The following is a 56,828-nucleotide window of genomic DNA, read 5'->3' as shown; positions in this document are numbered from 1 at the left end:
TCTCTGCGATGACGTCCCCTTCCTTCACTGCGGAGCCGAGGGATACGTTCATCGAAGCCAATCTCCCTCCGGAATCGGAGAAATAAAGGTACTGCAGCCGGTCCGAAGCAAACGTCCCGACGCCGCTGACTTGCTTCGAAATCGTGCCCCGCTTGACCTCGTACAGCTCGAAATTCTCCTTCACCGGCTTCACGAGCGGAGGCTTCAGCGCCTCTTCCTCCTTGGGCAGCAGTCCGCATCCCGGCAGAAGCAAGGCTGCGGCCGCGAGCCAAGCCCATGGCTTCCACAACAAATTCGAATTACTCTTCTTCCACAATGCGACCATCCTCCAATGCAAACACCTGATCGACAATTTCCATAATCGCCGGATCGTGCGTCGTCAAAATAATCGTCATCCCTTCACCTTGCACCAGATCCTTAAACACCTTCATCACCTGCAGCCCCATTCGGCTGTCGAGCTCGGCCGTAGGCTCGTCCGCCAGCAAAAGCGAAGGCCGGTGCGCAATCGCCCGCGCAATCGCCGTACGCTGCTGCTCGCCGCCTGACATCTCGAACGGTCTATGCTTCATCCGCGCCTTCAAGCCGACGAACTCCAGCGCCTGCTCCGCCGCCTGACGGCGTTCGCTAGCCGGTATTCCGGCGATGCGCAGTCCGAATTCCACATTCTCGTAAGCGGACATGAACGGCACAAGGGCGAAGGATTGAAAGATCAGTCCCAAGTCTTTCCGTCTCAGCTCGTTGCGCTGCCGGTCGGTCCAGCTCGTAATGTCCTTTCCTTTAAAATAAATCGCCCCTTCCGTCGGCCGATCCAGCGAACCCAGCATGTTGAGCAGCGTCGTCTTGCCGGAGCCGGATCTGCCCTTCAAGGCTACCAGTCTTCCGGAAGCGATAGACAGGTCCGCACCGCGCAGAGCGTGTACCGCTCCGCTTCCCTTGCCGAAGGTCCGGGTGATGCCCCTAGCCTGGATAATCGGCTCCGGCTCTTCCGCCATACGCGAGGGCATTTCCAGCATAAGCCTCATCCGCCTTTCTGTTATGTAAGCGTTCTCTATTAAATGTAATCTTTTTCCACAAATAATAATAGACACCTTTTTGTTCGAAAAAGGTGTCCGTTTGTTAGATTATCCAATTACCCTGTGACAACGAAGTCAAATCAAAGGCTCATCTAAAGGCGGCGTTCGCAAGATCGGCTGCTCCTGATCCCCAGACGGAGGAGACTCCGGAGTAACTTCGTCCCGTTTCAAATGCTTCTTCTTCCATTCCTCGAATTTGCTGGGATCGATTCCCAAGCTTATAATGATCTCTTCACAGCTTACCCTGAGCATGGTAGTGTTAGCTCTCCCCTCGGCATTCGGCGCAAAACTCCCGTGGTTCGGTTGCACTACTCGCTCCGTCAAATCCAAGTGCCCAGATACGGATTTGATTTCATCGCTCTCCAATCGTAATTACGATCATAGAGCAATTTCAATCGAATATCTGTGAAGCGTACCACAAAACAGGCTAATTTTAGCAATTCTTTAGATAATGCTGCTACCGCTTAGGGATTCTGCATACTCCTTCGGAGTACATCCCTCAAGCCGCTTGAACGTTTTGGCAAACGCTTTGGCGTCGCTGAAGCCGACCGCCCCGGCAATCTCGTAAACCTTGCTCCCGGAGCCCCGAAGCAGCCTTTTGGCCGCTTGCATACGGATGCGCGTCAACGCCTCGGACAATGATTCTCCCGTCTCCTTGCTGTACAAATCGCTGATATAGCTGCGGCTGAGACGGACATGCTCCGCGATATCGATCGTGCTGATCGGCAAATGATAGTTTTCCTGCATGTAGTCCCACGCTTTCCGGACAAAAGGGCTGCGTTGTCCCGTTCCTCCCCCGGTGTCTGCAGCTGGCAGGCCTGCCAGCCGCTCGAACGCTTCATGGAACCAGGTGGAGAGCGACTGGAATTCCAGCTGCCGTTCCGTGGTGCCCGGCGAGAGTACATACCGTTCGAATTCGTCCAGCAAGGCGCCTTCGTGACGCTGTCTCATCATGGCCGCAGCCAGCCGGAGCAGCTCCTGCAAATAGGCGACGGCCTCCTCCGGCTGCGGTCTCGACTCTTGGAGCACCCGGGTAACCTCCCGCGCGCCGTAAGTCATCCCTTCGCGGTTGCCCCCCGCTGCAGCCTGCAGTAAATGATGCTTGGCTTCGGAAGGCCACGCCGGCGATTGCCGCATGTCGTCCTTGAGGAATGCCGAACCGTAGAAATAACGGCTCCATTCTTCCTCATGCCGCTCTAAAGACGATCTTAATTCCGCCATGCACCGGATGCTGGTTTGCGCATGCAACCAGTAATCCGTACCTTCCGTCAAGCCAACACGGGAAAGCCGAAGACGGACCCGTTCAATCGGCTCGGGTTCGAATATCCGCCCGTCTCCCGAGTTTGGCTCGGCGCATAAGCTGTCAGGGGCCTCATGGTAGAGCAGCAGCAGCTTTCTTGAGCTCCGCCACAGCCACAATACGGAGCCCGGCCAGCCTTCCTCCGCCGGATCATGCCGGAGCTCCGTGCCGAAATAGATCATAAGACTACAGCAGCAGGACCCTTCGCTCACACCAGAGATTCCTTCCTCGTCCGGCAGCGGCTCTCCCGATTCGAGCATGCCGCGCAGCTTAAGTCCGAGCTGCATAGGCTTGGACTGCTCGAGCTGCTGCTGCCAGACTTGCCTCTCCCGCTTCTCCCTACGCTGCGATAGAAGCGAAGCTTTCGTCTCGAGCAAAATTCGGCCGAGCTCCTCAGGCTCCATCGTCGGCTTCAGCACATAATCGCGGGCACCCAGCTTCATCGCTTCCTTGACATATTGAAAGTCGTCCAAGCAGCTGAGCACGACGACGGCGGTTTCCGGCGCCTCGCCCTGCAGCCTGCGCACCAGCTCCAGCCCGTCCATGCGCGGCATCAAGATATCCGTAATTACGATATCGACGCCTCCGGCGCGTATCGCTTCCATCGCTTCCACGCCGTCTTCCGCTTCGCCGTACCATTCCAGGCCGATCGCAGCCCAATCGATCATCGTCCGAAGCACTCGGCGAATGATGGGCTCGTCGTCCACTACAAGCACTTTCATCCTCTCAACCTCCGTTCATATGCATCGGCAGGGTTAAGCGTACCGTTGTGCCTTCTCCCGGCTTGCTGGCCATATGCATATTGTAACCGGGACCGTAATACAGCCGAATTTTCTCCCGGATATGCTTCAGCCCGATGCCGCTCATCCGTTCCCGCATCCGGCTGCCTTCGGACGCCTCATCTCCTTGCCGCTCGGGCGCCATCCCTAATCCGTTATCCTCGACGTGGCACAAGAGCAGTTGCCGCGGCATATCAAGCCCGATCCGAACCGAAATGATCCCCTCCCGCTTGGCCGGTTCAATCCCGTGTACGATGGCGTTCTCTACCAGCGGCTGAAGGAGCAGACAAGGGAGAAGACAGCGTCCCGCTTCCGGTTCCATCTCGCATTTCAAGACGATTTTATCGCCGTAACGAAACCGTTGAATCTCCATATAATCCTGAAGAAGACCGATCTCCTCGCGAACCTCGATGAAATCCCCTTTCTTGCCGAGACTCGCTTGCAGCAGCCTTACGAGCGCCGTAACCGCTTCTGCGATGAGCGGCGTCCGGTTGAGCTTGGCCACCCATTTGATCGTATTCAGCGTATTGTACAAGAAATGCGGATTCAGCTGGTATCGAAGCGCTTCCAACTCCGCTTCCTTCTTGAGCGCTTCCTCACGTTTGACCTGACGGATCAGCTCCTCAAGCCGGTTTAGCATTTGATTGTAGCTTTCCGCCAGCGCCTCCACCTCCACAATGCTCTTACCGACCCAATACGCATTCCAATCCCCGGACTCCGCCCGTTTCATCAGTGCGCGCAGCTTGCCGAGGGGAGCGGCAAAGGTCCGTCTGTACAGCAGCGCCCCCGAGGCGGCCACCAGAGAAGACATGAGCAATGCAATGAGGGAGGTCCAAAGCACATTCCGGCGATCGGCCAGCGGGTTTACCGGCTCAACCTCCGCTGTCAGCGTCCATGCGGCCTGCGAAAGTCCGAGCTGCGTCACTAGCGCGATCTTTCCATTGTCCGAACCGCCATTCGCCGCAGATTCTACGTTCGGCAAGCCGTTTGTCCTCTCTTGACCCCCGTCATGCCTATAAATGACCGCACCGTTCGAATCCGTCAAATCAAAGCGCAAGTGCGGATCCGTTGGAAACGCTTCCTTCAACCAATACGAAGGATTCAACGAAACCGATACGACGCCGGCAATTACATTATTGCTCCGGTCGAGCAGCGGCGCAGCGTAGACGAGCTCCTGTGGGCTCTGCGTTCCATCCCCCGGCATGGCCGCCAGCATCAGCACTCCCCTGTCCGAACGAGAGAGAGCAGGAAGGCTGAAGAAGCTAAGCGGACGGCTGTCCGGGGACGGCTTGTTGCAGATGGCTGATTTCGTAGAGATGTGGCTTAAACAAAGTTCGTTGATAAAGGGAAACTGGCTTGTCTGCTGCTTTATAAGCGTTTCAACGTGCTCTTTCATGGACGCTGCTTCTCCGCCCTCGCGGGCAAAGCCGCTTTCCGCGTAGCGCCGAACGGCATAATCTCCGGAAAGCGCGCGCACGATCCGGTCGAGTTCGGCGACGGTCTGCTCCACTTGCTTGACGGTGTAAGCTTGCCATATCCTGCCTTGACGTTCCGCTTCCTGCCGCAGCTGGCTTTCCGAACGCGCATAGAGGAAGGTTAAAGAACCCGCCAGCGCCGTGATCCATGTTAGTCCCAGAAACATGAACATACGTATCATTGCGTCGTTAATCCCCTGCCGCTCTGCCGCAATGTGCAAAAACCCGCGGGCTTCGGATGTCCACGGGTTTTTGAAGCTGCGGTATGTATTTTGTCGCTACGCCGTCGGCGCTCCGGCTTTATCCAGAGCCTGAGCGGAAATATCGTCTTTGAATTTCGTCATGCAATTGCATAGGAAATCTTTCCGGCAAATCGGGCAAGGCTCCTTCAGCAGACGGTTAATGTGGGTCGGCACCGGCTTTCCGGACGCATCCGTTTCATAAATGACCCGGCATACCGTACGATCTTTAAGCTGGGCTACAATTTCAAACAATCCGTTCTTCGGATTGTGGCTCACGATCTTGGCATCGATGACCTGAGGTTGATATGCCATGGTGTGCACCTCTTTTCTGGTGATGGTATTGCGGACGTACTGTATATAGAATGATATCGTTTTTTAGTAATCGCCGTCAAGCAGGTTTCCTTTTGCTGCCGGAGATGCAGCCTTTATCGAAGCGTCCGCCGGACAGCGAACCGGACCTTATCCGGCAAGCCGGCCGGCGGAGCGTCAAGACCGGCCTTCACAGCCCAACCTGGTAGTTTCCCATGAACATGGGAACTTAGCCGTTTCGATGCGCCTTTCGTTTCTTGCGGGCTTCATAACGTTCCTCCGCGGTATCGAATAGCGCCCTCTCCTCAGGCGTCTCCGGAAATACAGGAGGTACCGGCGTCGGCTTCCCATCCTCGTCCAGCGCGACAAAGGTCAGGAAGGAGGTCGCCGTCGTTTTTCGTTCGCCGGTGGACAAATTCTCCGACTCCACCTTTACATAGACCTCCATGGAGCTGCGATGCGTCCAGGATACGAACGCCTCCAGCAGCAGCGCTTCCCCGACTTTAACGGGAGCAAGGAAGTCCAGACTGTCGCTGGATGCCGTGACGACGCCCTTGCGGGAGTGGCGCATCGAAGCGATGGTCGCTATTTTGTCGACATATTTCATGACAACCCCGCCGAACAACGTTCCATGGTAATTCGTATCCGAAGGAAAAATAATATCGGTCATAATGCTGCGCGACGCGCTAACCGGTTTCGGTTCCATATCAAGAAGCCTCCTGCTGTCCGTTTATACTCTTGTTATTGTCCGTACTCGATATATAGCGACGAAGCGGCCTTACGCACCAGCGCTCTCGCTTCCTCCACCGTATCGGCCGAGCTCAAAGCAACGGCCATCCGGCGGCCGATTTTGGTCTCCGGCTTTCCGAATACCCGTACTTGGGTTTGGGGCAGCGCCAAGGCCTCGTTGATTCCTCCGATCCGGAAATGCGGCGTCTCGCGGTCCGCCTTCAGCGTATAAGATGCGGCCGGGGTCAAGAGACGTATGGAAGGAATCGGGAAGCCAAGGATCGCCCTCACATGCAGCGCGAATTCGGACAAATCCTGCGAAGCCATCGTTACCATGCCGGTATCGTGCGGACGCGGGCTGACTTCGCTAAAGATGACCTTGTCCGGCGCCAAGAACAACTCCACGCCATATATGCCGGCTCCGCCGAGCGCTTCGGTGATTGCGCCCGCGATGCGGCGGGCCTCCTCCAGCTGCCGCTCGCTCATCTGATGCGGCTGCCAGGATTCGATATAATCGCCGTCCTTCTGGATATGGCCGATCGGCGCGCAATAGCTCGTTCCCGTAACGGAACGCACCGTCAGCAGCGTAATCTCCGAATCGAAGCGGATGAATTCTTCGACGATAACGCGGGTTTGTTTGGCGCGGCCGCCTTCCAGCGCCGTATTCCAAGAGGACTCTACCTCCTCCGGGGTCCGGCAGACGCTCTGGCCTTTGCCGGAGGAGCTCATGATCGGCTTGATTACGCAGGGCGTACCGATCTCGGCAACGGCGCGCCGAAGCTCTTCCAAGCTGTCGGCAAAAGCGTACTTCGCCGTCGGAAGGCCGAGCGTCTCCGCCGCCAGCCGGCGGATTCCCTCGCGGTCCATCGTCAGCCTTGCCGCGGTTGCAGTCGGCACGACGCGATAGCCCTCCTGCTCGAGCTCAACCAGCGTCTGAGTTGCGATCGCTTCGATCTCCGGCACGATCAGATCCGGCTTCTCCTGCTCGATCAGACTGCGCAATGCCATGCCGTCCAGCATGTTGATGACATAGGAGCGATGAGCCACCTGCATGGCCGGCGCATCCGCATACCGGTCAACGGCGATCGTCTCGACCCCGAGCCGCTGTGCTTCGATGACCACTTCCTTGCCCAGCTCTCCCGAGCCGAGCAGCATCATTTTTTTGGCCTGAGCCGATAATGGCGAACCGTACATATCCTATTCTCCCCCTAAAAGTAAAAAATAACTAACGCTGCAGCCGCTTCAGCAGCAGCCGCCTCAAGATCGGCGCCAGCTGCGGGCCTAGCTCTGACACCTCAGGTACAAGTACCGTGCCGCGGCCGTACAGGTTGCGCATGGCGATGCTGTCCGTATCGCGGATAGGTCCGCCACTGCCGAGGAACAGGCTGATCACGTCGATTCCCTTGCGCCGTGCGCTCAGCACGGCTTCGGACGTATCGACGATGCCCTCTTCATGATAATCCGAGGCCGAAGGTTCCCCGTCGGTGAAAACGAGCAGTACCTTCTGCCGTTCGGGTCGGCGCAGGAGCCGCGAGGCCATCTCTGAGATCGCGTACCCGTCCCGGTTGTCCTGCTCGGGCTGAAGCCGGAGAATGGCGGGTCCGATTCGCCCGGAGAAGCAGCGGCTGTAATCCGTGACGACATGAAACACATTCGGCACGGCTTCTGACGTAACCTGGTCGGCGTCCTCCCAGAAGCCGACAATTTCATGCGGCACGCGGAGCGATCTCAGCGTCTCGTGAAACAATGTAACGCCGAGATGCACCTGCTCCATCTTGTCGTACATCGATGCCGAGCAGTCGATCAGCAGGGCGATCGCCGCATCGGGCTCCCGCTCCGGCTCGCGTTTCTTCTCGAATACGCGGGGCAGCGGCTCCCAGGCCGCCTGGTACAGCTTGCGTCCGAGCCGGCCCGCGGGCAGGCCGCTGCGGGCTTCCGTCCGCCGCTGCTCGAGCGTCAGACGGATCGTCCGCTGCAGCGGCTTCACCATCGGAGCGGCCGCCCGGACGAGAGCGCGGTAACGCGCCAGCTCGTCCGCGTCTTCGGCGGGCTTCGCTTCCCGCCACTCCGCATGCACCTTGCGATGCAGCGGAGATCCGGCAGAGCCGCCATGCCCGCCGGGCGGGCTGCCGAGACGCTGGCGCCGCTCGTCCGCGTCCCCTTGTTCCTGACGGTCTGCCGCTCCCGAAGCGCCTTGGACGATCCCGAGCGCCTGATCGCCCGCATCTCCCTCCCGCACGTGGTCTCCGATGCGGGAGCTGACGCCGCCCTGCTCAATGTCGAAGCGCAGGAGGCTGTCTTCCCGCTTCTCGGTGTCCCGGTGCCAGGCAGGAAGGCGCTCGCCCTGCTCCGGCCGTTCCTCCGCCGGCGATTCCTCCCTTGAGCCCTTCGGCTTATGCTTGCGCGTCCTTTTCAATTCGCCGATATAAGATAAAGGAAACGCTTCACCCGAACCGGAGCCGGGGCCGATGGCGAAATAAACGCTTCGGCAATCGCTAAGGTCTGCCTGATCCCATCCCGTTAGCCATGCCCGGCACAGCTCGGCCGCTTCCGCTGTCGTTTCAAGCCTCTGTACGAGGCCCGGAAACGCCTTCACCCGCTCCGTTTTCTCCTGCTGCAGGCCAGCCGCAAGACAAGCCGACTCGAGCGTGGCTTCCGCTTCCTGCAGCCCTTCTCCCCCGGGAAGCGCGCAGCAGTAGGCCGCCAGCGCGCAGAGCAGCGCGTCCGCCCGTTCTTGCCGTCCCCCGTGCATTGCGGCTTTCGCGGCATAATACACTCCGTACCGCCTGCGGCGCACTTCAAAAGCCCGGAGCATGCCGGGTCTGCGCCGCGTACAAATGTATTCTAGCCGATATTCCTCTCCCAGCGCAAACCATTGTTTGGCAAGCTCCGGCTGCGGGGCTTCCTTGTCCGTCCATGCCAAATAAGTCCGGATGGCCTCGGCGTCCGAATACCAGGCGCTGCCCAGCGTACGGAGGTAGATGTCCGCCTTCATGCCGCTCATGGCGGTTTCCGGATCATAATCTTTCCAGAATGCGCTGACGCCTACGGCAGGCACATTGGCGTCATAATAAGCAAGATAAGAAAATTCCAGCTTCAACTCGCGTTCCCCGCTGAAGGCTCTTGCCAAATCGGTCAGCTGCATCCGCTGAAGCGAATCCACTTCATTTTCCAAAAAGCGCACGCCGCCCATTCCTCCCTTAAGCGCTAGAACAGCGTTTCCGCCAGGTTAGCCGCCAGCGCGCGCTCGCGTTCGTCCTCCAGCTTGTCCGTAATGGCCATGCGGATGGCCCTCAGCGGCTCCATATAAGCCGCCAAATCGCAGGCATCGAGCAGCGCCCGGACGGAGCCCGCTTCTTCGGCCAGCTGGCCCGACCTGATCTGCTCCTGAAGGTCGGCGGACAGCTGTACGAACCGGTCCAGCAAAAGCCCGTCCTTGAGCCGGGATTGCTCCCACAGCAGCTGCCGGAGCCGGGCTCCCCCAAGATAGGGGACTTCGATGACGACGAACCGGTTCCGGAGCGCTTCATTCATCGGCACGGTGCCGACATAGCCGATATTGACGGCCGCGATGACGCCAAAGCCTTCCGACGCTTGGACCCGCTCCCCGGTAAACGGGTTCGTCAAGGTGCGGCGATGATCCAATACGCCGTTAATGAGCGGCAGCGTCTCGGGCTTCGCCATATTGATCTCGTCAATATATAAGAAATGACCCTGCTTCATCGCCTTGACGATCGGCCCGGGGATATATTCGATGACGGATTGACCGTTTTTCAGCGCAAGCGTTTTGAATCCCACCAACCCTTCGGCGTCGAGATCGACCGAGCAGTTGACGGCGTAAAGCGGCTGGGCGAACAGCCAAGACAGCGTCTCTGCCAACTTTGTTTTCCCCGAACCGGTAGGTCCTTGCAGAAGCACATTTTTACCGAGAGACAAAGCCAGCACGGCATCCGCCAAGGCATCGGCTTCCGAAGCCACATAACCGCCGCTGCCGATCAAAGCGAAGGCTTCGTCTTCCAGCGACTCCAGTCTACGGCTTCGCCTTTCAAGCACCATACGGGCTAATGCCTCCGGCAGCAATGCGGTCAGCTGCTCTTCTGCGCTATGATGATCATTCGTTAGCATGAGACAACTATTTCTCCTCTTTTTTGACGTATATCGCAGTTATACTGTACTTCGGCGGATTTTTCAAGAACAAAGCCATACGGTAACGAAGCGAAATCGAAGTTTAGGCCTGTATGACTTGAACAAGACATCAACAAGTTATATAATAGTTTATAACTTACTATTTGTAAGTATATAGAAACAAAAAAGCTTACTTTTGACAAGTAACTTATGTTAAAATAAAGGCAGAAGAGGTGATAGCCATGGCAGACCATCTGCATCAAATGTGTCCGAAGTTCGAGGCGGCCTTTGAAATACTGGGGAAACGTTGGACGGGATTGATCATTCGCGGACTTCTGGAAGGACCCCGCCGATTCAAGGATATATCCGAGATGATTCCCGGTATGAGCGACCGCATGCTGGCTGAACGGTTCAAGGAGCTTGAAGCCTGCGGTTTGATAGTAAGGCATGTATATCCGGAAACGCCGGTTCGCATCGAATACGAGCTGACCGCCAAAGGGAAAGCGCTGCAGCCGGTCATGGATGCGGTTCAGAATTGGGGAGAAGCGTGGGTCTGATCACCGGCCCGCGGTTTTTTTTGAATAAGGCCGAAATCCCGCTTATTCGTAATACAGGACTTCGGCCAATTGCGTTACGGGATACAGAAACATGCGTTTGCCGCATTCCGGGCATTTCATCGCAAATTCCTGATCCGTCAAGCTGTTCGCGTACATACAAAAAGAAAAGGACGATTCATGGTTGATCGTCCTAATGACATCCTTATGCGCGACATAATCGCAGCCATAAGTGCTGCAGCAAGCTCTGACTTTGTAGCAGCTGTTCACGGCCGGAACACCCCTTTTGGAGAATCATACCGCAGCGGCGGCTGACTTTAGGTATGCCCATTTTCCGCGAAAGCTATGTATATGGGTATGGCTCTTTAATGGAGGGGAACGGCGTTTTTCCGGCGAAGCGATTGGCTCCGCATGGCCTGCAGGATCAGCTCGTCGAGCTCCATACTTTTTTTCATTACGGGAGGGTCTGTTAGAGCATAGCCTTGATCGTTGACCAAATCGTTCAGATCTTGGATGCATCCTCGAATTTGGTTCTGCAGTTTATCGTTCAAAAGCATATTGACTTCCCCCATTCGTGCTTAATGACGAACAAATAGTGCTTAAGTGGGATATGCGATCACTTGTACATCAGCCTAATTTCCGTTACAGTTATAAATACCCGGATCGTTAAAAAGGGAATCATCCCCAGTTTCAATATTCATTATGAATCCGAACTATTTAAAAAGTTGCAAGGTCTGGTTTATTTTCCATGAAATTTCCTAACATTTTTCTAACATTTGGGGTGTCAGACCATGTCGAAAGTATTGCTGATTGAGGATGATCAAAGCATCGCGGATATGATATCCATTTATTTGGGGGAAGAACATTATTCGGTCTTGTGCGCATCCGACGGTCAGCAGGGAAAGCAAATGTTCGGCGAGCAGGAGCCGGATGTCGTCATTCTGGATCTCATGCTTCCGGATACGAACGGAATCGAGCTGTGCAAGTACTTCCGATCCTTTTCCTCGGTACCGATCATGATCGTGTCCGCTAAGAATGAAGTGTCCGAACGCGTGAACGCGCTGACGATCGGCGCGGATGATTATTTATGCAAGCCTTTCAGCATGAGGGAGCTGGCTGCGCGGACGAATGCTTTGCTTCGGCGCTCCGCTATGCAGGGTGCTGCAAAATCGTCGGAGCCGGCTGCGGAGGGCCCCAAGGATATTCATCTGGACCTGGAGAAACGATGTATTTATGTGCACCGTCAGCCGGTCGAAACGACTTACTCAGAGTTTGAAATTATGCGAAATTTCTGGCTGCATCCGGGCAAGGTGTTCTCCAGGGAAGAACTGCTGAACAAAATCCGGGGTATCGATTCCTTCGTGACGGAGCGTTCCGTTGATGTTCATATCACGAATCTCCGAAAGAAAATCGAAGCGGATCCGAAGGAGCCTAAATATATTAAGACCGTATGGGGCGTCGGGTATAAATTTGAAATATGATCGCAGGTAAGGATACAATCGACGGCAATAATCGCAAAGAACTCCTTTGTTGTCAAAGGAGTTCTTTGTGAGTTGATAAGAATTTATAAGTTTTCGTACTTATAGCTTCGCATCAACCTTGGTAAACGCGCTGGTCCTTGTAAGACAAGGACGGCGTAGCCGTTTATCCTGGATTCATGGCATGGGGCTCGAAAGTTCGCTGCAGCATAAGAACCGCCTTGCATGACGGTGTGGACGCATCGCATTAGTCGACCGTATTATTTGCGGGTATTGACATCGTTTGGAAACACGCGTTGAACCATCGTATTGAATTCGTTGAAGTAATCGGAGAACGATCCGCGCTCCCGCTCTTCTTTGGCATAGAACCGGATACGCTGCACAAAGTTCGGATTTGCCGAAACGTAAACCCGCTGCAGCCCGGTATGCGCACGATCGCCGACCACCTTCGTAATTTCCGCCGTTTTACCGTCCGTCAGTCCTCCCGGATCCGTCCAGTTAACGCGGGTCGCCCCTTTGTCCGTGCCGAACAAGCCGATACCGCCTTTGGATGTAATCGGATAGTTCATCATATCCGGATCGGCTTCCGTCTCGGCCGCATGCCCGTCCATCACTACCGCCACGTAACCGTTCACTTCCGTCAGCAGGACGGTCGCTTCCTTCACACCTGGAACCTGCTTTACCCGCTCCGCAAGGGCCGGGTCGAACGCCATCGTTTTACTCAGATGCCGGTTTGTCATATCCAGCGGGGCAGCGGCCTCGGGACTCTGAGCTTGACGATTCCCCTTCTGTTCATCCGCCCACCTTTGCTTGATTCCAAGCGACGGGTCCTCGTTGTTGCGCGAATCCCGGTCGTACAAGGCATGCTGTCGGTGATCCTCCAGCCCTCCGCCCGGAGGGCTGGCCTGCGGCTTATTGCCCGCGCAAGCTCCCAGCAGCAGTAGTCCGCCTACCGCTCCGATGAGAGCCGTTTTTCCTACCCAGGTGTTCGTGATCATCTTCTCGTCGCTCCCTTTGCTTGTGCGTTGGTGAGTCTCTACGTTAGGATGATTCCTCCCAGGGAAAATATGCGCAGGGCGGCAGGGCAGCTTAAGAAAAACTTCTTATCGAAGTCGTTCCGATTAGCCGGTCCGTTAGCTAAAAAAGAAGCCGCACCCGGCAAAAAGCCGGATGCGGCTGGTTTAACGACTTAAGAATCCTGCTCGCGCTTGCCGTTCGTCCGTTCGAACAGCCGCTTGATCGCTTCCTCGGAGTAATCGCCTTCCTCTCGAAAACGGGCAAGCTCTTCGGTGATACGGATGGCGGCGGCCATGTCCTCTTCCTCCTCCGCCACGTAAGACGGGTCAAACCAAACGTAATCCCCTTCCGGGCCGTTCCGCAGAAAAGGCTTCGTCCAATGCTGAGGATATAGGAACGGCTCGTCATTGAACAACAAACCGAGTACCTCGTCGTTATCGATCGGCATCAGATGGTGGAACACCTCGGCCTCCCCTGCTCCGGGTCCGACCGCCGCGAAATTGCGGTGCAAGTAAGCATAGTGCAAATAATGCTCGCCGGTCAGCCGATCCTTGGCAATCTCATATTGCTCATGCTCTTCTTGCTGTAACGGGCGGATGGTTTGCAGCCGCTCCTGCAGCGACTCGGACGAAACCGTCTTGCTTTCTTGCCATGATGCGCTCATTTCCTATCCTCCTCATCTTATCGATTCAATTCGGCACGAGGACTTTCCTGGAGCCGGATTGATCGCCGCGGCAGCCGCCATTTGTAGGTGACGGACAGCATCCGCAGCATGATGATCGCTACGAACAGGGCGGGCAGCTGCCAAGTCCCCTCGGCCCAATGGAGACCGACGGCAAGTCCGGCCAACATCCCCCAGATGGCATAAATTTCATCGCGAAGCACGAGAGGCTTACGGCCTGCCAACACGTCGCGGATGATGCCTCCGCCGATCCCCGTCAGCATGGCCGCTACGATCACCGCACTGAGCGGCACCTTCATTTGCGTCGCATACAGCGCCCCTTGAATGGAGAAGGCCGAGAGCCCGATCGCGTCAAAAAGCGCTTCCCATGTCTTCCAGCGACGTATCCAGCTGACAGGCACGATAAAGACCAGGAAAGCCGCGATCATCGCCGTCTTCAAGTATAATCCTTGCCCCCAAAGCGTCGTAACCGGAATGCCGATGAGCAGATTCCGCACTACGCCGCCTCCGAAAGCCGTGACCAGAGCAAGTACGAACACGCCCAGAATGTCGTATTCCTCCTCCATGGCCACCACGGCTCCAGATACGGCGAAGGCAATCGTCCCAATGATGCTGAAAAATTGCAGGTTGAGTTCCAGTAACGAGTCCATTTTTCGCTTACAAACTCCAATCCAGCGTTACCGCTTGGCCCGTGCGGGACGATTCGTAGATCGCTTCCAGCACCAGGCTGTTGGTAAGCCCCGACATCGCGGAAGTTAAAGGCTCCTTGCCCCCCCGGATGCACTCGATAAAATGGCGGCTCATGCGAACGCGGGAGCCTTCGTCCACTGACGGAACCGTCAGCTCGATATCGGCCGTACGGTCGAACACTTCCTTATGCAGCTTGCCTTTCCCCGCGCGCAGCGAAGCTCCGCCTTCGGAGCCCATCAAATAAATATAGGGCTGATTATCGATAAAATCCGTATTCGCGGCCCAGCTGACGTCAAGCGACAGTGTGCTGCCGTTGTCCATCTTGATCAGCGCCGTGGCCAAGTCCTCCACGTCGTAAAGCCCGTTCCAATCCGGCTTGCCCCAGGTGCCGATGCCGCGCTTCTTCGGTCCGAATTCGGCGTAGGTTGTGCCGAAGACGGAAACCGGCTTCGCGCCGCCCATCAAGTGAAGCGACAGGTCGAGCATATGCACGCCGATGTCGATCAGCGGGCCTCCTCCCGATTTATTCATTTGGGTAAACCACGTTCCCCAGCCCGGGATGCCCTTGCGGCGCATCCAGCCGGTTTTCACATTGTAAATGTGGCCTAAAGCGCCCTTCTCGATTTGTTCTTTCACTTGAAGGTTTAACGGCTCCCAGCGCATCTGATGCGCCATCATGAGCACCCGCTGCGATTTCAGGAACGCACGTACAATGTCCTTGGCGGAAGCGGCGTTAAACGCCATCGGCTTCTCCAACAGCACGTGCTTGCCCGACTCCAGCGCTTCGATTGCGATCGGCGCATGCATCTCGTTCGGTACGGCAACGACGACCGCGTCGATCTGGGAATCGGCCAGCATCGCCTTGTAATTCTCGTGCACGACGGGAATGCCGTGCTCCTTTGCGCGGCTTTGCGCAAGCTCCGGGAAGGCATCCGTGACTGCGACGACGGTGCATTCATCCAGCTTCTTGAATTCTTTCATGTGAACATTGCCGATGTTGCCTGCGCCAATGATGCCGATGCGTACTTTTTCATTGGAAACCATGGGTACGTTACCTCCGATATCCGGAACAGCCGGATGCTAGAATGGTTGCTGATGCTGTTGCTTCATCTATCAATGATTGCAGCTTAACGCTTACAAAATGCCCATGTCTTTTGCCTTCTGCGCGGCTTCCTTGCTGCTCTTGCCCCCGAGCTTCTTCAGGATGCTCCCGACGTGCACCTTGATCGTCCGGATCGAAACGACGAACTTGTCGGCGATCTGCGTTTGCGTGTGGCCTTTCTCGATCAGGTCGAGCACCTGAAACTCGGTCGGCGTCAGCAAATTCCGCAGCTCCTTCACCCGCACGTCCTGCTCCAGCTGCCTCAGCCTGCGAAACTCGTCGCGCATGGCAGCGGCTACGCTCGGGTGGATGGCGCTGCGGTTCGCATAGGCATTGCGGACGGCAGCGGGAATGTCGTTATAATTGGATTTCACCATATAGTCGACCGCCCCGGCCTGGAACGCTTCGAAGATGACGTCCTTCTCTTCCATGGATGACAGCATGATGACCCGCGCGCCGCTGCATTTGACGATCTCGGCGGCCGCCCAAAGCCCTTCCGGGTTATCGGCCATCATAATATCCATCAGGACGACGTCCGCTTCCAGCTTCTCGAGCAGCTCAACCGCTTCTTGTCCCCGCGACGCTTGACCGACGACGTCGATGTCCGGCTCCTTGCGCAAATAGCTTTGCAGCCCGCGCAGCCAATCCGGATCGTCCTCGACGATCACTACGCGGATCGGAGTAGGTTCTTGTACCATTTTACACGAGCTCCCTTCCGATGGGCAGTCGTTTCTTTTTGGGAAATTGAATGAATACGCTGGTGCCCTGACCCGGTTTGCTGTGGATGTTCATCGTCCCCTTGTGCTTCTGTATAATATTATAACAGTAAGACAAGCCCAAGCCGAAGTTCAATTTTTTACCGTGCTTGGTCGTATAGAACGGATCGAATACCTGCTTCAACTGCCGTTTGCTCATGCCCTCGCCCGTATCCTTGATCTCTACTACGCGGCTGCGCTTCGTTTCCGTCAAACGCACCGTGAGCGTCCCGCCGCCCGGCATCGCCTCCGCCGCATTCGTCAGCACATTCGTGAACACTTCCGCCAATTGCGCGCGGTCTCCAACCATATCTCCCTCACAGGCAAAATACGCACTAACCTCGATACCCGTCATCACAGGAGCCAGCGCCCGGATGCACTCGCTTAGCACCTCACCCAGCCTTAACGGCTCCAAGCGAAGCTCCGATTCCTGCGTCTGTCCTTGGATACGGGAGATCATCTCGTAAATGTGCTGCGATGTGTTCATGATGACGTCGATATCCGACGCGAGCTCCCCGGGATCGCTTTGGCCGGACTGGACGTCGGACTTCACCTTTTCGCTGAACAGCCGGATTTTGCCCACATCATTCTTGATGGCGTGATTCAAAATCGCCGTTCCGGAAGTTATGGCGCGGAGCGTATAATCCAGCCGCTGGTTCCGGATCGAAATTTGCAGTCCCATGAAACCGTAACGGAAGCTGGAGCCGATGATCACGGCCAGCGTGAAAGCGATGACCCAGGCGTTGTAACGCCACCACTCATACAGCCCGAAGAAGGTCGGAAGCAAATACAAAGTGAACAAGGCAAAGCAAAGCGTCGGCACCGCCGCCATCACGGTGAACATGCGGCTCCGCTTCAAATACGAATTCCGTTCCTTCGTCAGCGCCATAAGGAGAAGACAGACGCCTCCCGCAATATAAGGCGCAGCCCAGCACGTGACATACCGGTAAGGAATCGGTTCCCCGGCTCTCGGCTCGAAAGCCAGAGACAGCAGTACGGGAATCAGAAGGAGCCATGGAAGCAGGCTTCTTCGCGTCCATTTCTGGTAGTTCGGATAATACACGATGGCAAACATAAGGAACGTATAAGGCAAGCCATAATAACAGACAAGCGAGCTGATCGTCTCCAGCTCCCCGAGCAGCCTTGTGGCAGGCTCGGACATCCAACCGCGAGCGGACAGCAGCGGATTCAAATCGTCGTGAATGACCGCCGACAACCCTCCGGAGCCTCCGGTGAAAGCGATGCTGCTGATCCACCGGGTAGTGGGGCGCTTCAGGTCCGTAAGCAAGAGCAGCAGCCCGATCGTCCATAATCCGACGAGCACGAACAGCATCGCCAGCGATCTCCTCTCGTTCGGGTTCGCTCCCGGTTACAGCGAATACTCCTTCGTTAACTGCTCCAGCTCCTGCTTGCACCTTGAAGCCCACCTGGCCGTCCGGTCCATCAGCTCCAGCTCGGAGGCCAATGCTTCCTTCAGCGAAGCCGTATAATCGGGAACTTCACCGTGATAAGGGCGGATCGTATTCAGCGGCATCAGCGCGATCTCGCGGTAGGCCAGCGCGCGCCGCTGATGGAAAAAGCCGACATCGGGGTCCATCGGATTGTGCAGATCGCCTTGCGTCGGATGCTTAACGACGGCGAGAATCTGAACCGCCGCTTTAACGGCCGAAGGCGCTTCCGCGATTTCGCCGATGTATTCGCCGGTTTTGTAGGAAGCGCGTACCCGCATCCCTACGGTAAACATTTGCTCTTGCATCGAACTCACTCCTTGTATACGTGAATGGGGAAACGTCCGGACCGGATCAGCGGGAGCCTCCGTTCATCCAGGACAGCACTTCATCCACGCCTCCCAGACGGTAACGCTTGCCGCGAATGATGCCGCGCTCCAGCTTGATCAGGCATGGGATGCTCTCGATTTGCCACCAGCCTGTCAGCTTGGGGGCGAAATGAATGTTGATTTTGCCGATGCACCGCTCCGGATGAATCGCCGAAATGATCTCCAGCATGCGAAGCCCGACCTTGCATGTACCGCAGAAGGGGGTGTAAAAGTAAAGGTACCATACGCCGGAGCTATCGGTTCCTTCCGGCGCCGCAGCGCCTTCTCCCGTGCGTGCAAGCACCTCGGCCTGCGTCCATTCCTGCAGCGGCATGACCCATGCTCCTCTCGAAGTTAGCGTTAGATATTGCTTCTGTAGGGGTAAACCATTAGAATGGAAACATACGTTACAGGGAAGGTGTTACCAATCATGACGGAATCCGATTCCAATCAAAACCATGCAGAAGAACAAAGCGAAACCCGCAAAGTGAGCCTGGCCGATGCGATCAAGAATAAGCTCGCTCAGAAGAAACAAGCGCAGAAGGACGGCAACAATGGCGCCCAGCAGCGGGCGGGCAGCAGCGCGGTCATGAAAAGCCAGAACAATAAAAAGCCGAACAATCAGCGCCGCCGCACCGGCGGAAGCTAAGGCGGCTTCAAGCGGAAAAGAAGGATGAGCGTCTTCCCTGCCCGGGAAGGCGTCTCATCCTTTTTTCTATCTGCTTGCAGGATCAGCCGGACGCTGCGAGCCCGTCTTAGGCGTACTGCGCTTCGCGCTGCTTCCGGATGTCTTCGCTCGCCAGGTATTCGTCGTACGTGATGACTTTATCGATCAGACCGCTTGGAGTCAGCTCAATGATCCGGTTCGCGATCGTCTGAACGAACTGATGGTCATGCGACACGAACAGCATCGTGCCGTCGAAATCGATCAAACCGTTGTTAAGCGCGGTAATCGATTCGAGGTCCAAGTGGTTCGTCGGCTCGTCAAGCATCAATACGTTAGCGCCGCTCATCATCATCTTCGAGAGCATGCACCGAACCTTCTCGCCCCCGGACAGGACGCTGGCCTTCTTCAGCGCTTCTTCGCCGGAGAACAACATGCGGCCAAGGAAACCGCGCAAGTAAGATTCATCCTGCTCCTTGGAATACTGGCGCAGCCAATCCACAAGGTTCATGTCCGTGTTGAAATATTCCGAGTTGTCCTTCGGGAAATAAGCCTGCGTCGTTGTAATGCCCCAAGCGAATTCGCCTTCGTCCGCTTCCAGCTCCCCGGCGAGAATTTGGAAAAGCGTCGACTTGGCGATCCCGTTCGGGCCGACAAGGGCGATTTTATCGCCTTTATTGACGACGAAGCTGACGTTGTTCAGCACCTTTTGTCCGTCGACGGTTTTGCTGATCCGGTCAACGGTCAATAGTTGCTTGCCTGCTTCGCGCTCCGGATTGAATTTGATGAACGGATATTTCCGCGTCGAAGGCTTAATGTCTTCCAGCGTAAGCTTCTCAAGTGTCTTCTTCCGGGATGTCGCCTGCTTCGATTTAGAAGCATTCGCGCTGAATCGCGCGATGAACGCCTCCAGCTCTTTGCGCTTTTCTTCGATCTTCTTGTTCTGCTCGCGCATGAGCTTCGTCGCCAGCTGGCTGGACTCGTACCAGAAGTCATAGTTGCCGACATACATTTGAATTTTGCCGAAGTCGATATCCGCGATATGCGTGCAAACCTGGTTCAGGAAGTGACGGTCATGGGATACGACGATGACGGTGCCTTCGTATTTCGCAAGGAAATTCTCGAGCCAATTGATCGATTCGATGTTCAAATGGTTCGTCGGCTCGTCAAGCAGCAGAATGTTCGGCGTACCGAATAACGCTTGCGCCAGCAGAACGCGCACCTTCTGATTGCCGTCTAGCTCTTTCATCTTCAGGTCGTGCAGATCCTTCGAAATGCCGAGACCGATGAGCAGCTCCGCGGCGTCCGATTCCGCCTGCCAGCCGTCCAGCTCCTGGAACTCGCCTTCCAGCTCGGCCGCGCGCATGCCGTCCTCCTCGGAGAAATCGGACTTCGCGTAGATAGCGTCTTTTTCCTCCATGATCTGGAAGAGACGGGCATGACCTTTAATCACAGTCTTCAGCACTTCCACTTCTTCGTATTGGAAGTGATCCTGCTTCAGCACCGCCATCCGCTCTCCGGGAGTGATGCTCACTTCGCCTTTATTCGGCTCGAGCTCGCCGGATAAAATTTTCAGGAAGGTCGATTTCCCAGCGCCGTTGGCACCGATCAGACCGTAGCAGTTGCCCGGCGTAAATTTGATGTTGACGTCTTCGAAAAGCGCCCGCTTGCCATACCTCAGCGAAACATTAGAAACCGTAATCATTCGATTGAAAACCTGCCTTTTATATAAATTCGATGGATTCCTTCGCTTCCAAACGTAAATTATACCATAAATCCGGTAAATTTCCCACCGGGATTCGTTCATGCCGCATTACTTGGCATAAGTAATCGCTTGACGGCCCATTTGCTCCCAAGCCGCCTGGAAGTCGGTCCGCTCCGCCCGCTCGTCCTCGCCCAGCGGATCGTTGAAGTATACATACTCATCGTCAAAGCCGGTAATGAGCACGGAATGCTCCTGGTACGTAATATCGAGCATCCCTTCCGGCGTAACCCAGGTCTCGAACTGGTCGTCGTCCAGCTCCTGATACTGCATGTTCACGATGACCCATACCGGTGCGCCGGCTTGAAGCAGACGCAGGACGTCGTCGAACTCGGCTCCGGTAGCGTCGACGACTCTTCCGGGCAAGTACCGCTCCGCCAGCTCCTTCACCGGCCCATGATAAACGCCTAAGCCTGGCTCTTGGAAGGTCGCAATATCGCCGACGAAGCCGGTGTTCGGATTGCCGAAATGAATCATATGGTCGACGATTTCAAAAGGGGTCTCATCCTTCTTGACCTCCTCCGCGAGCGTCATCTTGTCGGCATCGACGCCGGCCTGCTGCAGCAGCATCGCCAGGCTCGTCACTTCGCAGCCCCGTTCCAGCTCCGGCATCTGGTATATGAGCGGCGCTTCGATATGCCGCTCTGCCTGCAAAGGCTCCTCAGACCATAAAGTGCTTCCCAGCTTCTTGAAGTCGATACGCGCGCCGGATTTGTTCTTCGCCGCCTCGAGCGCTTCCTTCAAGTTATTGAAGCTTCCGAGACGGCGGCCTTCCTTCACAACCAGGTAGGGTGCGGACGGCGATTCCTCCGTCCCCTCGTCCGTCTGGATCGATGTCGGGGTGGCGGCCGGAAATGGAGCGGACGCAGCCGTCGGCACGTTCGGATATCCGGCAGACGCCTTGGTATCATGGACAATCGTACACCCAGGCAGCACGCCTCCGGCGATGACCATGCACCCGGCGCCGTAAACGATTGGTTTCATCCAAACGGGTACGCTGCTCCTTGCGGTTTCCCCTCTCATCCGCCTACCTTCTCTCTATTTGTTTTGCGCGATTTGCTCCACCAGCTCGGAGAGCTCGGTCCACCGGTCCATCGCTTGCTCAAGCTTCGCCGTAAGCTCCTGCTCCTCCCGGTACAAATCGTTCACCTTGCCGAAGTTGCTGCCGGCTTGCTCGATGCGCTTGCGGGTGATCTCAAGCTGATCTTCCAGACCTGCAATGACGTCTTCGATTTCGTCCCATTCTTTCTGCTCTTTATACGACAGCTTGCGCGGGCGGCCCGTTTCGCGCTTGTCCCCGTTGTCTCCTGCAGCCTGAGGCTTGGAGGAAACCGTCTCGCGCGCTTCCTTGCGGGCCTGCTCCTCCTGCTTCTGCTCGAGCTTCGCCGCTTCCATGTATTCGGTGTAATTTCCGAAAAAGCGCCGGATTCGTCCGTCTCCTTCGAAAACGAACAGATGGTCAGCCGTCCGGTCCAGGAAATAACGGTCATGGGATACCGTGATGACGACGCCCGGGAAATCTTCTAGATACTCCTCCAAAATCGTCAGCGTTTGAATATCCAGGTCGTTCGTCGGCTCGTCGAGCAGCAATACGTTCGGTTCGCCCATCAGCGTTCGAAGTAAATAGAGCCGCCGCCTTTCCCCGCCCGACAGCTTGCCGATCGGCGTCCACTGCTGAGCGGGGGTGAACAGGAACCGCTCCAGCATTTGAGCCGCGGTTACGGCTTCGCCGTCAGCGGTTCGGATCACTTCAGCCGTATCTTTAATATATTCGATCACCCGCTGCTTTTCGTCCATTTCCACGTTTTCCTGCGTGTAATAAGCAAGCTTGACCGTCGTTCCGAGCTCGATCGTTCCGCTGTCCGGTTGAATCCGGCCGGCCAGCATGTTCAGGAACGTCGATTTGCCGCTGCCGTTCGGACCGATGATGCCGATGCGGTCTTCCGGCAGTACGATATAACTGAAATCGCGAACCAGCCGGCGCTCGCCGTACGACTTGGTCACGTCTTCCAGCTCCATGATCTTCTTGCCGAGCCGGCTTGCTCCGAGCGCCATATCCATGGAAGCGGAGGGGCCGGCAACCTTGCGGTCGCGCAGCTCGATGACGCGCTCCACGCGGGCTTTTTGCTTTGTCGTACGCGCTTTGGCGCCCCGCCGCAGCCAGGCAAGCTCGCGGCGAAGCTGGTTTTGCCGCTTGTCCTCCTCGGCCGCCTCTCGCTCCATCCGCTCCGCCTTTTTCTCCAAGAATGCGGCGTAATTGCCTTCGTAGGCGTACAGCTTGCCCCTGTCCAACTCGAAGATCCGGTTGGTCACCCGGTCGAGGAAATACCTGTCGTGCGTGACGATCAGGAGAGCCCCCTTCCACTTGGCGAGGAACTCCTCCAGCCACTCCACCGTTTCGTGATCGATATGGTTGGTCGGCTCGTCCAGAATAAGCAGGTCCGCCGGCTGGATCAGCACCCTTGCCATCGCGACGCGCTTGCGCTGTCCGCCTGACAGCGTGCCTACCCTTTGGCCGAAGTCGTGAAGCCCCAGCTGCGTCAGCACAGTCTTGGCCTGCGTAGCGGCCTCCCAGGCGCCTGTCGCATCCATCCGCTGCTGTGCCGCGAACAACTTTGCCTGGCGCTTCTCGTCAGCCGGATCAAGCTGAAGCTCCGCGAGCACCCATTCGTATTCACGCAGCGCCTGCATCAGCGGCGTATCGCCGTAGAACACCTGCTCCAGTACGGTCGAATCGGATTCAAACGCGGGGTTTTGCGGCAAGTATTCCACCCGAAAATGGTTGGAGTGAAGCAGCTTGCCGCTTTCAACCGGCTCAAGGCCCGCCATGATTTTAAGAACCGTCGATTTGCCCGTGCCATTGACGCCGACGAGGCCGATGCGTTCTTTCTCGTTGATTTGAAAATCGATATGGTCGAAGAGCACCTTCTCGCCGTACGTTTTGACCAGCTGCTCCACCGTTAAAATGTTCATTGTTCGTTCAACGCTCCTTTTCGCCGGGAGGCCATCAAAATGCCGCTTTGCCGTATGGCTCGGCAGGTTCCAGGATATAAGCCGCCAGCAGTGCGGCCGTATTGCAAACCGCTTGCGCATGCGTCCGCTCCATCGCGTGCGAGGCGTGAACGCCCGGGCCGATCAGCGCCGCCCGGATGTTGCTTCCCCCGCGCAGAGCTGCGGAAGCGTCCGATCCGTACTGCGGGTAAATATCGACCGCATGCGGAATCCCTTCCCTGCGCGCCAGCTCGATCAGCTTGCCGGTCATGGCGTAGTCGTAAGGACCGGAGGAATCCTTCGCGCAGATGGATACGTCGGTCTCCTTGCAGCTGAGATCGTCTCCCATCGCCCCCATATCGACCGCAATCAGCTCTTCGATCTCGGAAGGGATCCAGGAAGCGCCGTGACCGACCTCTTCGTAGGTGCTAATAAGAATTTGCAGCGGATATTCCGGCTGGATGTTCTCCCTGCGGAGCGCCTCCAGCAAACCGAACAGCGCGGCTACGCCGGCTTTATCGTCCAGATGGCGCGACTTAATGTAGCCGTTGGGCTTGAACTGCGCCCTCGGATCGAACGATACGATATCGCCGACTCCGATTCCGAGCTCCTTTACGTCGTCTACAGAATGTACCGGTTCATCCAGCCTGATCTCCATAACCGCTTCTTCCCGTTTCATCTCTCTGGCATCGGGATAAACATGAACCGACGGCTTCGTCGTCAGAATCGTCCCGTCATACACCCGGCCGTCCCGGGTATGAATCTGGCAGTATTCGTTCTCAACCGAACCCATCATATATCCGCCGATCAATGTAAAACGAAGCGTACCGCTGGATTTAATCGAACGTACCATCGCTCCCAGCGTATCGACATGCCCCGACAAGCCGATCGTTCGGCCCGTTCGCTTCCCGGGAACGCGAATGATGCCGCACCCTTTCGGAGTATATTCCAGCTCATAGCCGAGCTCGGCCGCGGCCTCCGACAGCTTGCGCATAATGGGTCCGCAATAGCCGCTGGGGCTGGGGGTGTTAAGCAGCGTTTCAAGAATTTGGAGAACATAGGTTGTATCGATCTTGAGACTCATTCGTTCACTCTCCGTTCATTTGATTCTTATACCATTTTGCGGTAAGCTGTCCATGGAAATCAAATTCAAGGAGGAACTTTTTACCATGTCCGAATCCTTACCGCCGAAAACGTGTTCCATCGACCGTTTGGTCACCGTTGAAGCCGACGTAGAAAAGGTACTTTGCGGTGAGAAAACCGCTACCCGCCGCAACGGCCGTTATGCCGATCCCGGCGAAATCATGGAGCTCAAAGGCCATAAATTCGAGGTTACCCGCGTTTATCAGCAGTCGCTGGGCGAGCTGACGGACGAAGCCGTACGTATGGAAGGCTACGAAAACGTGGAGGCCTACAAAAATTATATCCTATCCATGCATGCCGGCATGCCTTGGCTGCCGCACATGAAAGTATGGGTTCACGAATTCCGCGCCGTCTGACCGAACGCGTCAGCCTGAAACGCCTGTCCATATACAAGAAAACAGTGTAGTGAAAGCTACACTGTTTTCTCACTTCATTACCGATCCCTGGAGGCTTTCGATTTCATGTATCTTTGGCTTGTCTTCATTCATTCCATCAGTGCCATGGTTTCCATCGGCCCCTTCTTTGCCCTGATCCCTATGCTGAAAAAGCTGCGAGCTTCCGAAGGAGCGGTGTACGAAGCCTATCTGGATTCCTTCACCTTCGCGGTCCGCTTGTCCAAGCATGCCGGACATGTCCTCGTCTTCTCCGGACTGCTGCTGATGTGGCTGGGCGATTGGCCCTGGAATACGCCCTGGATCTTCGGCACCTTCGTCGTGTTGTTCCTCTCGCTGTTCTTCATGGCCCGTGCCTTCTCGCCGACGATCCGCTTGCTTCGGAAGCAGGAGCCAAACCGCACCGTCCTGCTGAACAAGCTAAGCCGCGCGCTTTACTTGTATTTGACAGTGCTCTTCATAATGCTCTGGCTCATGATCATGAAACCGCTATTCTGGTAATTTCCGCTCTACGCTTCGAAATCTACGCAAACGCTGGTGCCGTCAAGTACTTGCTTCATGTGCTCCTTCACCTGTACGTGCACCGGGTGGTTGTCGTATATCTTCAAATCTTCCACGGAATCAAACTTCGTAATCAGCGCGATATCGTACGAACGCTCCAGATGAAGCACGTCCTTGCCCACCTCGATGTGGCGCAGCACCTCAATTTTGCCTTCCATGTTCTTCAGCACCTCGTAAGTCGTTTGAACCGACTCCGGGCTGCGATCCTTTAATTTGAATAAAACGACATGTGTCAGCATAAGATCTCGTTCTCCCTCAGCGATTGGATTAGACCGCAGCTGCGGACTATTCTTCGACATTGCATCCCATAGATACTTCATTATATCATCTTTGCCGGAAGACGGGAATAAGCGTTTGCAGTTTTTTCAATCTTCGGCAGGCATGCGCTGCATAGAGACGATACAGTTTGCGTAATGGAGCGCTTCCTCCCAACGGGCGCAGCAGCAGCAGGCTGACGTTGTCGTCAGCCCGTTTCATCAGCGCACGCTCCACCAGCCCCTCGCTAATTTGCTGCAGATCGCTTCCATCCGCCAGCTCCTTGCGGATGAATCCCGCCAAAGCGCCTGTCGTAATTCGGTCGTGAAATCCGTCGCTGATGAGTACGAACACCGTGCGGGGGTGATATACCCCCGTACGGAAATCAACGGCGGGCTCCCTCTTCAAGCCAAGTGAGCGAAGCAGAATATGCCGCTTCGGGTGACACATCGCTTCCCGTTCCGTCATCCTCAACAAAGTGACTTGCCGCTGCACCCAGGTATGATCTTTGGTAAGCAAGCTCCATCCCCCGTCAGCGCCAAGCCGAAGAATGCGGCAATCCCCGATATGCGCCACCAAGTAGGAATGATCGGTCAGCAGCAGAACGCTTAAGGTAGTCCCCTGCCGGTACGGCGAGGCGGTCAGCGCCTCGTGAATGCGCCGGTATAACTGTCTTAGCTCCTTCTCCACTGCGTTCCAGTAATTCTCTTCATCCAGCAGCACGGCCGCCCGCTCCTCCAGCCACATCTTAACCGCGTTGACAGCCAGCTCGCTCGCCCCGCCGCCATCCTCCGTTCCGCCCATCCCATCCGCGAGCACGGCTGCGGCATAGGGCTTTCCCTGCTTCGTGCTTCCAATGCGAAGCAGGGAGCGGTCTTCATTCAGCGTCCGGTACCATCCCGTATGGGTGGCGGCGCCGTACTGCCAATGGACGGCGATCTTTGTTTTCACCCGTTAAGACCCCATTCTAAACGTATATTCCGTCGTAATGATCTTAACTATATCACCTTCCCGCAAAGGTTGCATCCGGTAAGGCACCAATAATTCGCCGTTCACGAACGTGCCGTTGCGCGAACCGAGATCCCGGATCACGCACTCCTTCTCTTCCTTGACGAGCTCGGCATGTACCCTGGAGACCCCTTGCTCACCAACGATGAGGTCGGCCTCGCCTGCGCCCCTTCCGATAATGAAATGAGACTTTGAGATCGCAGTGCGCTGCCTGCGGCCGTCATGCATAAATTCAAGCGACGGGTCGGGATCTCGGTTATTCATCGCAGAGCCGCCCAGAAATACCGTTGCGTCATTCGGCCTTAACAGCGTCGTCGGCATGGCGTTCGTCCCGTCGATGCCGCGCGTCTCTTCTTTATCGGGAATGGGAGCAGATGGGCCAGACTTCAGGCCGATCTCCTCGAAAAAATCCGCTTCTCCTCCGCTATGCGGCTGAGCGTCAACACCAGACAGCCAGTCCTCCATCGCCTTCTCGGCCGGATCCTTGTGCGTGTCCGGTGGTGCGGCCCTTCGGAGCAGCAGCCACGCAAATGCAAGAAGAGCCATATTCAAACCAAGACACAAATAGAGCGTCACCGATCCGGGCTCTTCGATGTACCATTTCCAAAGGACACCGGAGCTCAGCAGCGCTGACAGCACGATAACGGTCTTATTTCTTTTTACGCGCTTTTCGGCTTCAGGCTTTCCGCCATCCGAACCTTCCCGGCGTTCGCTGCTTGCAGTCGCAGCCGACGATATTCCCGGGAATTCGTCAGGCTCAATCAAAACGGACTGCGTTCCGGATTCCGGAACAGACTCAAGAAAAGCATCTTGTTTGATAAAACGGGAATCAGACTTTGACATGTCCCGCCCTTCTCCTGTTCCGATCCCATAAGCTGCAGAGTGTTCCTGACCTTGACCCAAAAGCCGCAAATGCTTCATCAACAGCTGCTTCAATTCGGGGATATTGAAATTCTCTTCCTGGAGGTAGCTCATCAGCTCCTGGAAGCCGTTTCCCCGCAGCTCATCGACGCGGTGAATACACCTTGATGCCAGATGCTGAAGATCGGTCGATACGGAGCATTTATTATCCAGCTGCTCCTTCGGGATATAAGTGAAATAAAGATCGTCGAGACTTTCGCCGCAGTAGATGTAATCCTCCTTAAGCACGTATCTGCCGGGCTGCAGCATATAAATCTTGCTGTCGTCCAGCACGCAGGCAATTTCCAAAAAAAGAGAATAAAATCGCTGAAGCGTCAGCTTTTCCGTACGCAATCGCTGCGTCAGCATCCGTTTGCCCGTTACATTATAGTAAAGCTTAAGCTCGCCGTCCTTCTCCTCTACTTGCATATCCAAAAGCCGGGGAATGCGGTTCATGGTCAGCATCGACAGCTGGAATCCGGACAGCGCATCGGCTTTTAAACCGTCTGCATCGCTGACGACCATGTAATGACCATGCAGATAAGTAAAATCTACCTGAAGTCCGTAGAGCTGCTGCATCGCAGTAAATTCCTCCTCCCATAATTACATGCCGATTATCGGTTCGGCGGCACAAGCATACACGAATCCCGGCAGCACGGCCCACATCAGCGGAAATCGGAGCGAGCCTTCCTTGACGGACAAGCTGCGCCATGCCTGCGTCTCCCGGAAAAGCAGCAAACGAACCAGCGTCCACCCCAGATGGCGCAGCCGCTCTCCCCTGTCGCTTCGCCACAACAAAATGAGAAGCGCCAGTATCCCCGCAAATACGAGCGATAGGTACATCGCATACAGCGTATACCATGCTCCGAGGATCGAGCCTGCGGCTGCGAACAACTTGACGTCGCCGGCACCCACGGCTCTTGCCAGATAAAGCGCAAACATCGGTGCGAAACCGCAGGCCAACCCTGCCGCAGCGAACAGCAAGCCGGACCAGCCCTCCATCACGGCATGAACCAACAGTCCGGCGGCGGCTGCGGGCAAAGTCAGCCGATTCGGGATGCGCTGCTTCGTCACATCCGTCACAAATGCGCATGCTAGCAGCAATCCCGTCATGATCCATAGCGTCATATGCCGCTGCCTCCCACCCAAGCCCGCTCCAGCGCCTTTTTCTTCAGGAGGACGTCTTTTCGGAAAAAGGGAACGGCGAACGTAAACTGCAGCTGCGCCTCCACGCCCACAAAAGCTTCCTCCTTATGATCAAAATTAGGAAAGGTAATCTTCGTTACCTTCAGCTTCGATGTATTGATTCTCCGTTTGTCCGCAAAGAACGCGACAATCGGAGTAGCCGCTTCCGTTATTTCAGTCATCGCCCGTTCCTTGGCCTCCTCGGTCATCCCGGCTCCCCAGGATTCCGCTTGCTCGCGCTTCGATTTCTCCCAAGCCAGCAATCGGACCAAGGGGTCCGGGATCCAGTGTTCATATTCCTCCACGAAGCTTTCCGCATCGACCGCACGCTGCCTGATGTTCTCTACCCTTGAAACGGCTTCATCCAGCCAGACGCTGGGGCGGCTAGCGTTCCACTTGCTTCTCGCTTCACCCGCAAGCAGCTCCACCGGGTACATATTCGCCGCGATCACCTTCGCCGACTCGGATACCGCGGACTGCAACGCCATCTCCGCTATCGACAATCGGACCAGGACGATCATGAGCGCAACGAACGCTACGAAAAACGGCAGCACGAGTGCCGCTTCCAGCACAACGCCGCCCTGATCTTGCTTCCAAACCGACCGCATGCTGATGTCCCCGCAATCTAATAGTTATAGTCTGCGACTTTAGTGAGCCTGCAGCGGCGTCCCTCCTCATCGCAGCCCGTTAATCCGCTTCTTCCGATCTGCTGCAAGACTTGCGGCATGAACCAAAGCCGAAACGAAGTGCTCGCTTGCCCTGAAACATAGGAGGCTGTCTCCCTTAAATCCAGGCCTGTGTTAAGCTGGAGCAGCGCCTGCATGCGCGAAAGCAGCGCCGTTTCCGGACTGTGCAGCAGCAGAAATACACGCAAATAATCTTTATAGCCCAGCATGACGGCGAGCCCCAGCTCCTTGGATAAAGGTACCGTCTCCCCTTGAATGAGCTTCGCCATATCCGCCTGTGCCTGTACGGCTCCTTCCGCTACGGCCGCAAGCACCATTAAGAGCGGAGACCCTGCGGCAAGCGCCTCGTTCCTCGGCTTCATCAGCGACTCCGTCATCCCGACGGCCAAACGGAAAGCGAACATTTCGGCATACGCCAAAGAATAATTGCCCGCGCAGGTGGAGGACCCGTAAAGCAAATATTCGAGTTCCTGATTGGCGAGCGGATGCTGTTCGGGCTTGGAAAGCTCGCGGGATCGCCCAACATTTCCTTGAGCGTCTTTCTCCAGACCGAGCGTCCGATAACTGAATTTGCTGACCGCAAACTCATCGACATAAAATTCATCCCGCACCTCGGTCAATAACCCAGCCATGGAGGACACCAGCTTCATCGCGCTGAAGCCCGCCTGATCGGCATCCTTTAAATCGATCTGCGGTACGGGATACTCCGCCGGTTTCCGAGCGGCATTAAGCTCCATATACAGCTGGACGAAGCCTTTGCTTCCGGGCCGGGATGGATCTCCCTGCAGCTTGCGGTACAGCTCTTGATACGGATCGACCGCCGAAACCAGGCTGCAGCTGCCAAGCCCTCTCTTGACTTGGTCCAGGTAGCTCTGAGCCTTGTTCCTCTCATCCCGCTTCGATGCCTTAACGGCGCCGTTATGCTGCTTTCTTGCAGATTGCTTTGCGTTCTGCTCAGCATAGATGTCTTGGATCTTTTGGAGAAACAGCTCGAGAGCCGAGTCTGTCTGGTTATATTTTTGCTGCGTAAACATAAGTCCGTCTTGAATTTGAGCGTTAACCCCCGAAAAGAAAGAAACCGCAGAGGCAGTGTCGGATTCAAAACGCTCCAGCTCTTCCCGGCTGTACAGCGGGATGCTGCCGATGACTTGCTCGGCCTCCAACGTATCGCCAGCAGCTTCCGACTGAATGCGGCGAACCTCGGCGTTCAGTTGATCGTTAGCCTTTTTGGCCGACGTCATGGACGATTGAAACAACTCCTTCTTATCCGACAATTCAGCGGCATCCTTACTTGACTTCAGCTTTAACACCGTGAGAAGCTCCGCGTAACGGAGCAAATCCTGCAGAAGCTGTTCAAACTGCGTTACTTTACTCCAAGCCTCCTGCAGCTGCCCCTGCAGCGTCTGCCGGGCCATCAACAGCTGACGAATGCTTTCGGCCGCTCCGGCTCCCGCCTGCGCCAATGAGGTGATCGACCGGTCGATGCCGTCGAGCTGGCTCTGGAGCCTTCGAACCTCCTCCTTGGCGGAGGATAGCGTACCGCGCACCTCCTCGACGGTATGGATCCCGATCCGTCCGCTGAGCTCGTTCAAATCCCGAAGCTGCGTCTGATAGAACGGATGAAGATCGAGCGCTTTTTGCCGGATTTCGAGAAAATCGTCCCATGCCTCTTCCAGCCTCTCGTTACGCTCATCGAGCAGCTTCTCCAGCTTGGCGGCTTGTTTCGTGAAGCGGGACGCTTGACTCAACCTTGAAGCTAAATTGTTTTTTTTGAATTTATCGTAAATTTCGAGCGAATAGAGGATCGGCGCCCGATATTTCATCTCCTCCAATAGCTGCCTCTTGAATACCTGATGATTCGCCAGAGGATACATGGGCGTCAAATGAACGGAGGCCGGAACCAGCCTGTTATCGATAAACCGGAAACTCCCGTCTTCTTCGGGCGGTCCCGATAGGCTGCCCTGCACCGTACGCTCGAAGGCGCGTTTGGCCTCTTCCGCTTCCGCCGCAATACCAAACAGTCCATACGTTTGCAGAGAGGGCGAATAGGTCGACAGAGCGGAACGAACGCCGGCTTTCACCGCATTCTCGGTTTCCTTCTCCGCTGTCTTGAGACGCACCGCATCGATCAACAGTCCGCAAAACAGAAATACGGGCACCAGCACAGCCATCAAATAAACCGAAACCGCTCCCTGCCGGTCCCGCCATAGTCCGTTTCCCACGGACATAAGTTCCCCTCCTTGCACTCGCTGCTTAATCATGCAAAATTACGACGATCCCCCTGCTCTCCAGCTCCCGCTTCAGTGATTTGTTCAGGCTAGCCTTCTCCTTATTCGTCAGCTTGAAGAAATGCCAGACGACACCTTTCACTTGGGAGCCGCTTCGAAGCAGCTCCGCGTCTTTGGGCATCTGCACCTCGCGCAAATTTTTCTCGCTGATATTGAAATACGCTTGATGCGCTACGCCGCCCGCGTCCATGGCGTCTACGGTTCGCTTCGTCTCCGGGCTCACCTGCAGTATTTTCTCCGTTCCTCCGACGAGCGTGCGCAAATAGGTCACGGCTTCCTTATGGTTCGTAATGCGTACTGGCTCCTTCAAAACCACTGCCGGCTCCTTCATTAATGCCAACGCCTCGGACGGTTTCATTCGACCTTGAACCTCGCGCGCAAACGTACGGGTAAGATCGGTCAGGCGGATCGTTTCGGCTGCATCCGTCACGTAAGAAGCGGCGCCCGCCGACATCCGTTTAGGGCCCCAGCCGCCGTTCTCATGTCCAAAAGGCATGCGTACCTGCTGCTCCGCGTGTACGGCCACCTTCCTCAAAAGCCCAAGATTGCTGTAGACAGCTTCACCCTCCCAGGCGGAAGGCAAGCGCCCCACTCCATGAAGCAGCTTGCTTGCCGGACCGCTGCCGCTTCCTTGTCCGCTCTGCGCGGGGAGCTTCACACGGACATCATCGAGGCCGGATGCAAAAGTAAACAGTCCGAGAATATGATCGTTCGCGAGCCGCCAGTAGAGCCCGTCGTCACGGCCTGCTTCAATGGCACCCGTAACGGGGTCTTTGCCGGTATTACCCCATACGAACGCGGTCCGTTCCGACGTCAAAACCGTCTTCTGGTACATATTGGCATAGAAATAAGCGGTCAAGGCCAGGAAAAGCAGCAGTACCGTGGTCAGCACGATCGCCGGAGCGGTCAGCGACGCTTCAAGTGAGAATTGACCGGATTCGCTCCGCCAAAGCCCGGGAGCATACCGATGCCGGGATCCCTTCTTGTCTCTGCTATGCAGCCGAGGCATCAACTTAAGGCGCCTTAGGACTTAAATCGCCGGCATCCTTGGATATTGTTCCGGATTGATCGACGATTTCCTTATCGGCGCTTTCAAACAAGGCTTTCAGCCATTTTAGGATCCACTTCCGGAACGCAATCGCAATAATGATCAGCACAGCCACGATCAGCAAAATTTCCAACGTGCCGAGCCCTTCCTCCTCCTTCCAAAATGCGTTCCAGCCTTCCTTCAAACGTTCCATCATTTCAATCGCCCTCCTTCGTACGTTTTAAGACATCATCATTAAAGCCGGCGCCGCTACAATAACCATCACGACAAAAAAAATCAGCACCATCGGAAACACGAGCTTGGAGGAAGCCTCTTCCCCGAGCGTGCGCGCCAGCGCTTTCCTTTTATCCCACAGCATAACGGACAGCTCGCGCAGGGATAGGACCAGTTCTTCTCCGCCCCGCTTGTAGTTCAGCATAAGCGCGGTCGTGAACAGCGATACTTCCTGCAAAGCGCACCGCTTGCTGAAATCCTCCAAAGCTTTGGTAAAGGACACATTCATTCTCAATGCTTTTACCGCGCCCGACAGCTCTACGAGCAACGGTCCGGGAGCCCTTTCCCGCACCTCGACGATTCGAATCAACGCTTGCTGCACCGTTTCACCCGCATTGACAAGCAGCATGAGCTCGTTCAGCAGCTCCGGCAGCTCCAGCAGCATTCGCCGTTTTTTGAGCTTCAGCCGGTCGCTGAAATGCTTGTACCCCGCAAACGGCACTAGCAGGGCCAAGAGAGCTCCGTAACCGATCAGTTCTAAAGTTCCTTCCGATAAGCAAGCAATCAACGTAACGAACAGGATTAGCCCATAGGAAGCGAGGACGGAGCCGGCAAGGAACGTCCTTGTATAAAAAGCCGCCGTCTTGGCACCGTACAGTCCGATCATGACGTGATGCACCTTGCCGACCGCTTCAGGAAAACGATCGGCGGCCTTGCAGCGGTCGATCAGCCACAAGCCGGGAGCGCCTGCCTCCCTCCAAACCGGGTTCTCTCCGCCTGGATGACTGCGAATCCATGACGCATATCGCGGATAGGAAAGAAACCAAACCGCGCCGAACGCGGACATCTCCAGCAGAAACAACAGCCACATAAAATCTCCTTCAAACCGGAATATTCATAATCTTCTGCGTCAACCGATAACACGCCGCAAGCACCGTCAAAGCTCCAAGCATAAGGAGACGCCCGGCCCCTGCGTACAGCGGTTCCATATAATCGGGAGAGCTGGAAGACAATACCGCTACCATAACGACCGGAGCCAGGATCAATACCTTGGACTCGAATTTCTTCTGCGCGATCTGCACCTGGATATCTTGCTCGATATCGAGCTTGTCCTGAATCAATCCTGCGGTACGCCGGATGACCTGTACCAAATTTCCGCCTGTCCGCTTACAAATGACGAAGACATCGGCGAACTGCGCGATATCTTCCACATGCGCCCGTTTACTGAACTGCATCAGCGCCGACTCTACCGTTTCCCCATTGTCCAGCCGATGAAGCAGGATTTCCAGCTCCTTGACGATCATGGTCCCGCTTCCCGGATACAGCAGCTTGAGATCATTCAGCGCTTCCCGGAACGCGGATTCTACGGATCTGCCTGCGCTAAGCGAGGAAGACAAGGCGGACAAGAGCTGCTTAAATTGCAGCTTCAGCTGCGCCTTGCGCTTCTCGATCAACCGGCGGCGCCTGAGCGCCGGGTAATAACATCCGAAGGCCGATAACAGGACGATCGCCCAGAAGCTTTTGAAAAATACGAAAGCAATGCCTCCCATGACCGTACATCCGGCAGCAAGGGAAATGAGAAGCTCGGATCGGTTCAGCCTGTACGCATTGTAATCCGTTAACCCGTCCGTATGCGGGGAACGTTTGTAGATATCAATCAGCTCCGTACCAAAGCGCAATGAAGGACGGCCTACGGATTTTACCTCCGAACGCATCGTTTACACCTCCCTCCTACTCACAACAATCCGGCCAACTGGAGCTTCCAGTTCATTTTCAACGCATTTCCTGTCGGCTCAAGCGAGCCAGTTACACGGCCATCCGGCCCTTCCCCGGTCTCGACAAAACGGAACAACGGATTCAGTCGCACCTCACCGTCCTGAACCGGCAGCACTTCGCTGATTTCCGTGACTCTGCGGGAACGGTCGCGGAGCCGCTGCAGGTGCACCATGATGTCCAGCGCTGAAGCGATTTGCTGGCGGATCGCCTCAATCGGCAGCGATGCTCCGCTCAACACCATCGTCTCAAGCCGGCTGAGCATATCTTGCGTCGAATTCGCGTGCCCGGTGCTTAAAGAACCGTCGTGTCCCGTGTTCATTGCCTGCAGCATATCCAGAGCTTCGGCCCCCCGCACTTCGCCGACAATAATCCGGTTAGGCCGCATTCGTAACGAGGATCGGATCAAATCGCGGATCGTAATTTCTCCGCGTCCTTCCGTATTGGCATTCCGCGTCTCGAGACCGACAACGTTCAGTATGCTGCGAATTTGCAGCTCCGCCGAGTCTTCAATCGTGATGATCCGTTCATCCGTCGGAATGTACTCAACAAGGGCATTCAAGAACGTCGTTTTTCCGGAGCCTGTTCCTCCTCCGATAAACAGGTTATATTTCGATTTCACCATCCGGATCAGGAATTGGGCGGCTTCCCCGGTTATCGCCCCCCTTTGGATCAAATCGTCCAACGTGAGCGGATGCTCGGGAAATTTACGGATGGTCATAGCCGGACCGCAAAGCGCGACCGGCGGCAGCACGATGTTGACACGCGACCCGTCGCCCAGTCTCGCGTCGACGATCGGGCTCGATTCGTTGACGAGCCGGTTCACACGGCCGACGATCGTTTGAATCGTATCCTCCAGCTTCTCCCTGCTTTCAAAGCGGATATCGGTCAGTGTCAGCCTTCCGTGCTTCTCGATAAAGATTTGATCATGTGCGTTAATCATAATTTCAGTGATGTCCCGATCGTCCACCAAAGGCTGAAGCACGTCCAGACCGCGAAACGAATGGAACAGCTCCCGTACGGCGCGATGCTTCTGGCTTGCGGTCAAGTAAGACGTTCTTGAATAGGCGAACACTTCCTGTTCGATGCGCTCCATCAGCTGCTCATCCGACAACGCCACCCCCAAATCGAAGCTGTCCTGAATCGTTTGCTTAAGCGATCGCTTCGCGTCATCGGTCCACACCGGCCGGCACCTCCTTCGCATGAATGACGGAGGCCGCCTGCTCGGCAAAAGCGGGAGAGAACATTTCGCTCGTCTTCCGGACGGCTTTCCATTCGGGAACATAGCTCAGCTTCGCCTGAACGGACAAGCCATAGCCGGACCAATCGTTGAGGGGCTGGCCCATGCTCTTATTGTGAATGAATGTCATTTTCCGAAGCAGCTGCCTGGGGTCCGCTTCTTGCTCGGCGGATAGCAAATGCAGCTGCTCCCTGGCTTTCGCCAAGTGAACCGAATCGTCCGTGATCAGCCACAGAATTTGATCGCTGTGCCGAAACAACTCGGTGCGGCAAGGAAGAGGCGCCGAATCCAAGTCCACGACAATCCGGTCATAGTCTCCCGTTCCGCTTAAGCCCGATAGTAACTGCCGCAGCTCACCCCCATTCATTTCCCAAAGCTCCGAGCCGGTTGCGAAAGGCGGAATGTAGTCGAATTTGAGATGAGCATGCTTTCGCTTCAAGCTATCCTTCTTGATCCCGATCAACTTAGGATTCGTCTTGGCGTAATAAAGCAGCTGCGAGAAAGCTTCCGGCGCTCCGTCATCGTCACTCGCGTACCACTCTCGCGAAGGCAGCAGCTCGAGGCATAGGCACAGCACACGTTCTCCCCGGATAGCCAGCTGACGGGCCAAGTGGACGGACGTAATCGTTTTGCCGATACCTCCGGAAGCAGAGTAAACCGTACAAATGGACGTTTCCCTTCGTCCTGTCAGCGGAACGACAGCGGCGAACTCGTTGAAATGGGCCAACACCCGGGAAAGCAGCCGATCGAGCGGCTGAAATTTGCAGAGCACCGGATATTCCAGGATGCCCTCCGATAAAGAAGCGTCGCTTAGGATCACGATGCAGCCGGGCTTTATGCGGTAGGCGGCCTCCGCCAGCGGCATCATCGATTCGTGAACGACAAGAACGAACGGCTCGGAAAGCTGTTCCACGTACTGGCTTCCGTGCCGGGCGCAAGTAAACACCCGAAGGGTGAACCTTTCCCCATATTCCGAGGCGCGGAGGAAAGCTGACATCATGTCACCGAAATATCGGTCTTCCTCCAGCAGCACCACGCTTATTTTGGCCATGGACAAGCCTCTCCTCTCCAATCAAATAAACCATACCTGCTCTTAGGCATCGCCGCCCTTCCGTCTTCTCTGCTTGTTCCTGGGCCTTCCACACACCTCTTCCAAGCAAACAAAAAAAGCACGCGCCGAAGGGAGAACGAATTCTCCAATCAGCGGTGCTTCCGCTTGCAATCCATAATTTACTCGTATTATAGCACAACGTTCAGGAAAATCAATACATAAATGTAAACTTCAACATGGCTTAGGCTGGCTTTCATTTAAGATATCGCCGCGCTCCCGCGAACTCGGCTGCATATTCCGGCGTCTGAACTGGCAGGATTTCCACTGCACTCTCGGTTTTGGGAGAATGGACCATTTGTCCGCCGCCGATGTACATGGACACGTGATGGACCTTCCCTTTGCCTTTGTTATAGGCGTAGAACAGCAGGTCTCCGGGCTTCAATTCCTTCAAGCCGACCGGCGTACCGGCCGCAGCTTGATCCTTGGCATCCCTCGGAATGGCGATGCCGTAATGCCGGTACAAGGAATAAGTAAATCCGGAGCAATCAAACCCGAAGCCCGAGGTTCCGGCCCATAAATAGGGGAGCTCCAAAAACTGCATCGCCGTCTCGACGAGCCCTTCGCCGGTAACGGGTTCGTTCGTTTCGGAAGCTTCGAATCCGGCCATTTTGACGTCCGACTTATCGATCCACCGGATACCCTGCGGAAGTGCGACGCCCCAGCGGCTCTCCTCTTCTCGCACGATCGGCAGTCTCGTATTGAAGCTCAGCTCAAACCTGGATTCCGTACCGTTCTTCTCGGCATCGGAAGCGGCAAATACTTTCGCTGTCGGCTTCCGGACGACCGCATACGGACAAGCCTCATAGTCAAGCCCCACTTCCACCAGTTGAGTGGCGGGCAGCCATCCCGGATACCCTTCCGGCGAGCCCGGCTTGCCTTGCTCTGGCACAGCCACCTTCACCCACGCTCCCCGCTCTTCCAGCACGCGGACCTTCGTGCCGAGCAGCGCTTCGGTTTCCAGCTTGCCTACAAGCCACAGCTTCTCCGGAATGCCTAGCGGCGTCAGCCAGGCTCTTATATCGACAGGATTGCCGAGCGAAGGCCGGTCCGCAGCACGAGCGCGATCCGGCGCTGACCACAAGGTGGCCACGGCGACGGCAATGTGCCTGAAAGAGGACTCGGAGGCTTCCCTGCGTTTCGCTTCACATACAAGCCTTGAGCGCGCCTCTTTGGAAGGAAGCGTCGGCAAGGATGCAAGCACTGCTTGAGTTTCAACTGAAGAACCCAAAGCACCGTCAGACGAGGTCGCAGAATCAGGCGTCTGCGCCTGCCAAGCGGCTGTCAAGAAGAACAAAGCCATCCCTGCAATTAGCCCGAACAAAGCTAAGACAGCAAGCCATCTATGCCACTGCATGTCAGCGCTGCTCGGCGAATGCCTTCTTGTTGCGCTCGATCTGCTGAATATGCCGGTCCAAATGATGGACGAACATGGCTACGAGCTCCTGCAGCGTTAATTTGCCGTTCTGGTTGTGGACGCCGGTTCTGGCCCAATCCTCTTCGCTGAGACCGCGGAGAATAGGCACCATCGATGCCCGCAGCGCGGCGAATAGGGACAAGAAGACGGACATGTCGAGCGATGAATATTGCAAGCGCAGCGCCCAGGCATCGGGATCGAACTTGAAGAACAGCGGATTCGGCTCCGCTATGATCCGTTTCATCCGGTCGAGAGCAATCATTTCCGCATCGCACAGATGGATCACGACCTTCTTGATGCACCATCGGTTTTCGGCAGGCTTATACAGCAGCAGCTCCTCGCTCAAACCCTCGATTGCCACGGACAGCCGGTTGAATCCTTCAGCGTAGCTTTGCACCAAATCTTCCATATCCCTCACTCTCCCCTACGTTCACATTTTTCTCGCTGCCGCTGTCCATACCGCCTTCGGTTTGTCATAACGGTTCATCGTCTGCTCCTGCAGCTCGGCGGAGAATCCTTCTTTAAACAGCTTCTCCAGCTGCTCCCTGTCGAAGAACCGTTTGCGTTTGCCTTCCCATTCATAGTAATGCGGCTCCAGCAGCTCGCCTTTCCCTGATCCGTATTCTACGTCGTGCACGGAATTCACACGGCATAAAAGCATGCCTCCCGGACGCAGAATGCGGCGAATATCCGCTATGATTTGAATCGTATCGTTCCAAGAAAAATAATGCAGGCTCAAGTCTGCCACAACGATTTGAAACGATTCGTCGTCAAAAGGAAGCGGTTCGGGCAGCCGGATCCTTCTCGTCTCCGCGGAAGGCGCGACCTCGCGAACCTTACTCAGCGCAGCTTCCGACAGATCGCATGCCAAGACGCGGTAGCCGCGTTCGCTCAGGAAGAGCGCATTGTTCCCCGCGCCGCAGCCCAGATCAAGTATAGCGAGATCCGCCGATTTGTTTAACTCTTCATGGAACGGCTCGAGCCACAGGTCATACCGCACCTGCGAAGGCTGAAGTCCGGAGAAGATCCCGTCCCAGAACGCTTGCTCCGTCAATTACATCCCCTCCTCCGACCATGATTACAGCTTCAGAAAGAACAGCGTCAGCTCCTCCCGGTTATGAAAAAGCTGCTTCGCCTGCTGCAGCGACAGCTCAGGAGCGAGATCCTGGGTCACCTCGCGGATCGTCTGGAACGCTTTCTTATGCATCAGCTTCACGGTAATGACCGCCGTGCCTCCCGGCTGAAGGGCATAGAGCAGCCCTTTGACCAGCTTCGCCATCTGCCTATGGCTCCAGCTCATGTCGCATACGAGCAGATCGAACTCCCCGGCGGCGAATGCGACGTCGTCGGCATTTTTCTGCAAATACCTCAGGCGCGGGCTGCGCAATAGCGTTGCATCGAGCTTTGCCGGGTCGACGGCCGTCACCTGCAGCCCGCGCTCGAGCAGCAGCGAAGTCCAGCCGCCCGGCGCCGCTCCGATATCCAGTGCGCTTCGGTACTGCGCAAAATCGAGTCCGAACGCCTGCTCCGCCTCCAGCAGCTTGAATTTCGCGCGCGAAATTTGTCCTTCCTCGCGACGAAAACGGATAGCGCCTCCAGGCCAATCGCTTATATTTTCATGAGGAGCCGACCTTCCAAAATACAGACGCCCTCCCGCTGCGAGCAGGGAAAGCACTTCATCCGCCTCTCTCGCAACAGGCACGGCTTGCCACTCCTGTTCCAGCAGCTCATCAACCGCGTGCTTCAGCTCCGGAACCGAAAGGCCGGACGCCCCTTCCTCCGTCTTCCGGACTTGAACCGCAATGCGCTGACCGGCTCCTGGCGGACGCTCCTTCAGCTGCCGCTGCAGCCAAGCCACGGTAGCTTGAAGGTCTTCCCCCAAGTCCGCCTCCGCCTCCACAGGCTGCATATGCCGGAGAAAAGCCGGCGCTCCGGCCAATATCCGTTCCACTACGCGTTCCCGGCTTTCCTCCACCGTGAATTTGAACAGCTCCCCGGCGGCCAGCCATTCAAAACGGACGGGCGCTTCGAACAAACGCCGAATCTCCTCCTGAGCCTGCTGGGCAAAGCCGCGGTTCGACGTACCGATCCATACCGAAATCCCCATTACAGCACCTTGATCCATGGCCGGTCACCGAACCATTCCAGCTTCACGGGAACCTGATACGCCTTCATCAGGTTCTCTTCCGTAAGCACGTCCTTCTTCGGACCGGAAGCGATGATCCTGCCTTGGTCGATCAGAAGCAAATGGGTGAACATCGGCATAATTTCCTCGATATGATGCGTCACGTAAATGACGGTCATCTGCTGTCCGCTCAGCTCGTTCACCTGCTCCAACAGCCTCTCGCGCTCGAACAGATCCAGTCCCGAGCACGGCTCGTCCATAATGAGTACCGACGGCTTCGTCATCAACGAGCGGGCCAGCATCACTTTCTTCCGTTCGCCCTGAGACAGCGTCCCAAGCGGCTGAAACGCCAAGTGGCGCAGCTTGAAGCGGCTCAGCATATCGAGCGCCTGCTCCTGCACGCCGGCCGGGATCTCCTCGTAGAACCGCAGGAAGCCGAACGCCCCTGTAGCTACAACCTCCCATACCGTGTCCGCCGGCGTCAGCTTCTCGTACAACGATTGGCTGATATAGCCGATGCGCTTGCGCACTTCCCGGACATCGCATTGTCCGTATACGTTGTCAAGCACCTTCACCGTGCCCTTGCTGGGGAACTGGTAGCCCGTCAAGAGTTCGAGAATGGTCGTCTTGCCCGACCCGTTCTTCCCGAGCACGACCCAGTGCTCCCCCTCTTGAATATGTAACCCGACGCCGGACAAGATATGTCTTTCTTCTCTTATAAAATCAATATTTTCCAGGGATACAACCTGCGACAAGACCATCACAACCTATTCTCAGCAGTATTTGCAATTTCGTTCAGCAGCTCCGGCGGCATCGGTCCGTTCACGACCAGTACATCCTCCGGCCTGCCGGCATATAACGCCTGATACATATTCAACCTTCCTCCGTCGCTGGAGGTATGCAGATAAATGCGCCGCGGAAAGCGCCCGGACTCTAGAATCCGCCGCACCACTTGCATTCCGTTCGGCTGTCCCCACCCGAGATCGTAATCGAGGGACAAGACGTCGACCTCGCATTCGAGGAGCAGCAGAACACATTCCTCGGCGCTTCTGGCCGGAACGAAGCCTTTGGGGCACGGACGGACGTCGTCCAAATACAGATGGATCATCGCGAAGCCAGCTCCTTCACATAAGCAATTTCCGCTGCGTGCGTCCCTCCGTTCGGAACCGAGGTTTCAAGTACGGCGGGCATCTCCACCCGCCCCTTGATGCTGGGGGAGGTCAGCATTTCGCGGAAACGCTCCCTGCCCATCTCGCCCGTACCGATATTGGCATGACGATCTTTGCCCGCCCCTCCGGGATACACGGAATCGTTCAAATGGACGGCCCGCAGATGGTCCCAGTAGCCGAGCTGAACCGCACGCTCCTCCAGCCGCTTCCAGCCGTCCGGACCCGAAGGCCACAGCCCGGAAGCGAACGCATGACACGTATCCAAGCAGAAGCCGATAAGCTCCGGCCTGGAGCTGAGGGTTCGCACCTGAACGAGCTCCTCGAGCGTCGTACCCATCGCCGTGCCTTCTCCCGCCTGATTTTCTATCAACAGCAGCGCTCTTCCGGCATACCCGTTAAGCACTTCATTTAAACATTGTATAATATTTTTATAGCCTTGTAACGGGTCTTTTCCTTTATATTTGCCAAAATGCACCACAACGCCAAGCGAGCCGCAATGGTCGGCAATCGCAAGATCGTTCCGCAGCGAAGCGACCGTCGCCTGACGGAGCTCGCCTTCAGCCGCCAGATTCGTTGGATAAGGAGAATGCGCAATGGACACCAATCCTTCAGCAGCACAGTATTGGGCGCACTCCGGACCGTCTGCCGGAAGATACGATTTGACCGCCAGGCTCCGCGGATTTTTGGGGAAATATTGAAACGATCCCGCGCCGAGCCGGACGGCGGTTTTGGCCGTCTCGAGCAGTCCTTTGCGGGTCGAGATGTGGCAGCCGATTTTCATCGCGATTGCCTTCCTCCTCGTATAGCGCCTTCCGTTGGCTGAATCAAAGCTGGCACCCCGGGCAGTAAAACATTTTTCTGGCGGAAATTTCGTCCTGAACGATCTCTCCGCCGCACCGGCCGCACTGCTCTCCCCCGCGGTCATACACCAGGCAGCTGTCGTTATATCCGCCCGTAAGCGCATCTCCGGCGAATAGCGGATTCTCCATATAGCCGCCTTTCCGGATCGCGTCGTTCAAGACAAGATGGATCGAATGGTATAGATTCCCGGTTTCCCCAGGAGAGAGCTCGTCGATTCTGCGGGTCGGAAGCAGCTTGGCCGCGAAGCATATTTCGTCCGAATAGCAATTCCCGATGCCCGCGATCCATTTTTGATCCACCAGCTGAAGCTTGAGCGTCCCCTTTTTCCGCTTCACCATTCCGCTGAAGAAAGTCTCCGTGAAGCCGGAAGAGAGCGGCTCCGGTCCAAGCGGCGCCAGATGAAGCCGCAGGACTTCGTCATTCAGCAAATGCAAGTACCCTAAACGGAGTCCTATAAAGTACAGCGTGAACGTGGAAAAAGAGAGCTCCACTTGCGTGCTGCGATCGGGCTTATCCTGTTCCGTGCCCAAATGCATCCAGCCCCCCAGCATCAGATGAAGCAGCAGCGTTTCGTCGGAATCCAGATGAAACAGAAGATGCTTGGCTCGTCTGGAGATGTCCGTGACCGTTCGGTTCATTAATTTGGCGGCGAACAGCGGCTCCGGCATATTTACGGATTTCTCGCGGTTCACGGCGACGCCGGTGATCTTCCTGCCGACAAGGTTCTCCGCCAGGAGTCGTCTATAGGTTTCCATCTCCGGTAATTCAGGCATGGCAGGCACAGCCTCCGTTCATCTTTTAACATCATCTATTGCCATATTCGGGAGAAAACAAACGAAGCCCGGCGGGAATAGCCGGACTGCTGCGGTTGCGGGCCTCTTCGATTGAACCAGGATAAACGGCTACGCCGTCCTTATCTTACAAGGCTAGCGCGTTTACCAAGGTTGATGCGAAGCTATAAGCTACGAAAAACTTATAAATTCTGCCCTGAAAATAAAAATCGTAACTTGCTGCACGCCAAAGCTTTTGAAAATTTCATGCTGGGTTTTGTTATTAAAAACAGCCCTCTAAGCTCTATTTTTGGCAATAAGAAACTAAGCCCCCGGATACACAATTATTTAATGTCATTAAGTTTAAGCAGTTTGATCTTGAATATTTACTTGGAGTCCCAATGACTCCAGTCTCTTGATTGAGTGCTTTATCAACATTTCTTTTTTTCGTTGGTCAAAGTAATCGAATCCTAGTTCGAGGTATTCTTGTCTTCGCGTTAACAAGATATGAACGATGGTTAGTATGGTATGACCAACGGCTATCGCCGCTCGATTCTTCCCTCGCCGCGCTGCGATTCGGTGGTACTGAGCCGATAAGTATGAGTTTTTCTTTCGCGCTACAGCTCGCGCCGCCTCAGTTAGGGCGCTTCGCAATTTTTTGTTTCCCTTTCGCGTTTTGGCCGACTTTTTCTTCCCCGCGCTTTCGTCATGACCTGGAGTCATTCCCGCCCATGAGCATAAATGTCCGGGGGTTGGAAACCGTGCCATGTCCGTACCGATCTCTGCTAAGATTTGTTCAGCAGTTCGTTTACCGACACCGGGGATAGAATCCAATAACTTCAGGTCTTCCGCAAAAGGGGCCATGCGTTTATCGATCTCTGTATCCAATTCCGTGATCAGTTCGTTCACATAATCGATATGGGCTAGCTGTTTCTCGATCATGAGCAGTTGATGAGCTCCGAGTCGCCCTTCCAACGCCAGTTTTAACTGTTCTTTCTTTAACTTTAGTTTCTTTTGAGCGAAATCGGCCAAGACGGAAGCATCGGTTTCACCGGTAATCATGGCTTCCAACATGTTTCGTCCGGAAACTCCGATTACATTGGAAGCCACAGAGGATAGCTTGATGTTGCCGCCTTCCAGTACCTTTTGAAGCCCATTCACTTCGCGTGTTCGCTCTTCAATGATGCTTCGCCGGTAACGAATAATCTCTCGCATCTCTCTTTGATCCCGATTCGGGATATAGCTTCCTTGCACCAAACCATGTCTTACTAACTTGGCGATCCATTCGGCATCTTTAACATCCGTTTTACGTCCGGGAACGGATTTGATGTGCTGAGCATTGACTACCATCGGCTTGAGATCTTCTAATTCCAACAGGTTGTATATTGGTTTCCAGTAGTCTCCCGTGCTTTCCATCGCGACATGGGTGCATCGGTTTTGCTTGACCCAGTCCACGAGTTCAATCAGGTTCCGAGTCATTGTAGCAAATGTTCGAATCTCCTTTCCTTGAGGGGTGATGATGCAGGCAGTGATGCTCTTCTTATGAACATCCAGACCGCAACAGCGTTCATGCAATACATCCATGACTTGCTTCTCCTTAGACTGGATTGATTAAGGCTGGTGCAAACTACCAAAAGGGTTATTCTGCCCTACGTGCTTCCCGAAGGAGCAACAATCTGTGATGCACCGGGTCGTTTGTGGTCCGTCTTATCAACGGGCTCGTAGCACCAAGAATTTACGACCTACCTTCGCCAGCCATAGTAGAAGTATGGACAAAATTTTCATTTATCAGTGGTGCCGCAACAGCGGCATGGGAGTCTTATCAACTGAAAAAAAAGCAGCCCGCCTCTGCAGGAGGCCAAGCTGCCGCTCTTTCGACTTTATACTGCTTCGGTGATTCGCCGTTCTCCGCATTCGATAGCCGCCTGCGCCGCAGCGATCCGGGCTAACGGAATCCGGTATGGGGAACAGCTGACGTAGTCCAGACCCGTTTGGTGGCAAAAGCGGATGGATTCCTTCTCTCCCCCATGCTCCCCGCAAATTCCTGTCTTCAGCTCCGGCTTATGGTTCCTTCCGGCTCTGACCGCCCACTCGATCAGCCGTCCTACCCCTTCCGTATCAAGCACCTGGAACGGATTGTCCGGCAGCAGCTTTTGCTCCAGATAATGCGTCAGGAATTTGCCTTCGGCGTCATCCCGGCTGTAGCCGAGCGTCATTTGGGTCAAATCGTTCGTTCCGAAGGAGAAGAAATCGGCATACTCCACGATCTGGTGCGCGGTAATGGCGGCACGGGGCACTTCGATCATCGTCCCCACCCGATAAGGCAGTCTCCCTTCCGGATCGATCCGCTTCGCGAGGCGGTCCGCCAGCTCCCGGAACAGCTTCAATTCGCTGGCATGCCCGACAAGCGGAATCATAATCTCGGGGAGAACGGCAATCCCTCTGCCCGTACAATTTGCTGCGGCGTGGAATAAAGCTTCAATCTGCATCGCATAGATTTCCGGGAAGACGATGCCGAGCCTGCAGCCCCTGTGACCGAGCATCGGGTTCGCTTCATGAAGGCTCTGCACCTTCTTCAGAAGCCGGCCTACTTCCTCTATTTCGCTCTCCTTCGGCTCCGGTTCGCTTTGCAGCGCATGCAGCTTCTCCTGCAAATCCGCCGCTTGGGGCAAAAATTCATGCAGCGGAGGATCCAGCAGACGAATCGTGACGGGAAGTCCGTCCATTTCCTCAAATATCCCTTCAAAATCCGACTGCTGCATCGGAAGCAGCTTCTCCAGCGCCGCCTTGCGTTCCTCGTCATGATCGGCTAAGATCATCTGTTGAACGACTGGCAGACGGTCCGGTGCAAAGAACATGTGTTCCGTACGGCATAGGCCGATGCCTTCGGCACCGAATTGTCTGGCGATTCTCGCGTCAACCGGGTTGTCCGCATTGGCTCGGATCCGGAGAGCGCGCACCTCGTCCGCCCACTGCAGGATGACGAGCAGCTCTTCGGTCATCTCGGCCTCCTTCAGCGGGACGGCCCCTGCGATCACCCGGCCGGTCCCCCCATCCAGCGTAATCCAATCCCCTTCGCTCCAGGTTCGGCCGCCGGCCATCATGCGTTTCTCCTCCGCATCGATGCGAAGCTGCTCGCAGCCGCAGACGCAAGGCTTTCCCATTCCTCTGGCCACGACGGCCGCATGGCTTGTCATCCCCCCACGGCTGGTCAGCACGCCTTCCGAGGCCATCACCCCATGAATGTCTTCCGGCGTCGTCTCGGGCCGGGCCAGAACGACGAGCTTGCCCGCTTTCTTCCATTCGGCCGCCGTATCCGCATCAAATACGAGCTGACCCGCCGCCGAACCGGGGGAAGCAGGCAGTCCGGCTGCAACGATATCGAGCACGGCGCTCTCATCGATGCCCCGGTGCAGCAGCTGGTCCAAATGGGCGACCTCGATTTTTTGCAGCGCTTCCTCTTTCGATAACAAGCCTTCACGGACGAGTTCAACGGCGATTCTCAGAGCAGCCTGTGCATTTCTTTTCCCTGTCCGGGTTTGCAGTAAATATAGCTTCCCTTTCTCAACCGTAAACTCAATGTCCTGCATGTCCTTGTAATGCCGTTCCAGCTGCTTGGCCGCTTCGTACAACCGGTCGTAAAGCTCAGGGTGATCCTGCTTCAAGGAGGCGATGGGCTTCGGCGTTCTGACGCCGGCCACCACGTCCTCGCCCTGCGCGTTCATTAAATATTCGCCGTAGAAATGATTTTCCCCTGTAGACGGATTTCGGGTAAAGACGACGCCTGTTCCGCAATCGCTTCCCATATTGCCGAATACCATGCTTTGAATGTTAACGGCGGTTCCTTGGCTGTCGGGAATACGGTTCAGTTTCCGGTATAATTTTGCTCTGGGATTGTTCCACGACTGAAAGACCGCCTCAACGGCCATCTTCAATTGATCGTAGACGTCCTGAGGAAAAGATCGTCCCGACTCCTTCCGAATGCACATCTTGTATTCCTCAATTAGCTCTAACCAGCCCTCGGCCGGGACTTCCTGATCCCGAGCCGTGCCGTGCCGCTGCTTAATCCGGTGCAGCAAGGTTTCGAAATGATACGACTCCACTCCCAAAACGACGTTGCCGAACATCTGGATCAACCGTCTGTAGCAATCATAGGCGAATCGGGGGTTGTTCGTCTTGCTCGCGAGGCCCGCGACCGTTGCATCGTTCAAGCCTAAATTCAGAATCGTGTCCATCATTCCCGGCATGGAGGTGACCGAACCGGATCTTACGGAGATCAAGAGCGGACCGGTTTCGTCGCCGAAGCGTTCCCCCTTCTCCTTTTCCAGCCGGTTCAGGGCGTCAATAATTTGCCTGAGTAATGCGTCCGATATCATATGATCTTGTTGAAAATAGGTCAAGCAGGCCTCGGTCGTAATCGTAAATCCGGGAGGCACGGGAAGACCGGCGCGGGTCATCTCCGCGAGATTGGCTCCTTTCCCACCTAAGAGGTTCCTCATGAAAGCGCTGCCTTCCTGAAAAGAAAAAACTTGCTTCTGAGTCATGGAGCATCTCCCTTTGCTTTATTTTAGGCGGACATCGCTAACGTCTTGCTGCTGGGCCTTTTTCACCCGCTCTTCATGGCAATCCGGTTCTTGGCAATCCGAGTAGTAAACGGTGACTTTCTCCGCATCAAACGTTCCGATAATCGTTTCACAATGCTTACACAAAATAGTCCCCAGCTCCAGTTGTTCAACTTTACTCAACATGATGGATCAACCCTTTCCAGTTTGTATTTAGTGTGCTTCTTTTGTTTATTAGTATACACTATATAATCATTATTGTACATTTATTTTTTATATATTGTACATTATATGGTGTTTAAAGCGGTTTCATCTCCATTGAGGTTAAAAGCATCACAGTCACGGTCTGAGGTAAGCGGCAGCGAAGCTTCGGCTCAAACGCAAACAGACAGGGTCGCAATAACCCTGTCTGCTTGTATGATGATCCTTTGGCTAAACCAAGCTATGATCCTCCATCGGCAGCAACAGCTGCTCGTGGCGTTCGGCCGCAGCCGCCGGGCGCCGTCTTCCACGGACCGGGCGCTCCGGCATGCCGCCGCCCGAATCGGGAACCGCGGCCGTCCGTTCCCCGGAGCAAGCTCCTGTTCGGAAGCTCCCGGGTGAGGTCCATACGCCCTTGTGCGTTCTTGCCTGCTCAGCCTCCGCCTTGCGTCTAAGGCGCTCGATGCGCTTTTCCAGTGCCGGACCCTGCGTCAGTTCACGTTCCTCGGCTCCGGTGCGCTTCCCTTTCCGCGACAAGCCGCCGCTGAAGCCGGACCGGTTTAGCGTTTTACGCTCCCGAAGCTTGTCCATCGCCCGCTCCGCGTAGACCAATGCCCCTGCGGCGGACTTTTCTTTATGCTCGTAGAACATGGAGAGCTCGATGTAGGGCTCCAGCGAAGCGGTAGGAAGCGTTCCCTTTAGTTCAAGGTACCGCTCCCAGAGCGTGCACGCCTCCTTATAGCGTCCGGCCTGCTTGTAGTAACCGGCGAGCGGCAGCAGACAGCCGTAACCGATGTCCCGGCGTTCCGCAGCCTCATCGTCTTCTTCAGCGGGGATCTTCTCCAGCCGATCTGCGGTCAGCTCGGCAAAAAGCTTCTCCATCGCGGCCGACGCCAATTCGCGAAGTCCGAGCTTATCCAGCCATAGCCCTAGGCGGAACACCTCCTCGCTCCCCGCTTCCCAGACGCGGTCCCATGGGATGCGTCCTTCTGAGAGCCCGGCGAATAGAACGGCTAATCCGGCAAGCGACAAAATATCGAGCTCATTATGCAGAAAGACGCCCTTCAGCACCTCAGCATCCCGCTCCGCCAAATATTGAAAATAAAGCGCAGGGGCAAGCGATCCCGGAACATCGTCCTCGCGCGTCACGCCGAGACGTTCCTCTTCCACCATGCCGAGCCGGCAGGAGGGCAGCGTATTCCGCCACAGGCTGCGGGAAGGGTATAAAAAATCGATATGGCCCTCGGGCTCCTTCCGGAGCTCCACTCGGTTCATGACGCAGCGGCTCCGGATGATCGGCCAATCGAAAGATTTGCCGTTATAGGAGATGAGGATCGGACGCCGTTCCAGCAGGTCCTGTAAATAGACGAACATGGCCGACTCCTCCCCGGGATGCCGGATCAGCATCTGCTCGACGATGTACTGTTCTCCGCTGTAATAACCGACGCCGATCATGAAGGGGATATTACCCGCGCCGAGACCAAGACCGGTCGTCTCCGTGTCTAGGAACAGCAGCCGCTCGTGAAACGGCGTACGGTCCGAAGGTGCCGTTTGCACCGCCGCGTTCGGACCAAGCAGCGGCAGAAGCCATTCGCCGCGTCCGATAAGCTCGCCCAGCCCTGCGAAGCCGTGACGAAAATCCGGCTCGAACCGGCGGCGACGCATGACGAACGAGCCCGCTTCGGTCTCTTCCAATCCCGCTCCGACAACCGCCCACTCGTTCCCCTCTGCGGTCTCCGTTAAGATTGGCTCTTTTATCGGTCCCCCGTCTTCTATTTGTCCCTCCGGTACCGGGGCCGCCTGGGCGAGGGGTTCTGCCGTCGCTCCGGCCGGATCAGGCCTTTTGTGACGCAGCAGCTTTTCACGAAGGGAGCTCATCGGACTTCCCCCGCAGCCCATTCTCGAAGCCTCCGGCAGCTTGGTTTCAGAACCGCCGCCAACTGCCAGTCCAGATGATTGGAATTTATCGCGTTATGCCGTGGGAGCACCTCTTCGAATTGGTTCAATACATGATCGGCCAAGCCGATTCCCTCCTTTTATCCGGAACGTTGACGTCCATTCATGCTAAAGCTGATCCAGCAGCTGAATGCTTTTTTGTTTGCCGTTGATTCCCTCGATTTCCGTACCGATACACGAAGGGCAGCCGTCCGAGCACGGACATTTCTTTATGAGGCTTCGAGCGGCGGCTTTTATTTCATCGAACCGTTTGAACACGTCTTCAGCCAGTCCGATTCCACCGGGATAATGATCGTACAAGAAGATGGTCGGAAGCTGGGTTTGCGCCGCTCTGATCTGGGAGACGACGTGAATGTCGCTTCGGTCGCACATCACATGAATCGGTACAATATGCTTCAATACGTTGGAAATACCTAATAACAATTGCTCCAGCGTTTTCGTGCCTATGGCCGGATCTACGTCTTTTAACTCCATCCACGTTGCACTGGTATGCAGTTCTTCCTCGGGTAAAAAGATAGGTCCCGATCCGATATTTTCCCCAGTCGTCAATTTGATTTTCTTAAAAATGGTCGGAAGGGCGTTGACTACGACGTCTCCGTAATGGATGGCAGTCGTTCTTCTGCTGAGGGTTTTATCGATCTCCAGCACCTTAAGCTGGACCGCCAGGTTGGCGTCCGTATAATATTCTACGTCCACTTCCCTCACGTAAGCCTTCTTATGATCCCAGTCCAGCTTCTCAACCTGGAACTGAACCCCCTCATGCAAGTAGATCGCTTCGTCGTGCAGCAAGGTCATGGCGCTGAAACGGTCCATTTCTCCGATAATCCTGACATTCGCCACGTCCGACTGGTCTACGATCACGACATTTTCCTGGGAAGCCGACCGCAGGCTGATATTGCTGGCCGGGAACGATTGATTGGCCCAGTAGAACGTATTCCCGTTCCGGTGCAGCACGTTCTCTTCCACCAAGTATTCCATGATATCCGTGACGTCCAGCGGGCCGAATTCCTCGTCCTTCCGGAACGGGATTTCGTAAGCGGCGCACCTTAAATGATCGACCAGAATGATCAGGTTTTCTGGGTTGATTCGGGCCGATTCCGGCGACCGGTCGAAAAAATATTCCGGATTGTGCACGATGTACTGATCGATCGGAGTCGAGCCGGCTACCATGAGAACCAGCGCTTCCCCATGTCTGCGGCCGGCCCGGCCGGCCTGCTGCCAGGTGCTTGCCACGCTGCCGGGATATCCGGTCATGACGCATACCTGCAGCTGACCGATATCGACGCCGAGCTCCAAAGCGTTCGTGCTTACGACGCCCAGGATTTCGCCGTCTCTTAATCCCTTTTCGATTTCACGACGCTGCTTCGGCAAATATCCGCCCCGGTAGCCCCGGATGGATTTGGCGCCGATTTCTTTCTTCACCAATTCCTGCAGATGACTTAGTATCAGCTCGACCCTTACGCGGCTTCTGGCAAACACGATCGTCTGAACGTTATTTTTCAGAAATTGCATCGCCAGGCGGTTGACCTCAACCGTCGCGCTTTTCCGGATGTTTAACGGCTTGTTGACGATCGGCGGGTTATAAAATACGAAATGCTTCCTTCCCCTGGGCGCGCCGTTGTCGTCGATTAACCGCATCGGACTGCCCGTCAGCTGCTCCGCCAATTCCTTCGGATTTGCGATGGTGGCCGACGTGCAAATGAAAACGGGATCGCTCCCGTAAAATTTACAAATTCGTTTCAATCGCCGGATGACGTTCGCTACATGGCTGCCGAAGACGCCCCGGTATGTATGCAGCTCGTCGATGACGATATATTTGAGATTGCCGAACAGACTGACCCATTTCGTATGATGGGGAAGGATCGCGGAGTGCAGCATGTCGGGGTTCGTAATGACGATGTGCCCCGCTTTGCGGACGATCTGCCGGATGGCCGGCGACGTGTCGCCGTCGTAGGTGAAGCTTTTAATATCGATGCCCATCTCGTGAATGATTTCGTTCAGCTCGCTCTTCTGGTCTTGGGCGAGAGCCTTCGTCGGGAACAGGTACAGCGCACGGCTGGAATCGTCCTCCGCTACGGCTTGGAGCACCGGAAGGTTGTAGCATAACGTTTTCCCGGAAGCCGTGGGGGTGACGGCTACGATATGCTCCCCTTTTCGCAGCGTCTGGTAGGCGGAGTATTGATGCGTGTAGAGCTCTCCGATGCCCTTCTTGCCCAGTGCGGCCTTGATCCGGGGGTCGATGCTTTCCGGGATCGGCTTCGTCCTCGCTTCCTGCGGTTCGATTTCGTGCCAGTTGATTATATTTTCATCGGACCTTAATTCTTGAATCAGGTCGGATAACGATTTCTTTCGCAGCATCATGCGGTTGATTCACCTCGGTTTTATAGAACGATTGTTCCCCTACATTATAAGCTTCCCGGCAAAAATAAAAAAGCCCCTAAAAGGCATTTTTGGGGCTTTCCAGGCTGCCCTAGAAACCCATGAAATAGAGAAATCTGCCTTGGTACTCCGGTGGGGTATCCCCTTCCGGCCGCTGTTGTTACCCGTAAAATATTCAATTTATTCGCTATGCAGCGGTCATTTTCCGATAACAAAGGCGGACGCTATCGCTCCTACAGGGGATACCCCACCTACCACATTTGCATTTTTCTACTTATCCGGGTTTCTCATCAATCTGAAAGCCCCTATAAAGCATTTTTCGGTTCATTCATAGCGGCGGCTTGAATCCGCCATAACGAAGGGAATGCCACATCCCGTGCACCGACGCTCATACGGCCTTACAATCCTCGTATGCCGTCGGGAGCGGTCTGCAGACGGAATCCGCGGATTGGCCAGGCACCGGGGCATTGCCGAAGCTGCCTCCCTGCTCAAGCGATCCGCTGCAGCCTTTTGCCGGGTACGCTGCGTGCTTTCAACGGCTCATGAAACGATCATAGCCCGCCTCTTTTCCGGTAAATAACCATTTATTTTCCCGTATCATTTGTCCGTGATCTTTATATACATAGAAAGGAGTTCTACCGAAGACAAGCCGGTAAATTGTTCAACGGTACAAGCCGCACCTAATCTCATGGAGCATCCCGTTTCCGCAAACCGTTCTTCAAGAAGATGCCGGCGCATCATCGCTTCCATTTCAGTGACGAGGTGAATCCTATGACCAACCCGTTTTCCGCCGCTTCCGAAGCCTATGAAAATGTAGTGAAACGCCTTTCCACCGGGTTCCGCCCCGATTTCTCCATCCTTCAAGAAGCAGGAGCAAACGCCGTATGGACCTTATTTGAATTCTGCCGAACGGCTGAATGTGAATTGCCGAAATGGATATCCTTGTTGCCGCAGTGCAGAACCTGTTGCAGCCGCCAGGACGTAGTAACGGGTGAAGGCCGATTGATATGGTGATCCGGCTGCTGCAGGGACTGACTCTGCTATATGCGTTTGCTTTCATTTGCGGACTGATTCTGGTCGGGGCCGGGCTGTTGTCTTCTTGGCTGGAGTGGGCAACCGGCTTTTATCTCATTCTTGGCGGGTTAACGGCGTTAGTTTGGTACGTAAGCCGTTACGGCAAGCGGCAGACGGTGTTCTTATTCGTGATTACGGCCAGCGTATCGTATGCGGCCGAATGGATCGGGGCCCATACGGAACTTTGGTTCGGCGGGTACGAATACGGTCTTGCTTTTGCCCCGCTCCTATTCGGCGTTCCGCTTGCCGTTCCTTTTGCCTGGTGCATGCTGCTCATTACCGGCAAAGCACTGGCCCCAGTTCGCATACCTGCGGATTCGTGGCGCGGGTTGACTTTGGCGGAGACGCAAGCGCCGAATAAAAGAAAGCTCCTGCGTGCCCGCAGACGCATACGCCGCAGAAGCTTTTGGCTTCCGGCGGTATGGGGGGCATCGATGGCTGCCGCCGTCGTTCTGCTGCTGAATCCCGCTGCCATAAAGCTGCGGTACGGTGCCTGGAAAGCCGGACTCGGTCAAAGCGGCTGGCCCGCTTTTTACGACATACCGCTGAGCAATTTCTTGTGTTGGTGGCTCATCGCCCTGCTTATCCTTAAGCTTGTGAATTATTTGCATGATGAATATTTCCGAATGATCCGCACCTCCTCTTCTATCGTTTCTTTGCCGGTCATGCTGTTAATTACGCTGGAGGCCTTATTCCTCACGCTGGCGCTGCGCTCCGGCTTAGGCTGGGCGGCTGCATTGAACCTGCTGCTGCTGAGCGGTTTGCTGTTGTGGAAACGAACGGAGGAGCGCGCATAGAGTCCCCTCCGCACGGGGTCCTGTATTTGAGTCGTCGTTCCAGCTGCACAACACTTTGCTGATGGTACGTTTTCACCGCATTTCATCTCAACCGCCTCTTGCTTAAGCAGGAGGCTTATGTCATGATGTCGGAAGAAGCACTGCGCCGATTCGGTTTTTCCGGGGTAAAGGCTATTAATGGAAAGGAAGAAGGTATTCCGCATGACTACCCGGAAACAAGGGATTGTGATCGGGGGCGGCATCGGCGGGCTGGTTACATCCATCCTCCTGTCCGTTCAAGGATTCGACATGACCCTTCTGGAACAAAATGAACGGCTCGGAGGCAAGCTGCAGCCGGTGGCGCTCGGCAAATATCAGTTCGACTTCGGTCCTTCGGCCATCACCATGCCTTGGATCTTCGAGCAGGTATTCCGAGAAGCCGGGGAGGCGCAAGATCCCGAGCTGCAGTTCTTGAAGCTGGCGGTCAACAGCCGCAATGTCTTCGAAGACGGCAGCAGCATCGATTTGAGCTCCGACCCGCTGCGCATGGAGGAGCAGCTGGCGCACTTCCCGCGGCAGGACCGGCTCGGCTTCCACCGTTATTTGCTGGAGGTCGAACGTCTCTTCAACGTGGTACAGGAGCAGTTCTTCAGCCGCACCTTCACGGAATGGACGGATTTCGTTTCCCCGAAGCTCGGGTCCGCCATCGCTTCCGCTCATCCGTTCGAGACGATGGATCATTTCCACCGCCGTTATTTCCAGGATTCGCGCCTTATGGCGATGATGAATCGCTATGCAACGTACGCAGGCTCATCGCCTTATGAAACCCCCGCAGCGCTGTCAATGATCGCTTACTTGGAGCTTGTCCGAGGCGTTTATTACATTTCCGGCGGCAGCTACCGTCTGGTGGAGGCGCTGGAACGGCTGGCGCGCAAAGTCGGCGTTCGAATCCATACCGGGGTACGGACGGAGCAAATATGCGTGCGCAGCGGGCGTGCTTGCGGAGTGATCGCCGGAGGGGACAAGCTGGAAGCGGACTTCGTCGTCTCGAACGCGGACGTTTTCACCACGCAAAGCTTGCTGAAGCCCGGCGAGCGCTCGGTCTCTTCCATCAACAAGCATCCGGTGCGCCTGTCAAGCTCCGGTTTCCTGATGTTGTTCGGCATGAACCGTCCGATCCGGGGTCTGCAGCATCATAATGTGTATTATCCGGGCGATTACGGAGCCGAATTCCAGGATATGTTCCATCGCCGCAGATGGCCCGAGAAGCCGGCCATCTATGTTAGCTGCTCTTCCGTCACTGAGCCGGAACGCGGCGGTTACGGCGGAAGCAATCTGTATGTCCTAATCCAGGTACCACCCGAGAAGCCGGCTTACGACGCTTCTCGCCCTTACGAGCCGGGCCCATCGGAGGAAGACGCCCGACTGGAGCGGATGCATTCCGCAAGGGAGCAGATCATTCAAAGACTGGGCGAAATCTGGGAAATCCCGGATTGGCAAAACGCCGTCGAAGAGGAAGCCATGTTCGGAACGGACTACATCGCTTCACGGACGGGCGCTTATGCCGGAGCTATGTACGGGAGCGCTTCCCACGGCTGGAGGCCAACCTTCTGCAGGCCGCCCCAATCCGACCGGACCATTCTCGGTCTGTACTATGCCGGCGGCACGACGCATCCGGGCGGCGGCACCCCTATGGCCGCCATGAGCGGAATGAACGCCGCGCGAATCATTTCCCGTCATCATGGCAAGGATTAGAAGCTGTTCCAGCTTTACTGCGCAATCAAGGGCCCATCAAACCAGGATAAACGGCTACGCCGTCCCTGTCTTACAAGGATCAGCGCGTTTACCAAGGTTGGTGCGAAGCTATAAGCTACGAAAACTTATAAATTCTTATTAACCCAGGATAAACGGCTACGCCGTCCCTGTCTTACAAGGATCAGCGCGTTTACCAAGGTTGGTGCGAAGCTATAAGCTACGAATACTTATAAATTCTTACTAGAGTAAAGGGCAGAGAAATCTGCCCCTCCTCATCAAACCGTACGTGAGGTTTTCCCTCATACGGCTTTCCGATGTTCGTCATTCATGTGCATGCAGATCACAAGAGCGTTTTAAGTCCACATTGACTGGCCAGAAATCTTACTTCTTGAAGCGAGCCCATCCATCTTGCACGCTGTCTTTTCTTGGCATACCATCTC

General features: G+C 55.6%; 58 protein-coding genes and 1 riboswitch (1 of these 59 running past the window's edge). Of the genes, 8 read left to right on the top strand and 50 right to left on the bottom strand.

Annotation, left to right across the window (positions count from 1 at the left end):
• The 10 genes from O9H85_RS26625 to O9H85_RS26580 all read right to left on the bottom strand — a co-directional run.
• Positions 1-316, bottom strand: partial view of an efflux RND transporter periplasmic adaptor subunit gene (locus tag O9H85_RS26625; RefSeq protein ID WP_269884441.1) — the 5' end (the start) only. The gene continues 725 nt to the left of window position 1, outside the view; only the first 316 of its 1,041 coding nucleotides appear in the window; its start codon is at positions 314-316; its stop codon lies beyond the left edge, outside the window.
• A complete protein-coding gene (locus tag O9H85_RS26620; RefSeq protein ID WP_409348208.1) occupies positions 300-1,013 on the bottom strand; it encodes an ABC transporter ATP-binding protein in 714 nt (237 codons plus the stop codon). Before O9H85_RS26620 ends, O9H85_RS26625 begins: the two co-directional genes overlap by 17 nt.
• Before the next feature lie 135 nt (positions 1,014-1,148).
• Entirely contained in the window at positions 1,149-1,325 is a 177-nt protein-coding gene (locus O9H85_RS26615; RefSeq protein ID WP_269884439.1) for a hypothetical protein, read from the bottom strand.
• A gap of 38 nt (positions 1,326-1,363) precedes the next feature.
• A riboswitch (cyclic di-GMP riboswitch) is annotated at positions 1,364-1,445 on the bottom strand.
• 72 nt (positions 1,446-1,517) lie between these two features.
• Complete coding sequence (locus tag O9H85_RS26610) at positions 1,518-3,095, bottom strand: response regulator (RefSeq protein ID WP_269884438.1); 1,578 nt, start codon at positions 3,093-3,095, stop codon at positions 1,518-1,520.
• 4 nt (positions 3,096-3,099) lie between these two features.
• Positions 3,100-4,809, bottom strand: a complete 1,710-nt coding sequence (locus O9H85_RS26605) for a sensor histidine kinase (protein WP_269884437.1) — start codon at positions 4,807-4,809, stop codon at positions 3,100-3,102.
• A gap of 96 nt (positions 4,810-4,905) precedes the next feature.
• Positions 4,906-5,181 (bottom strand): hypothetical protein, encoded by a 276-nt coding sequence (locus O9H85_RS26600; protein WP_269884436.1) that lies wholly within the window; start codon positions 5,179-5,181, stop codon positions 4,906-4,908.
• 226 nt (positions 5,182-5,407) lie between these two features.
• Entirely contained in the window at positions 5,408-5,884 is a 477-nt protein-coding gene (locus O9H85_RS26595; protein ID WP_269884435.1) for an acyl-CoA thioesterase, read from the bottom strand.
• Positions 5,885-5,919: 35 nt separating this feature from the next.
• Entirely contained in the window at positions 5,920-7,101 is a 1,182-nt protein-coding gene (gene purT / locus O9H85_RS26590; RefSeq protein ID WP_269884434.1) for a formate-dependent phosphoribosylglycinamide formyltransferase, read from the bottom strand.
• A 31-nt stretch (positions 7,102-7,132) separates the two neighbouring features.
• A complete protein-coding gene (locus tag O9H85_RS26585) occupies positions 7,133-9,091 on the bottom strand; it encodes a nitric oxide reductase activation protein NorD (RefSeq protein WP_269884433.1) in 1,959 nt (652 codons plus the stop codon).
• 23 nt (positions 9,092-9,114) lie between these two features.
• Positions 9,115-9,963 (bottom strand): ATP-binding protein, encoded by an 849-nt coding sequence (locus O9H85_RS26580; protein ID WP_269884545.1) that lies wholly within the window; start codon positions 9,961-9,963, stop codon positions 9,115-9,117.
• Between the two features lie 311 nt (positions 9,964-10,274).
• Here O9H85_RS26580 and O9H85_RS26575 point away from each other — a divergent pair, with 311 nt between their 5' ends.
• Entirely contained in the window at positions 10,275-10,589 is a 315-nt protein-coding gene (locus O9H85_RS26575; protein WP_269884432.1) for a winged helix-turn-helix transcriptional regulator, read from the top strand.
• Between the two features lie 42 nt (positions 10,590-10,631).
• Here the strand turns inward: O9H85_RS26575 and O9H85_RS26570 are convergent, their stop codons facing one another.
• Positions 10,632-10,856 carry a hypothetical protein gene (locus tag O9H85_RS26570; RefSeq protein WP_269884431.1) on the bottom strand — a complete coding sequence of 75 codons (225 nt, stop codon included), beginning with the start codon at positions 10,854-10,856 and terminating at the stop codon, positions 10,632-10,634.
• Positions 10,857-10,951: 95 nt separating this feature from the next.
• On the bottom strand, positions 10,952-11,143 hold the full coding sequence (locus O9H85_RS26565) for an aspartyl-phosphate phosphatase Spo0E family protein (RefSeq protein WP_269884430.1): 192 nt from the start codon (positions 11,141-11,143) through the stop codon (positions 10,952-10,954).
• Positions 11,144-11,377: 234 nt separating this feature from the next.
• Here O9H85_RS26565 and O9H85_RS26560 point away from each other — a divergent pair, with 234 nt between their 5' ends.
• Positions 11,378-12,067 (top strand): response regulator transcription factor, encoded by a 690-nt coding sequence (locus tag O9H85_RS26560; protein ID WP_269884429.1) that lies wholly within the window; start codon positions 11,378-11,380, stop codon positions 12,065-12,067.
• Between the two features lie 257 nt (positions 12,068-12,324).
• Here O9H85_RS26560 and O9H85_RS26555 read toward each other — a convergent pair whose 3' ends face one another.
• The 8 genes from O9H85_RS26555 to O9H85_RS26520 form a co-directional block, all read right to left on the bottom strand.
• The gene (locus O9H85_RS26555) at positions 12,325-13,062 is read right to left on the bottom strand and encodes a YhcN/YlaJ family sporulation lipoprotein (RefSeq protein ID WP_269884428.1); all 738 of its coding nucleotides are present in this window, start codon (positions 13,060-13,062) and stop codon (positions 12,325-12,327) included.
• Positions 13,063-13,253: 191 nt separating this feature from the next.
• The gene (locus tag O9H85_RS26550) at positions 13,254-13,745 is read right to left on the bottom strand and encodes a hypothetical protein (RefSeq protein WP_269884427.1); all 492 of its coding nucleotides are present in this window, start codon (positions 13,743-13,745) and stop codon (positions 13,254-13,256) included.
• A gap of 17 nt (positions 13,746-13,762) precedes the next feature.
• Positions 13,763-14,413 carry a trimeric intracellular cation channel family protein gene (locus tag O9H85_RS26545; protein ID WP_269884426.1) on the bottom strand — a complete coding sequence of 217 codons (651 nt, stop codon included), beginning with the start codon at positions 14,411-14,413 and terminating at the stop codon, positions 13,763-13,765.
• A gap of 7 nt (positions 14,414-14,420) precedes the next feature.
• Complete coding sequence (locus O9H85_RS26540; RefSeq protein ID WP_269884425.1) at positions 14,421-15,497, bottom strand: Gfo/Idh/MocA family protein; 1,077 nt, start codon at positions 15,495-15,497, stop codon at positions 14,421-14,423.
• 90 nt (positions 15,498-15,587) lie between these two features.
• Entirely contained in the window at positions 15,588-16,253 is a 666-nt protein-coding gene (locus O9H85_RS26535; RefSeq protein ID WP_269884424.1) for a response regulator, read from the bottom strand.
• 1 nt (position 16,254) lies between these two features.
• Positions 16,255-17,643 carry a sensor histidine kinase gene (locus O9H85_RS26530; RefSeq protein ID WP_269884423.1) on the bottom strand — a complete coding sequence of 463 codons (1,389 nt, stop codon included), beginning with the start codon at positions 17,641-17,643 and terminating at the stop codon, positions 16,255-16,257.
• 36 nt (positions 17,644-17,679) lie between these two features.
• Complete coding sequence (locus O9H85_RS26525; protein WP_269884422.1) at positions 17,680-18,066, bottom strand: kinase-associated lipoprotein B; 387 nt, start codon at positions 18,064-18,066, stop codon at positions 17,680-17,682.
• A 46-nt stretch (positions 18,067-18,112) separates the two neighbouring features.
• Positions 18,113-18,460 carry a thioredoxin family protein gene (locus O9H85_RS26520; protein WP_269884421.1) on the bottom strand — a complete coding sequence of 116 codons (348 nt, stop codon included), beginning with the start codon at positions 18,458-18,460 and terminating at the stop codon, positions 18,113-18,115.
• Positions 18,461-18,556: 96 nt separating this feature from the next.
• On the opposite strand from O9H85_RS26520, the gene O9H85_RS26515 reads away from it, so the two are divergent.
• Positions 18,557-18,775, top strand: a complete 219-nt coding sequence (locus tag O9H85_RS26515) for a hypothetical protein (protein ID WP_269884420.1) — start codon at positions 18,557-18,559, stop codon at positions 18,773-18,775.
• 106 nt (positions 18,776-18,881) lie between these two features.
• Here O9H85_RS26515 and O9H85_RS26510 read toward each other — a convergent pair whose 3' ends face one another.
• The 4 genes from O9H85_RS26510 to O9H85_RS26495 all read right to left on the bottom strand — a co-directional run bounded on the left by O9H85_RS26510 (position 18,882) and on the right by O9H85_RS26495 (position 24,627).
• On the bottom strand, positions 18,882-20,495 hold the full coding sequence (locus O9H85_RS26510; RefSeq protein WP_269884419.1) for an ABC-F family ATP-binding cassette domain-containing protein: 1,614 nt from the start codon (positions 20,493-20,495) through the stop codon (positions 18,882-18,884).
• Positions 20,496-20,603: 108 nt separating this feature from the next.
• Complete coding sequence (locus tag O9H85_RS26505; RefSeq protein WP_269884418.1) at positions 20,604-21,575, bottom strand: C39 family peptidase; 972 nt, start codon at positions 21,573-21,575, stop codon at positions 20,604-20,606.
• Positions 21,576-21,590: 15 nt separating this feature from the next.
• Positions 21,591-23,525 (bottom strand): ABC-F family ATP-binding cassette domain-containing protein, encoded by a 1,935-nt coding sequence (locus O9H85_RS26500; protein ID WP_269884417.1) that lies wholly within the window; start codon positions 23,523-23,525, stop codon positions 21,591-21,593.
• A gap of 34 nt (positions 23,526-23,559) precedes the next feature.
• Complete coding sequence (locus O9H85_RS26495; protein ID WP_269884416.1) at positions 23,560-24,627, bottom strand: M42 family metallopeptidase; 1,068 nt, start codon at positions 24,625-24,627, stop codon at positions 23,560-23,562.
• 85 nt (positions 24,628-24,712) lie between these two features.
• Between O9H85_RS26495 and O9H85_RS26490 the strand changes: the two genes are divergently transcribed.
• Together O9H85_RS26490 and O9H85_RS26485 are read left to right on the top strand one after the other, a co-directional pair.
• On the top strand, positions 24,713-25,042 hold the full coding sequence (locus O9H85_RS26490) for an ASCH domain-containing protein (RefSeq protein WP_269884415.1): 330 nt from the start codon (positions 24,713-24,715) through the stop codon (positions 25,040-25,042).
• A gap of 105 nt (positions 25,043-25,147) precedes the next feature.
• On the top strand, positions 25,148-25,579 hold the full coding sequence (locus O9H85_RS26485) for a DUF2269 family protein (RefSeq protein WP_269884414.1): 432 nt from the start codon (positions 25,148-25,150) through the stop codon (positions 25,577-25,579).
• A gap of 8 nt (positions 25,580-25,587) precedes the next feature.
• Here the strand turns inward: O9H85_RS26485 and O9H85_RS26480 are convergent, their stop codons facing one another.
• From O9H85_RS26480 to O9H85_RS26355, 26 genes are all read right to left on the bottom strand, one after another.
• Positions 25,588-25,878: a Dabb family protein gene (locus O9H85_RS26480; protein WP_269884413.1), complete on the bottom strand. Its 291-nt coding sequence runs from the start codon at positions 25,876-25,878 to the stop codon at positions 25,588-25,590.
• A gap of 85 nt (positions 25,879-25,963) precedes the next feature.
• Positions 25,964-26,845, bottom strand: a complete 882-nt coding sequence (locus O9H85_RS26475) for a PP2C family protein-serine/threonine phosphatase (RefSeq protein WP_269884412.1) — start codon at positions 26,843-26,845, stop codon at positions 25,964-25,966.
• A 3-nt stretch (positions 26,846-26,848) separates the two neighbouring features.
• Positions 26,849-28,381, bottom strand: a complete 1,533-nt coding sequence (locus O9H85_RS26470; protein ID WP_269884411.1) for a DUF6382 domain-containing protein — start codon at positions 28,379-28,381, stop codon at positions 26,849-26,851.
• Between the two features lie 24 nt (positions 28,382-28,405).
• Positions 28,406-28,930: an A24 family peptidase gene (locus O9H85_RS26465; protein ID WP_269884410.1), complete on the bottom strand. Its 525-nt coding sequence runs from the start codon at positions 28,928-28,930 to the stop codon at positions 28,406-28,408.
• A complete protein-coding gene (locus O9H85_RS26460; protein WP_269884409.1) occupies positions 28,927-29,595 on the bottom strand; it encodes a TadE/TadG family type IV pilus assembly protein in 669 nt (222 codons plus the stop codon). The genes O9H85_RS26465 and O9H85_RS26460 overlap by 4 nt, the downstream gene beginning before the upstream one ends.
• 17 nt (positions 29,596-29,612) lie before the next feature.
• Complete coding sequence (locus O9H85_RS26455; protein WP_269884408.1) at positions 29,613-31,901, bottom strand: hypothetical protein; 2,289 nt, start codon at positions 31,899-31,901, stop codon at positions 29,613-29,615.
• A gap of 25 nt (positions 31,902-31,926) precedes the next feature.
• Positions 31,927-32,970 (bottom strand): hypothetical protein, encoded by a 1,044-nt coding sequence (locus O9H85_RS26450; protein WP_269884407.1) that lies wholly within the window; start codon positions 32,968-32,970, stop codon positions 31,927-31,929.
• 4 nt (positions 32,971-32,974) lie between these two features.
• The gene (locus O9H85_RS26445; protein WP_333474273.1) at positions 32,975-33,205 is read right to left on the bottom strand and encodes a Flp1 family type IVb pilin; all 231 of its coding nucleotides are present in this window, start codon (positions 33,203-33,205) and stop codon (positions 32,975-32,977) included.
• Between the two features lie 24 nt (positions 33,206-33,229).
• Positions 33,230-34,093: a type II secretion system F family protein gene (locus O9H85_RS26440; protein ID WP_269884406.1), complete on the bottom strand. Its 864-nt coding sequence runs from the start codon at positions 34,091-34,093 to the stop codon at positions 33,230-33,232.
• Positions 34,094-34,103: 10 nt separating this feature from the next.
• Positions 34,104-34,937 carry a type II secretion system F family protein gene (locus O9H85_RS26435; protein ID WP_269884405.1) on the bottom strand — a complete coding sequence of 278 codons (834 nt, stop codon included), beginning with the start codon at positions 34,935-34,937 and terminating at the stop codon, positions 34,104-34,106.
• Positions 34,938-34,957: 20 nt separating this feature from the next.
• Positions 34,958-36,178, bottom strand: coding sequence for a CpaF family protein (locus O9H85_RS26430; RefSeq protein WP_409348207.1), 1,221 nt, complete (start codon positions 36,176-36,178; stop codon positions 34,958-34,960).
• On the bottom strand, positions 36,165-37,286 hold the full coding sequence (locus O9H85_RS26425; RefSeq protein WP_269884403.1) for a P-loop NTPase family protein: 1,122 nt from the start codon (positions 37,284-37,286) through the stop codon (positions 36,165-36,167). Before O9H85_RS26425 ends, O9H85_RS26430 begins: the two co-directional genes overlap by 14 nt.
• 253 nt (positions 37,287-37,539) lie before the next feature.
• Positions 37,540-38,700, bottom strand: coding sequence for a C40 family peptidase (locus O9H85_RS26420; protein WP_269884402.1), 1,161 nt, complete (start codon positions 38,698-38,700; stop codon positions 37,540-37,542).
• A gap of 1 nt (position 38,701) precedes the next feature.
• Complete coding sequence (locus tag O9H85_RS26415) at positions 38,702-39,169, bottom strand: DinB family protein (RefSeq protein WP_269884401.1); 468 nt, start codon at positions 39,167-39,169, stop codon at positions 38,702-38,704.
• A gap of 21 nt (positions 39,170-39,190) precedes the next feature.
• Positions 39,191-39,814: a class I SAM-dependent methyltransferase gene (locus tag O9H85_RS26410; RefSeq protein ID WP_269884400.1), complete on the bottom strand. Its 624-nt coding sequence runs from the start codon at positions 39,812-39,814 to the stop codon at positions 39,191-39,193.
• Between the two features lie 24 nt (positions 39,815-39,838).
• The gene (locus O9H85_RS26405) at positions 39,839-40,885 is read right to left on the bottom strand and encodes an SAM-dependent methyltransferase (protein WP_269884399.1); all 1,047 of its coding nucleotides are present in this window, start codon (positions 40,883-40,885) and stop codon (positions 39,839-39,841) included.
• Positions 40,867-41,646 carry an ABC transporter ATP-binding protein gene (locus tag O9H85_RS26400; RefSeq protein WP_269884398.1) on the bottom strand — a complete coding sequence of 260 codons (780 nt, stop codon included), beginning with the start codon at positions 41,644-41,646 and terminating at the stop codon, positions 40,867-40,869. Before O9H85_RS26400 ends, O9H85_RS26405 begins: the two co-directional genes overlap by 19 nt.
• Positions 41,646-41,993, bottom strand: a complete 348-nt coding sequence (locus tag O9H85_RS26395) for a cyclic-phosphate processing receiver domain-containing protein (protein WP_269884397.1) — start codon at positions 41,991-41,993, stop codon at positions 41,646-41,648. The genes O9H85_RS26400 and O9H85_RS26395 overlap by 1 nt, the downstream gene beginning before the upstream one ends.
• Positions 41,990-42,835: a deoxyribonuclease IV gene (locus tag O9H85_RS26390; RefSeq protein ID WP_269884396.1), complete on the bottom strand. Its 846-nt coding sequence runs from the start codon at positions 42,833-42,835 to the stop codon at positions 41,990-41,992. Before O9H85_RS26390 ends, O9H85_RS26395 begins: the two co-directional genes overlap by 4 nt.
• A gap of 43 nt (positions 42,836-42,878) precedes the next feature.
• Positions 42,879-43,688 (bottom strand): Fpg/Nei family DNA glycosylase, encoded by an 810-nt coding sequence (locus tag O9H85_RS26385; protein WP_269884395.1) that lies wholly within the window; start codon positions 43,686-43,688, stop codon positions 42,879-42,881.
• A 360-nt stretch (positions 43,689-44,048) separates the two neighbouring features.
• Positions 44,049-45,269, bottom strand: a complete 1,221-nt coding sequence (locus tag O9H85_RS26380) for an IS110 family RNA-guided transposase (protein ID WP_269884394.1) — start codon at positions 45,267-45,269, stop codon at positions 44,049-44,051.
• Positions 45,270-45,565: 296 nt separating this feature from the next.
• Positions 45,566-48,229 (bottom strand): pyruvate, phosphate dikinase, encoded by a 2,664-nt coding sequence (ppdK, locus tag O9H85_RS26375; protein ID WP_269884393.1) that lies wholly within the window; start codon positions 48,227-48,229, stop codon positions 45,566-45,568.
• An 18-nt stretch (positions 48,230-48,247) separates the two neighbouring features.
• Positions 48,248-48,433: a GapA-binding peptide SR1P gene (locus O9H85_RS26370; RefSeq protein ID WP_269884392.1), complete on the bottom strand. Its 186-nt coding sequence runs from the start codon at positions 48,431-48,433 to the stop codon at positions 48,248-48,250.
• A gap of 246 nt (positions 48,434-48,679) precedes the next feature.
• Positions 48,680-50,326, bottom strand: a complete 1,647-nt coding sequence (locus tag O9H85_RS26365) for a ribonuclease H-like domain-containing protein (RefSeq protein ID WP_269884391.1) — start codon at positions 50,324-50,326, stop codon at positions 48,680-48,682.
• Positions 50,323-50,469, bottom strand: coding sequence for a hypothetical protein (locus tag O9H85_RS26360; RefSeq protein ID WP_269884390.1), 147 nt, complete (start codon positions 50,467-50,469; stop codon positions 50,323-50,325). The genes O9H85_RS26365 and O9H85_RS26360 overlap by 4 nt, the downstream gene beginning before the upstream one ends.
• 43 nt (positions 50,470-50,512) lie before the next feature.
• Positions 50,513-52,759, bottom strand: coding sequence for a DEAD/DEAH box helicase (locus tag O9H85_RS26355; RefSeq protein ID WP_269884543.1), 2,247 nt, complete (start codon positions 52,757-52,759; stop codon positions 50,513-50,515).
• Positions 52,760-53,554: 795 nt separating this feature from the next.
• Here O9H85_RS26355 and O9H85_RS26350 point away from each other — a divergent pair.
• The 3 genes from O9H85_RS26350 (at position 53,555) to O9H85_RS26340 (ending at position 56,388) form a co-directional block, all read left to right on the top strand.
• A complete protein-coding gene (locus O9H85_RS26350; protein WP_269884389.1) occupies positions 53,555-53,797 on the top strand; it encodes a hypothetical protein in 243 nt (80 codons plus the stop codon).
• A complete protein-coding gene (locus O9H85_RS26345; protein WP_269884388.1) occupies positions 53,791-54,654 on the top strand; it encodes a carotenoid biosynthesis protein in 864 nt (287 codons plus the stop codon). The genes O9H85_RS26350 and O9H85_RS26345 overlap by 7 nt, the downstream gene beginning before the upstream one ends.
• Before the next feature lie 201 nt (positions 54,655-54,855).
• Positions 54,856-56,388, top strand: a complete 1,533-nt coding sequence (locus O9H85_RS26340; protein WP_269884387.1) for a phytoene desaturase family protein — start codon at positions 54,856-54,858, stop codon at positions 56,386-56,388.
• Positions 56,389-56,828: the final 440 nt, after the last annotated feature.

It is taken from the genome of Paenibacillus gyeongsangnamensis, from assembly GCF_027533625.1.
In the GTDB taxonomy this organism is placed as follows: domain Bacteria; phylum Bacillota; class Bacilli; order Paenibacillales; family NBRC-103111; genus Paenibacillus_G; species Paenibacillus_G gyeongsangnamensis.
This window is presented reverse-complemented; position numbering and strand designations above follow the sequence as displayed.

Coding starts and splice junctions, on each gene's coding strand:
- O9H85_RS26580 (WP_269884545.1), bottom strand. CDS start 9,963: ATGGTGCTTGAAAGGCGAAGCCGTAGACTGGAGTCGCTGGAAGACGAA.
- O9H85_RS26545 (WP_269884426.1), bottom strand. CDS start 14,413: ATGGACTCGTTACTGGAACTCAACCTGCAATTTTTCAGCATCATTGGG.
- O9H85_RS26530 (WP_269884423.1), bottom strand. CDS start 17,643: ATGCTGTTCGTGCTCGTCGGATTATGGACGATCGGGCTGCTGCTCTTG.
- O9H85_RS26345 (WP_269884388.1), top strand. CDS start 53,791: ATGGTGATCCGGCTGCTGCAGGGACTGACTCTGCTATATGCGTTTGCT.
- O9H85_RS26565 (WP_269884430.1), bottom strand. CDS start 11,143: ATGCTTTTGAACGATAAACTGCAGAACCAAATTCGAGGATGCATCCAA.
- O9H85_RS26390 (WP_269884396.1), bottom strand. CDS start 42,835: ATGAAAATCGGCTGCCACATCTCGACCCGCAAAGGACTGCTCGAGACG.
- O9H85_RS26435 (WP_269884405.1), bottom strand. CDS start 34,937: ATGCGTTCGGAGGTAAAATCCGTAGGCCGTCCTTCATTGCGCTTTGGT.
- O9H85_RS26455 (WP_269884408.1), bottom strand. CDS start 31,901: ATGTCCGTGGGAAACGGACTATGGCGGGACCGGCAGGGAGCGGTTTCG.
- O9H85_RS26415 (WP_269884401.1), bottom strand. CDS start 39,169: ATGGAAGATTTGGTGCAAAGCTACGCTGAAGGATTCAACCGGCTGTCC.
- O9H85_RS26450 (WP_269884407.1), bottom strand. CDS start 32,970: ATGCCTCGGCTGCATAGCAGAGACAAGAAGGGATCCCGGCATCGGTAT.
- O9H85_RS26340 (WP_269884387.1), top strand. CDS start 54,856: ATGACTACCCGGAAACAAGGGATTGTGATCGGGGGCGGCATCGGCGGG.
- O9H85_RS26515 (WP_269884420.1), top strand. CDS start 18,557: ATGACGGAATCCGATTCCAATCAAAACCATGCAGAAGAACAAAGCGAA.
- O9H85_RS26550 (WP_269884427.1), bottom strand. CDS start 13,745: ATGAGCGCATCATGGCAAGAAAGCAAGACGGTTTCGTCCGAGTCGCTG.
- O9H85_RS26400 (WP_269884398.1), bottom strand. CDS start 41,646: ATGGTCTTGTCGCAGGTTGTATCCCTGGAAAATATTGATTTTATAAGA.
- O9H85_RS26620 (WP_409348208.1), bottom strand. CDS start 1,013: ATGCTGGAAATGCCCTCGCGTATGGCGGAAGAGCCGGAGCCGATTATC.
- purT (WP_269884434.1), bottom strand. CDS start 7,101: ATGTACGGTTCGCCATTATCGGCTCAGGCCAAAAAAATGATGCTGCTC.
- O9H85_RS26445 (WP_333474273.1), bottom strand. CDS start 33,205: ATGATGGAACGTTTGAAGGAAGGCTGGAACGCATTTTGGAAGGAGGAG.
- O9H85_RS26365 (WP_269884391.1), bottom strand. CDS start 50,326: ATGAGCTCCCTTCGTGAAAAGCTGCTGCGTCACAAAAGGCCTGATCCG.
- O9H85_RS26500 (WP_269884417.1), bottom strand. CDS start 23,525: ATGAACATTTTAACGGTGGAGCAGCTGGTCAAAACGTACGGCGAGAAG.
- O9H85_RS26460 (WP_269884409.1), bottom strand. CDS start 29,595: ATGCGGTCGGTTTGGAAGCAAGATCAGGGCGGCGTTGTGCTGGAAGCG.
- ppdK (WP_269884393.1), bottom strand. CDS start 48,229: ATGACTCAGAAGCAAGTTTTTTCTTTTCAGGAAGGCAGCGCTTTCATG.
- O9H85_RS26405 (WP_269884399.1), bottom strand. CDS start 40,885: ATGGATCAAGGTGCTGTAATGGGGATTTCGGTATGGATCGGTACGTCG.
- O9H85_RS26480 (WP_269884413.1), bottom strand. CDS start 25,878: ATGCTGACACATGTCGTTTTATTCAAATTAAAGGATCGCAGCCCGGAG.
- O9H85_RS26615 (WP_269884439.1), bottom strand. CDS start 1,325: ATGCTCAGGGTAAGCTGTGAAGAGATCATTATAAGCTTGGGAATCGAT.
- O9H85_RS26385 (WP_269884395.1), bottom strand. CDS start 43,688: ATGCCTGAATTACCGGAGATGGAAACCTATAGACGACTCCTGGCGGAG.
- O9H85_RS26535 (WP_269884424.1), bottom strand. CDS start 16,253: ATGGTACAAGAACCTACTCCGATCCGCGTAGTGATCGTCGAGGACGAT.
- O9H85_RS26495 (WP_269884416.1), bottom strand. CDS start 24,627: ATGAGTCTCAAGATCGATACAACCTATGTTCTCCAAATTCTTGAAACG.
- O9H85_RS26520 (WP_269884421.1), bottom strand. CDS start 18,460: ATGCCGCTGCAGGAATGGACGCAGGCCGAGGTGCTTGCACGCACGGGA.
- O9H85_RS26555 (WP_269884428.1), bottom strand. CDS start 13,062: ATGATCACGAACACCTGGGTAGGAAAAACGGCTCTCATCGGAGCGGTA.
- O9H85_RS26595 (WP_269884435.1), bottom strand. CDS start 5,884: ATGGAACCGAAACCGGTTAGCGCGTCGCGCAGCATTATGACCGATATT.
- O9H85_RS26380 (WP_269884394.1), bottom strand. CDS start 45,269: ATGGATGTATTGCATGAACGCTGTTGCGGTCTGGATGTTCATAAGAAG.
- O9H85_RS26505 (WP_269884418.1), bottom strand. CDS start 21,575: ATGAGAGGGGAAACCGCAAGGAGCAGCGTACCCGTTTGGATGAAACCA.
- O9H85_RS26420 (WP_269884402.1), bottom strand. CDS start 38,700: ATGCAGTGGCATAGATGGCTTGCTGTCTTAGCTTTGTTCGGGCTAATT.
- O9H85_RS26510 (WP_269884419.1), bottom strand. CDS start 20,495: ATGATTACGGTTTCTAATGTTTCGCTGAGGTATGGCAAGCGGGCGCTT.
- O9H85_RS26490 (WP_269884415.1), top strand. CDS start 24,713: ATGTCCGAATCCTTACCGCCGAAAACGTGTTCCATCGACCGTTTGGTC.
- O9H85_RS26470 (WP_269884411.1), bottom strand. CDS start 28,381: ATGCAGCAGCTCTACGGACTTCAGGTAGATTTTACTTATCTGCATGGT.
- O9H85_RS26600 (WP_269884436.1), bottom strand. CDS start 5,181: ATGGCATATCAACCTCAGGTCATCGATGCCAAGATCGTGAGCCACAAT.
- O9H85_RS26485 (WP_269884414.1), top strand. CDS start 25,148: ATGTATCTTTGGCTTGTCTTCATTCATTCCATCAGTGCCATGGTTTCC.
- O9H85_RS26395 (WP_269884397.1), bottom strand. CDS start 41,993: ATGATCCATCTGTATTTGGACGACGTCCGTCCGTGCCCCAAAGGCTTC.
- O9H85_RS26525 (WP_269884422.1), bottom strand. CDS start 18,066: ATGCAAGAGCAAATGTTTACCGTAGGGATGCGGGTACGCGCTTCCTAC.
- O9H85_RS26350 (WP_269884389.1), top strand. CDS start 53,555: ATGACCAACCCGTTTTCCGCCGCTTCCGAAGCCTATGAAAATGTAGTG.
- O9H85_RS26425 (WP_269884403.1), bottom strand. CDS start 37,286: ATGGCCAAAATAAGCGTGGTGCTGCTGGAGGAAGACCGATATTTCGGT.
- O9H85_RS26370 (WP_269884392.1), bottom strand. CDS start 48,433: ATGTTGAGTAAAGTTGAACAACTGGAGCTGGGGACTATTTTGTGTAAG.
- O9H85_RS26465 (WP_269884410.1), bottom strand. CDS start 28,930: ATGACGCTATGGATCATGACGGGATTGCTGCTAGCATGCGCATTTGTG.
- O9H85_RS26610 (WP_269884438.1), bottom strand. CDS start 3,095: ATGAAAGTGCTTGTAGTGGACGACGAGCCCATCATTCGCCGAGTGCTT.
- O9H85_RS26560 (WP_269884429.1), top strand. CDS start 11,378: ATGTCGAAAGTATTGCTGATTGAGGATGATCAAAGCATCGCGGATATG.
- O9H85_RS26575 (WP_269884432.1), top strand. CDS start 10,275: ATGGCAGACCATCTGCATCAAATGTGTCCGAAGTTCGAGGCGGCCTTT.
- O9H85_RS26440 (WP_269884406.1), bottom strand. CDS start 34,093: ATGTGGCTGTTGTTTCTGCTGGAGATGTCCGCGTTCGGCGCGGTTTGG.
- O9H85_RS26540 (WP_269884425.1), bottom strand. CDS start 15,497: ATGGTTTCCAATGAAAAAGTACGCATCGGCATCATTGGCGCAGGCAAC.
- O9H85_RS26605 (WP_269884437.1), bottom strand. CDS start 4,809: ATGATACGTATGTTCATGTTTCTGGGACTAACATGGATCACGGCGCTG.